Raw genomic sequence first — 49,865 nt, 5'->3', positions numbered from 1 at the left:
TTCTTCTCAGCCGGGATCGAAGGCGGTCTTCCCATGTCGTGGATTCTCCTTCAGGACTGACACAACAGCCCTGCCACGAATCCTGACGCGCGACAGCCAGACCACACGACCCCACACAGACAGCAGCGACCCACGCACAGCCGACGACCCCCCGCACTCATCCACCAGGGCCGCCAGGCGGCGGCAACCAGCACGATTCTCATCGGCGCCGGGCGACTGCGGGCCAAAGAAGCGGTGAGGTTCACCCGTGCGCCGCGCGCTCCCGCTCGGCGCTCCTGCTGCGAGCAGAGGATGGGCTCGAAGTGAGGAGGTTGACTCCCCTTCTCTTCACTTTTCACACCCCGCTCGGGCTGGCGCTCAGGTGCTGCTTCGCGGAGAAACGGCGGCGGCGCTAACCCTGGCGAAGAGCCCTGGCGGCGGGTGCTCGAGAGGAAGCGGCTCGCTGCGAGAGGCGTGTCCCTTCTCGTGTGAGCAGCCCTTGAACGGTCCGTCGGGGTCGAGCAGGACGGTCATGTGGTGGTCGGCGTGGTCGCGGAACCAGATGGAGATGCCGAGGGCTGGGTCGTGGCGGAGGTGTTCCCAGGCGCGCCAGAGGGCTTCGAGGCGGGCGATGGCTTCGGCGTGGCGCCACCACTGGGGGCACCAGGTGCGGTTGCGGCCGTCGAGGTGGCGCCGGTACATCGGGGCGAGCTGCTCGGTGACGAAGACCTCGACGTTAGGGTAGTACAGCTGCGCCGGCTCGGGCTCGTCGGCCTGGGTGGTCTGCTCGTCGTCTGCCCACTCGTCGACGTCGGAGGCGAAGACTTCAGACACTGCGCATCCCTCCCGTGGAGGCGGGCCCGGCGACCGCGGTGACCACCGGACCGTGGCGTTGGATCGAGGCCTGGATGGCTGCCGCATGTGGGCCGGCCATCCAGGGAGTGGTCTGGATCAGGGTCGGCCGGGTGCCGGACGCGATGACCAGGGCGCGACCCTTGGGGAGGGAGCCGAGGTCGGCAACGTCGAGGACCTTCTCGCGGCGGGTGGAGCGGTTGGTGGAGCGCCCGCCCTTGCCGTGGGTGGTGGAGACCTGGTGCAGGTCGAAGTCGCCGACGAGCTGGGAGAGCTCGGAGAGGAACTCGACCTCGGTGACGCCGCCGCCGTAGATCTTGATGTTGGCGGCGGACCAGAGCTTGCGCATGCCGTCGCGTCCCCAGACCTCGACGCCTTGGGACCAGGACTGCAGGATCGTCATCATCACGATGCCGCGGGAGCCGTAGTGGCTGTAGAGGTTGGGCAGCTCGCGCCACCGGCAGACGTTCGCGGCCTCGTCCAGGACCGCGACCATCGGCACGGGCAGCCGGCCGCCGGGTGAGCGCTTGGCGTGCTCCTCGGCGGCCTCGGTGACGGCGACGGTCAGCGCGGTCACCAGGGGGCCGGCGGACCCGCGGCCTTCCTTGGACAGGCTGTACAGGGTGCCGCCGTCGCGGACGAACGCCGCGGGGTCGAACTCTGCGCGGTGCTCTCCGGCGTCGGGGGGTGTGACCCAGCGGGTGGCCTGCCGGTTGGTCAGGAATGAGGCGACCTGTTGGGCGGTGCCGTACACCCCGCCGCGCTGCTTCTCCGGTGCGTTGACCACGCCGGCGACCGCGGCCGCCGGCAGCGGGTACCCGGCGGTCTTGAGCAGGGCGACGGGTTCGTCGTCGGTGGGGTCGGTCAGCCACAGGTACACCTGGGTCAGCGGCCGCCCGGCCACCGCCGCGGCGAGCAGCAGTCCGGCGAGCAGGTCCTTGGCCGCGGAGTCGAAGAACGCATCGGTACGGGCGCCGGGTTCACGGGCGGCCGCGGCGAACAGGTCGGCCAGCATCGAGGCCTTCACCTCGTCGGTGACGTAGGTCAGCGGGTTCCACCACCAGGACGGTGCCTCGTCGACGATGCCCTGCGGGTCGAACACCCACACCGGCCCGGCGCTGGCGCGGGGGCCGCGGGTGGCGTCGACCAGGTCCCGCTTGTTGCTGGTGGCCAGCACCGCACCCGGGGCGGCCAGGATCGCGGGGATCGCCCGGGAGGTGGTCTTACCGGTCCGCGGGCCCCAGATGTCGACCGAGACGTCCTCCCACGACCCGTACAACACGCCCCCGCCGGCGACGGCACGGCCGAGCGGCAACCCCGGGGTGGGAACCCCGAGACGGGTCGCGGTGGCCATCGCCCCCCGCTCCCCCAGCGCGGCCAGGTCAGTGCGGCGGCCCATGTGCGCCGCGGCCCGATCCACGCGGGAACGGCCCGACCGCCACCGGCGCACTCCCAGGCCGGCCACCGCGCCGGCCACGACGACGGCCACGCCGATGCCGGCGGCGACCCACGTGGCGGGGGCCGGCCAGGTCAAGTCACCGCCGAGCAGACCGAAGAGCACCTCGAACGGGTTCGCCGGCACCACCTGCGGGCCGCCGGCCAGGGCATTGCCGACGTGCACCGCGGCCCACACCGTCCCCAGCACCAGGACCACGGCGACGATCGCGACCCACAGCGCCACCGTGCCGGGGTCGATCCCGGGACCGGAGGACCGCCGCGACGTCGAGCTCACCGCACTGCACCGCCACTACCGGCCACGCCCACTCCCCCGCTCACACCAGCGCCGGCGCTGGTGCCGGCGGCTTGCGCGGCGTCGAGCTCGTCGTCGACTGGGGGCAGGTCGCTGACCTGCCCGATTCGGGAGACGTCGTGCCACAGCTTGTTGGTGTCGTTGATCTGCAGGTCCCGCTCGATCGAGGTCAGCGCGACCTGGACCGGGATTCCGGACTTCCCGCCGACCTTGATCAGGAACTTCCCGCGGCCGGGGGGTTCGGCGTCCGCGCCGGAAACCGGGTCCCAGGCGGGTGGGTCCTGCCACCCGACCAGCAGCTCCTCCTCCGCGCGGGAGAGGGTGACCGCGGAGCGCAGCATCGGCATCTCCGCGGACGGCAGCCCGCCGCAGATGACCATGCCGGAGCGCTCGACGAACCCGCGGGCCTTCATCCGGTCCTCTTCGGTGGGCAGGGCGAGCAGGTCGCTCATGGTGTGGGAGACCATCACCTGCCCGACGCCCTTGCCCCGGTTCAGGCGGGTCAGGACGTCGACGTGGTCGACGATCCCCCGCCCGGCGCGCAGCGCCCGCCACAGCTCGTCCATCACGACCAGGTAGTGCCGGCGCGGCTCCAGGCCGGCGTCGGCCAGGCGTTGGCGGTGACCGGTCGGATGCGCCGCCACCGGCCGGTGGCGTTCGACGAGCTAGGACAGCCCCGAGGGCTGCGAAGACACCCGGTTGTGGCCTTATGTCCTCTGTACCTCCATCCGTGAACCGTGGACAGGTGCCGCGACCAGAGTCAGGATGGCGCGCGTCCGGGTTCCCGCCCCTGCGTCCCGGACCCGTCGACCGGGAGGTACGCCATGCGCCGTCCACGTCCGACCACCGCCGTCGCCTGCGCCGCCGGGGCGGCCCTGGCGCTGGGTCTGCTCGCGGGGACGCCGGCCGCCGCGGCGCCGGAGCGGGCCGACAGCCGACCGGTCTCGGGGGCGCCGCAGCCCGTCCGGTTCGCCACGTTCAACGCGTCGCTGAACCGGGCCGCCGAGGGCGAGCTCGTCGCTGACCTGTCCACCCCGGACGACGAGCAGGCGCAGGCCGTGGCCGAGATCATCCAGCGCACCCGGCCCGACGTGCTGCTGCTCAACGAGTTCGACTACGTACCCGGTGACGTGGCGGTCGACCTGTTCCGGCAGAATTACCTCGAGGTCGGCCAGGGCGGCGCGGACCCGATCGACTACCCGTACGCCTTCGTCGCGCCGTCGAACACCGGGATCCCGAGCGGCTACGACCTGAACAACGACGGCACGGTCGGCGGCGGCGACGACGCGTTCGGCTTCGGGCTGTTCCCCGGTCAGTACGGCATGGCGGTGCTGTCCCGGTACCCGATCGCCACCGACGACGTGCGCACGTTCCAGCACTTCCTGTGGAAGGACGTGCCTGGCGCCCTCCTCCCTGACGACCCGTCGACGCCCGAGCCCGCCGACTGGTTCTCCGCCGAGGAGCTGGACGTCGTCCGGCTGTCGAGCAAGTCCCACTGGGACGTGCCGATCGAGGTCGGCGCCCGCGACGTCCACTTCCTCGTCTCCCACCCCACGCCCCCGACGTTCGACGGTCCGGAGGACCGCAACGGCCGCCGCAACCACGACGAGATCCGGTTCTGGGCCGACTACGTCTCCCCGGGTCGCACCGCCTCGTACGTGTACGACGACCAGGGGCGGCGCGGCGGCCTGCGCCCCGGCTCCCCGTTCGTCGTCGCCGGCGACCAGAACAGCGACCCCCAGGACGGCGACTCCGTCCCGGACGCCATCGACCAGCTGCTCGACCACCGGTTCGTCGTCGACCCGCTGCCCGCCTCCGCGGGAGCCGTCGAGGCGTCGGCCCTGCAGGGCGGGGCGAACCTGACCCACCGCAGCGACCCCCGCTACGACACCGCGGACTTCAACGACAACCCCGCCCCGGGCAACCTGCGCGCCGACTACGTCCTGCCGTCCCGCCAGCTCCGGGTCGTCGACGCCGGGGTGTTCTGGCCGGTGCAGGCCGACCCGCTCTCACGGCTGACCGGGACGTTCCCGTTCCCGTCGTCCGACCACCGGCTCGTGTGGGTGGACGTGAGGGTGCCCGGTCACCGGGGCGCCGGCCCCAGCTGAGCCCGCCTCCTACCCGTCCGTACTGCAAGACACACACCGCGGCTGCAAGACCTTGCACTAGCGTGAGCGCCGTCACACGGACGCCGACGGCGTCGTCCGTCCCGACCGCCGGGTGCGACCCACCCGGCCGGACGACGAGAGAAGGCCCCCGTGGCGCCGTCCCCCCACCCCGTGCTGACCGCCGTCACCGACCGCGTCGTCGCACGCAGCCGCACCAGCCGCGCCGAGTACCTCGACACCCTCGAGCGCGCCACCGCCGAACGCGCCGGCCGCCCCACCCGCAGCGACCTCGGCTGCAGCAACCTCGCGCACGCCGTCGCCGCCTGCGGGGCGGCCGAACGGGCCGCGCTCACCGGTGACGAGGCCGTCAGCATCGGCGTCGTCACCTCCTACAACGACATGCTGTCCGCGCACGCGCCGTACGAGCACTACCCGCAGCAGATCAAGGCCACCGCCCGGCGGATCGGCGCGGTCGCCCGGGTCGCCGGCGGCGTGCCCGCCATGTGCGACGGGATCACCCAGGGACGCGCGGGCATGGAGCTCAGCCTCTTCAGCCGCGACGTCATCACCCTGTCCACCGCCGTCGCCCTCTCCCACGACGTCTTCGACGCCGCGCTGATGCTCGGCGTCTGCGACAAGATCGTCCCCGGCCTGGTCGCCGGCGCGCTCGCGTTCGGGCACCTGCCGACCGCCTTCCTGCCCGCCGGGCCGATGGCGTCCGGCCTGCCCAACGCCGAGAAGGCCGCCGTCCGCCGCCGGCACGCCGCCGGTGAAGCGGGTCGCACCGAGCTGCTGGCCGCCGAGGTCGCGTCCTACCACTCGCCGGGCACCTGCACGTTCTACGGCACCGCCAACAGCAACCAGCTGGTCCTCGACGTCATGGGCCTGCACCTGCCCGGCGCCGCGTTCGTCTCGCCCGGCAGCCTGCTGCGGCACGCCCTCACCGACGCGGCCGTCGCCCGCGTCGCCCGCATCGCGGCGAGCGACGCCCCCTACGGCATCGGGCACGTCGTCGACGAGAAGGCCGTCGTCAACGGCGTCGTCGCGCTGCTCGCCACCGGCGGGTCGACCAACCACACCATGCACCTGGTCTCCATGGCCGCCGCCGCGGGCATCCACCTGACCTGGGACGACGTCGACGAGCTGTCCGCAGTCGTCCCGCTGTGCGCCCGGATGTACCCCAACGGCACCGCCGACGTGAACCACTTCCACGCCGCGGGCGGCACGCCGTTCCTCGTCGGGACCCTCCTGGACGCCGGCCTCCTGCACGCCGACGTCCGCACCCTCGCCGGCCCCGGGCTGCACCGCTACCGGCAGCGACCCGAGCTCGACGGCCACGGCCGGCTGCGCTGGCACGACGCCCCGACGCACAGCCTCGACCCCGACGTCCTGCGCCCGGCGGACGACCCGTTCGCCCCGGACGGCGGCCTGCGGCTGCTGCGCGGGACCCTCGGCCGGGCCGTCGTCAAGGTGTCCGCGGTCGCTCCCGAGCACCGCGTCGTCGAGGCCCCCGCGCGGGTGTTCACCGACCAGGCGCAGGTGCTCGCCGCGTTCTCCCGTCGCGAGCTCGACCGCGACGTCGTCGTCGTCCTGCGCGAGCAGGGACCCGCCGCCAACGGGATGCCCGAGCTGCACGCCCTCACCCCCTCCCTCGGGGTGCTGCAGAAGCGCGGCCACCGCGTCGCCCTCGTCACCGACGGGCGCATGTCCGGTGCGTCCGGCGCCATCCCCGCCGCCATCCACGTCACCCCCGAGGCCGTGCACGGCGGCCCCATCGCCCGGCTGCGCGACGGCGACGTCGTCCGCTTCGACACCCTCGACGGCCGCCTCGACGTCCTCGTCGACCCCGCCGAGTGGGACGCCCGCGAACCCGCCGCCCCCCGCCCGGACCGCGCCCGCGGCACCGGCCGCGAGCTGTTCGCCGCGTTCCGCTCCGCCGTCGGACCCGCCGACGCCGGGGCGTCCGTCCTCGCTGCCGGGTGGGGCGACCCCGTCGGCGAGATCGTCAGCGAGACCGTCGGTGGACCCGAGAGCGAACCCGTCCTCCCCGAGCTGCAGGAGACCTCCCGATGACCGCCACCGCCCTGCCCGCCGAGGTCACCGCGACGAGCCTGCTCGACGTGTCACCCGTCGTCCCGGTCGTGGTCGTGGACGACGCCGCGGACGCCGTCCCGCTCGCCCGCGCGCTCGCCGCCGGCGGAGTCCGGGTCGTCGAGATCACGCTGCGCACCGCCGCGGGCCTCGACGCGATCCAGCGCGTCGCCGCGGAGGTGCCCGACGTGCTCGTCGGCGCCGGGACCGTCACCACCCCCGACCAGGTGGACGCCGTCCGCCGGGCCGGCGCGCGCTTCCTCGTCACCCCCGGGACGACCGACCGGCTGCTGGACGCCGCCCTCGACTCCGGCGTCCCGGTGCTCGCGGGCACGAGCACGCTCAGCGAGATGCTGCGGCTCGCCGAGCGCGGGCTCGAGGCGATGAAGTTCTTCCCCGCCGAGGTGAGCGGCGGCCGGGCGTACCTCTCGGCCGTCCACGGGCCCCTGCCGGACCTGCGGTTCTGCCCCACCGGCGGGATCGGTCCGGGCAACGCGGCCGACTACCTTGCCCTGCCGAACGTCGGCTGCGTCGGCGGGTCCTGGCTCACCCCGCGGGACGCCGTCCGGGCCGGTGACTGGGACCGGGTCACCGACCTGGCGCGCGCCGCCTGCGCCCTGCGCACCCCACCCCGCCCGTGATCTTGCAGAACTGACCCTGCGGTCTGCCCCACTTCCCCGTGATCTTGCAGATATGACCCGCCGCGATCACTTCTGCATGATCACGGGGGTGGGGAGGTGACGGGGTATCACCGCCCGGGTGGCGCGGCTCCTCGACCGTCCGATCCCGAGGAGGTGCGCCGTGGACCTCACCGTCTGCCCCGAGTGCGGGCTACCCGCCGAGGTGGAGTGGCGTCAGACCGTGCCGCACCGCGACGACGGCAGCGGCCTGGTGAAGCTGCGCTGCCTGTCCCGGCACTGGTTCCTCATGCCGTCCGGGCGGCTGCTGCGCCTGCCCGAGCGACCCGAGGCCGTCCGGCCCGCGTGGTGACGCGTCGCTGAGGACGCCGTGACGACGCGCCGGTCCCGCGTGCCCCATGCTGTGCCCGTGCAGAACGCGCTCACCGGCGTCCGGCTCGTCGACGCCCGCTACGACGACGACCTCGGCTCCCCGCTCGTCGCCGAGATCCAGGCCGACCTCGTCGTCCGCTACGGCGGGCCGGACGAGACCCCCGTCGACCCCGACGAGTTCACCCCACCTACCGGTGCCTTCCTCGTGCTGCTGCGGGACGACGACCCCGCCGGGTGCGTGGCGCTGCGACGGCACGACGGCGGTCCCGGCGAACCCGCGCAGGTCGAGCTCAAGCGGATGTACGTGCGGGCCGCGCACCGGCGGCAGGGCCTGGCCCGCCTGCTGCTGGCGGCCGCCGAGCAGCGCGCCCGGGACCTCGGCTACACGCGGCTCCTGCTGGAGACCGGGCAGCAGCAGCCCGAGGCGATCGCCTTGTACGAGTCCGCCGGGTACCAGGCGGTCCCCGGCTTCGGCCACTACTCGTGCTCGCCGCTGTCCCGCAGCTACGCCAAGGACCTGTGAGCCGGTCGCCGCGGACCCGGCCGTCGGACCCGGCGGCTGCTGCTCACGGCGGGTCGCCGGTGATGACGTTGAGGCTGCCCGGCCAGGCCAGGTAGCGCACCGACAGGTTCGCCATCGTCGCGACCCGGTTGCGGTTGCCGACGAGCGTGACGATGTGGAGCACCACCCACGCCAGCCACGCGACGAAGCCCTTGAGCCGGATGCCCGGCGGCATCTCCACGATCGCGTCGCTGCGACCGATCGTCGCCATCGTGCCCTTGTTCTTGTAGTGGAACTCCTCCGTCGGCGACCCGGCGAGGAGCCGGCGGATCTGGACCGCCGCGTGCCGCCCGCCCTGGATCGCGGGCTGCGCGAGCTGCGGCAGCGGCTCCAGGCCGTCGGCCGCGACGTCCCCGACCGAGAACACGTTGTCGTGGCCCTCGACCCGCAGGTCCTTGCCGACGACGACCCGCCCACCCCGACCCGTCGGCAGGCCCCAGTCGCCGACCACCGGAGACGCCGTGACCCCGGTGGCCCAGACCGTCACCGCTGCCGGGACCTGCTCGCCGTCCCCGAGCACCACGCACGTCGGGGTGACCTCCTTGACCGACGTGCCCAGCCGCAGGTCGACGCCCCGCTTCCGCAGCGCCTTGGCGGCGTAGCCGCGCAGCCGGCGGTCGAACGGCCCGAGCACCGTGTCGGTCATCTCCACCAGCAGGATGCGCACCCGCTCCAGCGGCAGCTCCGGGTACGCCGCGGGCAGGGCGATGTTGCGCAGCTCGGCCAGCGCGCCGGCCATCTCCACCCCGGTCGCGCCCCCGCCGACGACCACGACGGTCGGCTCCGGGGCGTCCTCCAACCCCTGCGCGGCGACCTCGACGCTCGACAGGATCCGGTCCCGGACCGCGATCGCCGACGCCCGCGAGTAGATCGTCATCGAGTGCTCCTCGGCGCCGGTGACGCCGAAGTAGTTGGCCGCCACGCCGGGGCAGACGATGAGGTAGTCGTACGACACGTCCTCGCCCTTGGCGACGTGCACCACCCGGTTCTCCAGGTCCAGCCCCGTCACGGTGGCCCGCCGGAACGCCGCGTTGCGGAACCGCGAGCAGTACGCGCGCAGCGTGTACGTCACGTCGCCGGGGTTCAGCCCGCCCGTCGCCACCTGGTACAGCAGCGGCTGGAACGTGTTGTACGGGTTCTTGTCGATGAGCAGGACGTCGACGTCGGCGACGCTGAGCTCCCGCACGGCCGACAGGCCGGCGAACCCCCCGCCGATCACGACGACGCGCGGGCGGGACGAGCGTCCCTGCTGGTGGGTGGGCTTGACGGCCACGACGCGGTGCTCCTGCCTCGGGGGAGTGCGTGCAGCAGCAAGCGTAGGGACGGACCGGCGAAACCGCGTCCCGTCCCTAGGATGGGCGGGTGAGCGGCTGGCTGGACGACGACGAGCAGCGCACCTGGCGCCTGTACCTCGCCATGAGCCGCAGGCTGCCCGAGGCCCTGGAGCGGCAGACCCGTGCGGACGCCGGGATGCCGCTGACCTACTACATCGTCCTGGCGATGCTCTCCGAGGCCCCCGACCGGTCGCTGCGGATGAGCGAGCTGGCCGAGATCACGAACTCCTCGGCGAGCCGGCTGTCGCACGCCGTCGCCCGGCTCGAGGAGCGCGGCTGGGTGCGCCGCGAGCGCTCCCCGGAGGACGGGCGCGGCAACATCGCCGTCCTCACCGACGAGGGGATGAGCACCGTCGTGGCGGCCGCCCCGGGCCACGTCGGCGCCGTCCGCCGGTTCATCTTCGACGCCATCACCCCCGAGCAGCGGGCCTGCCTGGAGGACATCTGCCGCTCGGTCCTGACCGCGATCGGGGACGCCGGCCTGGACGCGAGCTCGCCGTCCCCGCTCGCCGTCGCGGACGAGGACGACGCGACCGGCGGCAGCCGCGCCGCCGACGGGTGACGGGGGTCCCGGCGGCCGGTGACCCGGCTGTCGACCCGGCACCCGTCGACTTGGCGCTCGTCGGCGTCGGAGGTGCCGGGCTCACCGTGCTGCACGAGCTGGCCGTCCGCGCACCCGCGTCCGGCCGCCGGTGGCGGGTCGCGCTGGTGGACGACGTCGACCGGCTGGCCGAGCGCCCGCAGGACCGCACCTGGTGCTTCTGGGACCGCGGGGGCAACCCGGCGGAGGCGGCGCTCGCGGCGAGCTGGGACCGGGTGCTCGTCCACCCCGCGCCCGGCACCGCGCCCGCGGGCCGGCCCGTGGGTGTGCCGCTGGTCCTGCGGCTCGCGCCCCTGCGCTACGCCATGCTGCGGTCCGCCGACTACTACGGGCTCGTCGCGGACGCCGTCCACGCCGCGGCGGGCTCCCTCGACGTCGTCCGGCTGCCGTCGGCGAGCGCCGTCGACGACGACGGTGACGGCGTCACCGTCCGCACCCCGGGCGGCCACGTCCGTGCCGCGTGGGTGGTCGACTCCCGTCCCCGACCTGCGCACCGCGGCGGCGCCACGACCCTGCTGCAGCACTTCCACGGCGCCGTCGTGCGCACCGCGGTGGACGCGTTCGACCCGGACCTGCCGGTCCTCATGGACTTCCGCACGGACCAACCCGAGCGGGGGCTGTCGTTCGGGTACTGCCTGCCGCTCGGGCCGCGGCTGGCCCTGGTCGAGTACACGGAGTTCTCCGCGGCGGTGCTCGACGCACCCGCGTACCGCGCGGCGCTGGACGCGTACCTGCGCACGCTGCTGCCGTCGGCTGCGGCCGGCGCCCCGGTCGAGGTCGAGCACACCGAGACCGGCGTCATCCCCATGACCGACGCCGTGCACCGGCGGCGGACCAGCCCGCGGGTGCTGCTGGCCGGGACCGCCGGCGGCGCGACCCGGCCGTCGACCGGGTACACGTTCCGCACCATGCAGCGCCAGGCCGCGGCCGTCGTCGGCGCCCTGCTGGACTGGCGTCACCCGGTCCCGCCGCGCCCGTACCCGCGCCGGCACCTGCTGATGGACGCCGCGATGCTCCGCGGCCTGGACGCCGGCCACCTCGACGGCCCCGACTTCTTCACCCGGCTGTTCGCGCGCAACCCGACCTCCCGGGTCCTCGACGTCCTGGACGGCGCGACGGGGCTCGGTGCGGAGCTGGCGCTGATGGCGACCGCGCCGCCGGTGACGATGGTCCGGTCCGGCGCCGAGGCCGTCGCCCTGCGGGCGGCGCGGCGGCTGCGGGGGTCACCGGGCGGGTCACTGCGCGGGTCAGCGCGCGGGCGCTGACCGCTCGCCGGGCGGGACCCCGCCGGCTCGACGACGATGGGTGGGATGCGACGTCCCGGTGAGCCCGCCGCCCCCACCGCGGGGCCCGACCCGGACGAGGAGTACGTCGGCGGCCGGGACCTCACGTACTGGCCGACGGCTGCGGGCCGGTGGGTCGTCACGGCAGCCGGGGCCGCGGTCCGCTGGGCCACGCCGCGGTGGGCGCTGCTGCTGACCCTGGCCCTCGGCCTCGGGTTCGCCGCGGTGATGGGCCTGCTCGCCGGTGAGGTGTACGAGTCGGTCGCGGAGTCCGACGGTGTCGCCGGGCTCGACCGGCCGCTGCTCGACGCCGCCGTCGACGCCCGCACCCCCACGACGGAACGGCTCGTCACCGCGTACACCGACCTGGGCGGGCCGGTCGGCATGACGGTGATCGCCGTGGTCGCGACCCTGGGGCTGTCGGTGTGGCCGCGCCGACGGCTCACGCCTGTCGTCCTCATGGTCGTCGCGACCGCGGGCTCCCTGCTGATGACCGTGGCCGGCAAGGCGGCCGTCGGGCGGGTCCGGCCGCCGCTCGTCGACGCCGTCCCGCCGTACGAGGAGTCCGCGTCGTTCCCCAGCGGGCACTCGCTGAACTCGGTGGTCGTCGCCGGGGTGCTCGCGTACGTCGTGGTCCGCCGGCTCGACGGCGTCTGGGCCCGGTTCGCCGTGGTGACCGCCGCGGCGGCGTTCGCTGCGACGATGGGACTCAGCCGGGTGTACCTCGGGCACCACTGGCTGACCGACGTGCTCGTCGCGTGGGCCCTGGGCCTGGCGTGGCTGTCGGTGGTCGTCACCGGGCACCGGGTGTGGTTGACGTTGCGACGACGGGGGACAACCCCACCCCCGCCGACCGGCGGACCCCCGGCCGGGTCCGGCGGGCGACGGGACTGACCCGGGGCGCGCACGCGAGCAGGCTGGTCGGCACGTCCCGGACCGCCCAGCGGGCAGCCGGCCCGCCGGTCCCGGGACGGCCAGCCTGGAGGCCGTCGTGCCGCACACCGCACCACTCACGGGCCTGCTCGTCGCCACCGCGCCGGCTCTTGCGGGGAACGCGTTCGCTGCGGTCGGCGCGCCGCGCACCGCGGGGGCCGGTGACGCCGCCGTGCGGGTCCTGGACGCCGCCACCGAACCCGTCGTCGGAGCCGCCACGCTCGTCGTGTGGGCACCCGCCGCGGTGCTCGCCGTCCTCGCCCAGACGGACCGGCCCACCGGCCCGGCACCCGCGGCGAACCGCGGCCCGGCCCGGGCGGCCGCGGGCCTCGTCGTCCTCGGCCTGCTGGTCGCCGCCGTGCAGGCGGCGGGGGCGGTCGGGGTGCTCGCGGGCGTGGTCCCCGCACCGGAGTCGGCGACGGCCTGGCCGGTGCTGGTGGCCTGCCTGACCGGTGCGGCCGTGGTCGCCGCGGCGGTCCCCGGCCCGCTGGCCCGGCTCCGCCGGGGGCGCGCCGTCACCGACGCGACCGCCCTGCGCGGCCTGCACGCCGGTCTGCGCACCGGGGCCGCCGGTGGGGTCGTGGCCGTGCTCGTGGCCGTCGTCGGCGCCGGGCTGCAGGCGCCCGGGCCGGCCGCCGGGCCGTACCTCGCGCCCGTCGTCCTCGCGGCGCTCGTCGTGCTCGTCGCCCACCGGGTGCTCCGCGCCACCCTCACCACCTGACCGCACCTTTCCACCACCCTGCGGTCTGGGTGCCCGCCCTGACCGCACCTTTCCACCAACTTGCGGCCGCGGTCCCGCCCCTGACAGCACCTTTCCGACAAGGTGCGGTCGTGGGCCCCGTCTGGGTCTCAGGTGGGTGGAAAGGTGCGGTCGTCGGCGAGGGGACCGCTCCGGTCGGTGACGGCTCCACCGACCCACCGCAGTCATCCGGTGACGGTCCGTGGCGCTCGCCGTCTGGTGGTGACGGCCGGGTGAGGCCCGTCACGGCCCGTGTGCCACGATGCGCGCATGCGCCTGGACCACGTCTCGTACGCCGCGGAGTCCGACGGCCTGTGGGCCACCGCCAAGCGGATCGGCTCGGCACTGGGCATCGACCCGGTGGACGGCGGCAACCACCCGCGGTTCGGCACGGTGAACGTCGTCCTGCCCCTCGCCGACGGCCGCTACGTCGAGGTCGTCGAACCCCTGGAGCACCCGGCGTCGTACAACGCCCCGTTCGGTCAGGCCGTCCGCGGCCGCTGCGAGAACGGTGGCGGGTGGATGGGCTGGGTCGTCGCCGTCGAGGACCTCGCGCCGATCGAGGCGAAGCTCGGCCGCGAGGCCGTCCCGGGCAACCGGCACCGCCCGGACGGCGTGGAGCTGCGCTGGCGGCAGATCGGCGTGAAGGGCCTGCTCGCGGACCCGCAGCTGCCGTTCCTCATCAGGTGGGAGACCGGACCGGAGCTGCACCCCTCCAGCGGCGGCGGCACGGACGTGAGGCTGCAGGGCCTGCAGATCGCCGGCGACCCCGACCGGGTGCGCGACTGGCTGGGGCTGGACCCCGACTTCACCCCCGACACGCTCGAGTTCGAGTTCATCGCCCCGCACGGCACACCCGGCGTCATGTCGGTGTCCTTCGCGACGACGAACGGCACCGTCCGGATCTGACACCGGCGTCCTCGGCGTGCGGTCCGCCGACGAGTGGTCGCGTCGGCGGTTCGGTAGCAGGGTGGTCCGGGTGAGCGAGAACGCGCAGAAGGACCCCGACGACTGGACCACCGGCGACGAGCCGATGACCGCTGCCCAGCGCAGCTACCTGGAGACCCTCGCCCGTGAGGCGGGTGAGGAGGTGCCCGGGCAGCTGACGAAGGCGGAGGCGTCGAAGGTGATCGACCGGCTGCAGGAGCGCTCCGGCCGGACCGGCGGCTCAGCCGCGGACTGACCGTGGCGTCGGGGCGGGCGACCGGGGCGGGTGACGCCCGGCCGCGGGTGTGCGTCCTGGGCGGGACGCCGGTCCTGACGGTGACCGTCGAGGCGGCCGCGGACGACGCGGACGAGGTGCACCTGCACGCCGGCGGCCAGGGCTTCTGGGTGGCTCGGATGGTCTCGTCGCTCGGTGCCGACGTCACCCTCTGCGCCGCGCTCGGTGGCGAGCCGGGTGACGTGCTGCGTGCCCTCGTCGAGCGCGAGGGGGTGCGGTTGCGGATCACGCCGACGTCCGCGCCCAACGGCGTCTACGTCCACGACCGCCGCAGCGGGGAGCGCCGCACCGTGGCGGAGATGCCGCCGCAGTCCCTGACCCGGCACGACGTCGACACGCTGTACGCGGCCTCGCTGACGCAGGCGCTGCACGCCGACGTCGCCGTCCTGGCCGGTGTCCGCTCGCCCGGTGAGCTGCCGACCGACGTCCACCGACGGTGGGCCGTCGACCTCGCCGCCGCCGGGACGGTCGTCGTGGCCGACGTCGCGGGTGACGCCCTGGCCGCCGTCCTCGCCGGCGGCGTGACGGTCCTCAAGGTCAGCCACGAGGAGCTCGTCGCCGACGGGCGCGCCCGGTCGGGGGACGCCGCGGACGTCGTGGCCGCCGTCCGGGAGCTCGCCGGTGCAGGCGCGACGCACGTCGTCGTCTCGCGCGGCGCCGAGCCGACGATCGCCCTGGTCGACGGGGAGGTGCTCGAGGTGTCCGCGCCCCGCCTCCAGGCGGTGGACACCAGCGGTGCCGGCGACTCGATGACGGCCGGTCTGGCGGTGGGCCTGGCGCGGGGCCTGCCGACCGTGGACGCCCTGCGGCTCGGCGTGGCCGCAGGGGCCCTGAACGTGACCCGGCACGGGCTGGGGACGGGGGAGCGCGAGGACGTGGAGGCGCTCACCCCGGGCGTGGAGGTGCGACGAGCCGAGGCAGGAGGAGGGTGACGTGAGGGTCCTGGTCACGAACGACGACGGGGTGGCGGCGCAGGGGGTGCGCGCGCTGGCGCAGGTGGTGGCGGACGCCGGGCACGAGGTGATCGTGGCGGCGCCGCACCAGGAGCAGAGCGGTACCAGCGCCTCCCTGACGGCGCTGCGTCCCGGCGGGCTGCTGGCCGTCGCCGAGCACGAGCTGGACGGTCTCGACGTCGCCGCGGTCGGGGTCGAGGCGTCACCGGCGTTCATCGTGTTCGCCGCGATGCACGGGGCGTTCGGTCGGGTCCCGGAGCTCGTCGTCTCCGGGATCAACCACGGACCCAACACCGGTCACGCCGTCCTGCACTCCGGCACCGTCGGCGCGGCGCTGACCGCGTCGACGTTCGGCTGCCGGGCGATGGCGGTCTCGCTCACCGGCTCCGCCCCGCAGCGGTTCGACACCGCCGCCCAGGTGGCCCGTGAGGGGTTCGCCTGGGTCACCGAGCACGGCGTCCCGGGGACGGTGCTCAACCTCAACGTCCCGGACGTCGCCCCGGGCGAGCTGCGTGGAGTGCGGTCCGCCCCGCTCGCGTCGTTCGGTGCGGTGCAGGCCGAGGTCGCCGACCGGGGGGACCGGTTCGTGACGATGACGTTCACCGAGATCGAGGCGGTCGAGGACGACGGCACGGACGCCGCGCTCGCGGCCGGCGGCTGGGCGACGGCGACGATCCTCCGCGGACCCTGCGAGGTACCCGGCGTCGACCTGTCGGGCCTGGAGCGCTGACCCTCGCTCAGGGCAGCCCGAGCACGTCCTTGAGCAGGGCGTACCCGACGAACGCGACGACGTCGATGACGGTGTGGGCGACGACCAGCGGCATCACCCGCCGGGTGCGCCGGTAGACCTCCGCGAACACCACGCCCATGACGACGTTGCCGACGAACGCGCCGAAGCCCTGGTACAGGTGGTACGCCCCCCGCAGGACGGCGCTCGCGGCGACCACGGCGACGGGCGACCAACCGAGCCGGGGCAGCCGCTCCATCAGGTACCCGACGGCGACGACCTCCTCGAGGACGGCGTTCTTCACCGCCGAGAGCAGCAGCACCGGGACCGTCCACCAGTACGTGTCCAGGGCGGACGGGACGACGGTGGCGGTGATCCCGATCTGACGCCCGAGCAGGTACAGGGCCAGACCGGGCAGCCCGATCGACCCGGCGAGCCCGAGGCCGAGCAGCACGTCGAACACCGGGCGGCGGTGGTCCAGGCCGAGACGGCGCAGCACCCCCGGACCGTGCTGGGACAGCAGGAACAGCGCGAGCGCCACGGGGACGAGCGCGAAGGTGATGCCGACGAGCTGGTAGGTCAGGTCGAGGTACTCCCGCGGGCTGCGGGAGGCGTTGAGGGTGGCGGTCTGCTGGTTGAGCGGCCCCTGCGTCAGCTTGGCGACCAGGCTGATCACCGAGTAGACGGCGGACGACCCGAGCGACAGACCGAGGACGATGAGCACCTCGGCGCGCACGCGGCGAGCGGTCAGGGGCACCGGGTGCGCCGACGCGACCGGGTCACGTCCGGCCGGGTCGGTCATCGGGTCACCGTACGGCTCAGCGCTCCAGCAGGTCGACGAGCTGCGACGCGAGCCCCGTGTAGGTCGCGGGGCTGAGCGCGACGAGCCGCTCCTCGACGTCGGCGGGCAGGCCGAGCCCGCGGATGAACTCGCGCATCGCGGGCCCGTCGACCCTGCGGCCGCGGGTGAGCTCCTTGAGCCGCTCGTACGGGTTCTCCATACCGGTGGCGCCCGCGACCCCGGCGGCGCGCATCGCCGACTGGACGGGTTCGCCGAGGACCTCCCAATTGCTGTCGAGGTCCCGCTCCAGCGCCGTCGGGTCGACGTCGAGGCCGGCCAGGCCGCGCCGGACGTTGTCGATCGCCAGCAGCGAGTGGCCGAACGCCGTCCCGATGTTGCGCTGCATCGAGGAGTCGGTGAGGTCCCGCTGCATCCGGCTGGTGACGAGCGTCGTGCACAGCACGTCGAGCAGCGCGCAGGACACCTCGAGGTTCGCCTCGGCGTTCTCGAACCGGATCGGGTTCACCTTGTGCGGCATCGTCGACGAGCCGGTGGAGCCGTGGGCGCCGAGCCGCTGGGCGAAGAAGCCGAGGGAGATGTACGTCCACACGTCGGTGCACAGGTTGTGCAGCACCCGGTTGAACCGGGCGACGTCGCTGTACAGCTCGGCCTGCCAGTCGTGCGACTCGATCTGCGTGGTCAGCGGGTTCCACGTGAGGCCGAGGCCCTCGACGAACGCCCGGGACACCTGCACCCAGTCCGCGCCGGGGACGGCGGCGACGTGCGCACCGTACGTGCCGGTGGCGCCGTTGAGCTTGCCGAGGTACTCGGCGCCCTCGATCCGCGTGACCTGCCGCCGCAGCCGGTGCGCGAGCACCGCCAGCTCCTTGCCGAGCGTCGTCGGGGTCGCGGGCTGGCCGTGGGTGCGCGACAGCATCGGCTGGTCGCGGTGGGTGACGGCCAGGTCGGTGAGCTGGTCGACGAGCGCGCGGGCCGCGGGCAGCCACACCTGCCGGACGGCGCCACGCACCATCAGCGCGTACGACAGGTTGTTGACGTCCTCGCTGGTGCAGCAGAAGTGCACCAGCTCCGACGCACCCTCCAGACCGGTGCCGGCCAGCCGCCGCTTGAGGAAGTACTCGACGGCCTTGACGTCGTGGGCGGTCTCCCGCTCGATCGCGCCGAGCTCGGCGACGTCGGCCGCGTCGAAGCCGTCGACCACCGCACGCAGGGCGTCCGCGTCCTCCGCCGACGGCGTCGGTGCGCCGGGCACGACCTGGTGCCGGGTCAGGTGCAGCAGCCACTCGACCTCCACCCGGACCCGCTCGCGGTTGAGCGCCGCCTCGGACAGGTGCTCCACGAGCGGGGCCACCACGGCGCGGTACCGGCCGTCGAGAGCCCCGAGCGGGATGCCGGCGTCGGCGAGCGTGGTGGTGGCGGCTTCGGGGGAGGGCGTCGTCGTCACGGGGTCATCGTCCCAGACCCCGTGACGACGACGGTCCGTCCCTCGGCCTCCCCGCACGAGGGCCGCGGCGTCCGGGTCGCCGTACGGCGTCGTCCTGCGGCCCCCGTCGCGCGGTCAGGCGGTCGGCTGGTCGGCCGGCTGCCCCCCGACGCCCATGAGGCAGAAGACCTCCCCGAACGGGCCGCGCACCATCGCCGCGCGGCCGTACTCGGTGTCGAACGGCTCCTTCAGCACGGCACCACCCAGCGGTGCGACCCGCGCGACCGTCCCGTCGCAGTCCGCCACGGCGAAGTACGTCGCCCAGTGCGGGCCGGAGTCGGGACCGCTCATGTCGGCGGTCAGCGAGCCGATCCCCCCGCCGGGCTGCTCGCCGCCGGGCACGGAGAACGTCGCGTAGGTGAACCCGTCCCCGCTCATGTCGTCGTAGGACCAGCCGAACACCTCGGCGTAGAACCGCCGGGCGCGGTCGTCGTCCCCCGTCAGGACCTCGTTCCACACGACGCCGCCCGGCTCGTTGACCCGGTTCGCGCCGGTGTGCGTGCCGGACTGCCACATCCCGAACACGGCGCCCGCCGGGTCCACGGCGACGGCCATCCGGCCGAAGTCCCCGACGGTCATCGGCTCCATCAGGACCTGACCGCCGTTGACCTTCAGCCCGGCGCAGGCGTCGTCGACCGACTCCACCGCCAGGTACGTCGTCCACTGGGAGGGTGGCCCCTCACCCCCGGGCGGCCCCTCGCCGAGCCCGGCGACCGCCTCCCCGCCGACGAGCGCGGAGGTGTAGTTGCCGAACTCGGGCGACCCCTCCGGCACCTCCCACCCGAGCAGCTCGCCGTAGAACTCCCTCGCGCGCTGCAGGTCGGGGACCATCAGGTCCACCCACGCCGGTGTGCCCGGCGGCCACGACTCGTGCCGGATGCTCATCTCTCGTCCTCCCACGTCCGTCCTGCCCCTGACGGAGCGGCACCCACGGTCGCCCCGGGTGAACCACCCTGGCACCGGGGTCCGACAGTCGCGCGAGGTGGCGCAGACGCGCCGCTGACGTCGCGGTCACCGGCACCCGGTGGAGCCTGTGGACAGCGAGCCGGACGTCCGCCGCAGGGTGGCTAACCTGCGCGCCCGGGGGAGGACGTCGTGCCCCCGCGTCGGTTCACCGTCCCGTCGCCGTCGTGCGCGGGCTCAAGGAGGTCCCACCCATGTCCCGAGTCAAGGGCGTCCGTGCCCTCGCTGCCGCCGTCGCCGTGTCGGCACTGGCCCTCACCGCCCCCGGCGCCGCGACCGCGTCGACGGTCGACGGTGGCGGGGGTGGCGAGTTCAGGATCACGACGAACAAGTTCACGGCCTACAGCTGCCACTACTACGGCCAGAAGTGGGAGGGTCCGATCGCGAGGACGATGACCTTCTACAGCTGCTCGGGCGGGGTCAAGCACGTGTACGGGCGCTACACGGGCACGGTGTGCGTCACGCACGACCACAGCAGCCACCCGTGGGGCTGGTACGGCCACGGCTGCGGACGCATCTTCTGAGCCCACACCACCGAGGACCCGGCGAGGGCACGCGTCACGACCGGCGTGCCCTCGCCGTCGTCCGCTGCCGCCTGCCGCGGGGGTCAGGGCAGGGGAGCCGACCTTCCCACCCGGCTGCCCGCGCGACGCGGGTCGAGCGGCACGGGGGAGCGCAGCACCGCGGGGCCGACCTCCAGCACCGCGTCGGTCAGCGGCATCACCCGCAGGCCGCCGCGCCCACGCATCGCGTCCCGGGCACCCGGGGCGAGGACGGCGTCCATCCACGGGCACGGTGAGCACTCGCCGCCGGCGTCGAACCCCAGACGGACGCCGCCCTGCTCCAGCGTGAACCGCTGGTGGCGCAGGGCGTTGAGGTCGGCGGCGCGCAGGACGACGGTCCGGCGGGTCAGCCGCGGGTCGAGCGCTGCCGCCAGACCCAGCTCGGCGGTGACCGCCTCGAGCGCCTCCGCGGCGACCAGGGTCATGGCCGACTTCAGCCGGCCCGCACGGCCGTGGAAGCGGTCACCCACCACGCCCCGGCCGGCCTCGACGCGCACGGACGCCGGGTAGGACGTCGGGTGCGGCCCGACGCCGTCCTCCGGTCGCCCGTGGAACCAGTAGTTGTGGCCGGGTGACACGATCAGCGCGACGACCTCGACGGGGTCCGCGTGAGGCAGCTCGACGTCCGGGTCGTCCACCACCCGAGCATCGCACCCGGGCCCGGCCGTCACGGCGCGACGCCCTCCGGGAGCTGACCCTCCGCCCCCGTGGGCCGGCGACGGGACGTCTCGGCGAGCACGATCCCGGTCAGCACGATCGCCGCACCGAGCAGCTGCGGGACGTTCAGCGCCTCGGACAGCACCACCCACGCGACCAGCCCGGCGAGCACCGGCTCCGCCATCCCCAGCAGACCGGTGCGCGCGGACCCGAGCTCGCGGATGGACACCAGGACCAGCGCGTAGGGGGCGACGGTGCCGAGCACGACCACCCACAGGACCAGCGCCCACAGCGGCGCGGCGGTGCCGTCGAACGGGCCGGCGAGCGGGACGTCGTCCGCGAGCACGTCGAACGGGAACGACCACCACGGCTGCAGCACCGACCAGAACAGGGCCGCGGAGGTGAAGACCCAGGCCGCCAGGCTCAGGGCGTCCCGGTCCCGCAGCCCGTGCTCGCCGGTCAGGTAGTAGGCGGCCAGGCACACCGCCGCGGCCACCCCGGCGAGCACCCCGACCCCGTCCAGGGTCAACCCGTCCCACACCTGCGCGACGACGGCCAGGCCGAGCACGCACAGCCCCAGGGCCCACCACACCCGGGCCCGCAGCTGCTCCTTGCGGACGAACCGCACCCACAGGGCGACCATGACGGGCGCGAGGTACTCCAGCAGCAGGGCGATGCCGACGGGCAGCCGCTCGATCGCCACGAAGTAGAACCACTGCACCAGGGCGATGCCGATCACCCCGGCGACGAGCAGGAAGCCGAGCTCGCGCCGTCCGACCCGCAGGCTGCGCGGGTTCGTCAGCAGCAGGAACGCCATCAGGCACAGCGCCGCCCCGGCGGAGCGGATCTCCACCAGGCGCAGCGAGGTCAGGTCCGACGACAGGGCGAGCTTGCTGACGGTGCCGTTGACGCCGAACAGCAGCGCGGCCGCCGCGGCCGCGACCAGACCCACCACCGGGCGAGTCGTCGGATGAATGCTCACGCCGCGGAGAGTAGCGGCGGCACCTACGGTGGGGACATGGACATCCCGAAGGACCCCTCCCAGCTGCCCGGCGAGGACACCCTGCGTCCGCAGACCTTCACGGGGTCCGTCGTCGAGGGCGTCGAGCACGGGTCCGTCGTCCTCGAGGGCGAGGACGGGGTCGTGTACCAGCTCGGCGGGGCCCACCGGCAGCTCGTCGGTCGGCGCGTTTGCGTCACCGGCCGGCGCCGCGACGACGTCATGACCCTGCAGCAGCAGGGCGTGCTGCTCGCCGTGCACGAGGTCACCGACCTCGGGGAGGGACGCGTGCCGCCGCGCTCGGTGTGAGCGGTCGGCGGCGACGTCCCGGTCCCGCTCGGGTGGCGGACCGGCCCGTACGCCGTTAGGCAGGAGGGGACCGGACGACCCCGAGTGAGAGCGAGACCGACGTGGCCCAGGTCCAGGAGTCCGTGGACGTCGACGTCCCCGTGCGCACCGCGTACGACCAGTGGACGCAGTTCGAGTCCTTCCCCCAGTTCATGGACGGCGTCGAGTCGATCACCCAGGTCACGCAGACGCGCAACCACTGGGTGACGAAGGTCGGCGGCGTGACCCGCGAGTTCGACACCGAGATCACCGAGCAGCACCCGGACGAGCGCATCGCGTGGACGACCGTGGACGGCGACACGAAGCACGCCGGCGTCGTCACCTTCCACCGGCTCAGCGACACCCAGACCCGGGTGATGGTCCAGATCGACTGGGAGCCGAGCGACCTCAAGGAGAAGGTCGGCGCGGCCGTCGGCGTGGACGACCACCGGGTGAAGGCCGACACGAAGCGCTTCAAGGCCTTCATCGAGTCCCGAGGGTCCGAGACCGGCGCCTGGCGCGGAGACGTGGACCGCCCGGACGCCTGACCGGGCACCGCCTGCCTCGCGAGCACGCACCGCGCGAGCACCCCCTCGCAAGATCGTCAGACGTTCCTGGTCGCCATCACGACCACCAGCGTCTGACGATCTTGCGGTTCCGGGTGGAGCTCGGGTGGGGGATCGGCAGGACGCCGGGGCTTCCGGCGGGAAACGATCAGCGCTAGTTTCTCTGCGTCCGCCGACCGGAGGAGCGCCCGTGCCCACTCGACCGATCCCGCTGCGCCGTCCCGGCGGTGCCGCGCTCGGCGCCGCGACCCTCGCGGTGACGCTGCTCGCCGGGTGCGCGGACGACGGCGGGTCCACCTGGACCGCCCCGGACCCGGACGACCCCGCGCAGTCGTCCGAGTTCGGCCCCGTGGCGGACGTCCGCACCGGCGGCACGGACTGGGTGCAGGCCCGCGTCCGCCTCGAGGAGCTGCAGCAGGAGGGCGCCGAGTCCTGCCTGGCCGACGCAGGCCACGACGTCGACCTGCCCGACCCGGACCCCGCCGAGCTCACCACGGACGGGTACGAGCTGGCCTACGGCACCCCGCTGGCCGACCCGGCGTTCCGCGGCACCCACGGGTACGGCGTCACCTCCGCGCTCGTCGGGCTGGCGCCCGAACCCGTCACAGACGACCTGACCCGCTACCGCGACGGCCTGGACGACGAGCGGGCCGACGCGTTCGAGGACGCGCTCTCCGGTTGCGTCGAGCAGGCGCGGCAGGACGTGCTCCCCGCCGACGACCTCGCGGAGCTCGACGACCTCACCCGCGACCTGTACGACGAGATCTGGACCGACGGGCGGGTCTCCGCGGGTCTCGACGCCTGGGTGGAGTGCATGCAGGACGCCGGCTACCCCGTGATCAGCACGGAGCAGCCACCGGCCGAGCTGTCCGGGCGGGCGCAGCCGCTCTACGACGCGGACGTCGCGCCGGACAGCCCGGACGCCCAGGCCCTGCACGCCGAGGAGCTCGCCACCGCCGAGGCCGACTGGACCTGCCAGTCCGAGCACGTCGTCCCCGCCTACCAGGAGGTCAAGCACGAGAAGGAGGCCGAGCTGCTCGCCGAGCACGACGACCTCGCCGGCCGCGTCCACGACGCCGTCCGCGCGACCCTGCACGACGCCCTGGACGACGCCTCCTGACCGACCCGCCCGCACCCGCCGCGTCGTCCCACACCCGCGACGCTCCAGCCACTAGGTTCACCGCGTGAGGGTCGCCGTCCCCGCCGAGACCGTTCCCGGCGAGCGCCGGGTCGCCGTCACGCCCGAGACCGCCGCGCAGCTGGTCGACGCGGGCCTCGACGTCGTCGTCCAGGCCGGCGCCGGGGTGCACGCGAGCATCCCGGACACCGCGTACACGGACGCCGGGGCGCAGGTCGTCGACGCCGTGGACGCCGCCGCCGTCGACGTGCTGCTGCACGTGCGGCCCCTGCACCCGCGGGTGCCGGAGAAGCTGCGCCCCGGGTCGCTGACCATCGGGTTCGCGTCGCCGGCGTCCGAGCTGCACACCGTGGCCGCCCTGCGCGACGCGCGGGTGACGTCGTTCGCGATGGAGCTGGTGCCGCGGATCTCCCGGGCCCAGTCGATGGACGCGCTGACGTCGCAGGCGCTCGTCGCCGGCTACCGCTGCGCGCTGGAGGCGGCGATGCGTCTCCCGCGCTTCCTGCCCCTGTTCATGACCGCGGCGGGCACGGTCCCGCCCGCCCGGGTGCTCGTCCTCGGCGCCGGCGTGGCGGGGCTGCAGGCGATCGCCACGGCCAAGCGGCTCGGCGCCCGGGTGTCCGGCTACGACGTCCGCCCGGCGTCGGCGGACGAGGTGCGTTCGATGGGCGCCACCTTCGTCGACCTCGGGCTGGAGGCGGTCGAGGGCTCCGGTGGGTACGCCCGGGAGATGTCCGAGGACCGCGCCGCCCGCCAGCGCGAGCTGCTCGCCCCGCACGTCGCGGACGCCGACGTCGTCATCACCACCGCCGCCGTCCCCGGCCGGGCCGCTCCCGTGCTCGTGACCGCGCCGATGCTCACCGGCATGCGGCCCGGGTCGGTCGTCGTCGACCTGGCCGCCGAGTCCGGCGGCAACGTCGAGGGCTCCGTCGCCGGCGAGGACCTGCTCGTGCCGCTGCCCGACGGCGGCGCGGTGACGCTCGTGGGGATGAAGGACGCCGCGTCGACGATGCCCGTGGACGCCTCCCGGCTGTACGCGAAGAACGTCGCGAACCTGCTGCTGCTCATGACCAGCGACGGCCAGGTCGTCCCGGACCTGGCCGACGAGGTCGTCGCCGGGTCGTGCCTGACGCACGCCGGGCAGGTGCGGCACGGCCCGACCGCCGCGCTGCTGGAGCCGCCGGCCGAGCTGCCCGGCGAGCCGCCGTCCGAGCCGCCGTCCGGGCCGCCGGCCGAGGAGGGGACCGCCTGATGGACGGCGTCACGCTGCTCACCATCTTCGTGCTGTCGGTCTTCGTCGGCTTCGAGGTCGTCTCCAAGGTGTCCTCGACCCTGCACACCCCGTTGATGTCCGGCGCGAACGCCATCCACGGGATCATCCTCGTCGGCGCGGTGCTCGTCGCCGGCCAGGCCGAGTCGACGCCCGTCCTGCTCGTCGCCCTGCTCGCCGTGGTGCTGGCGACCGTGAACCTCGTCGGCGGGTTCGTCGTCACCGACCGGATGCTGCACATGTTCCGCGGCCGCCAACCGCAGCGCGCGACCAAGGACGGTGAGGCGTGAACGTCCTGTCCCCCACCTGGACCGCGCTGCTGTACCTGGCGGCCGCCGTCTGCTTCATCCTGGCGCTCAAGGGGCTGAGCTCTCCCCGGACGGCGCGGCGCGGCAACCTCGTCGGCGCGCTCGGCGCGCTCGTCGCCGTCGCCACGGTCTTCCTGTCCACGGACGTCGACAACCTCGCCGCGATCCTCGTCGCCATCGCCCTCGGCACGGCGCTCGCCGTGCCCGCGGCCCGTCGGGTGCAGATGACGGCGATGCCGCAGCTCGTCGCGCTGTTCAACGGGGTCGGCGGCGGCGCGGCGGCCCTCGTGGCGCTGCTCGAGCTCGGGCACGCCGAGGGTGCCGGGACGCTCCTGGCCGTGGCGTTCACCGTGCTCGTCGGGGCGGTGTCGTTCTCCGGGTCGTGCGTGACGTTCGCCAAGCTGCAGGAGCTGATGACCACCCGGCCCGTGGTGCTGCCCGGCCAGCGGTGGCTGATGGGCGGTGCGCTGGTCGCGGGTCTCGTGCTCGGCGGGGTGGTCGTCGCGACCGGGGCGGTGTGGGCGGCGGTGCTGCTGCTCGTCGTGGGGCTCGCCGCGGGCGTGCTGCTGGTGCTGCCCGTCGGCGGGGCCGACGTCCCGATCGTCATCTCCCTGCTCAACGCGTTCACCGGGCTCACGGTCGCGGCGTCCGGGTTCGTGCTGGAGAACGTGCTGCTGCTCGTCGCCGGCACCCTCGTCGGGGCGAGCGGCACCATCCTCACCCGGGCGATGGCGTCCGCGATGGGCCGCAGCGTCGGCGGCATCCTCTTCGGCGCCCTCAAGGGCGGGTCGACCGCCGGGTCCACGGCGGTGTCCGACCGGCCGGTGCGCTCGTCGTCCCCGGAGGACGTCGCGATCCTGCTCGGGTACGCCAACCGCGTGGTCGTCGTCCCCGGGTACGGGCTGGCCGTCGCGCAGGCCCAGCACACGATGGCCGAGCTCGCCGACGCCCTGGAGTCCCGCGGCACCGAGGTGGTCTACGGCATCCACCCCGTCGCGGGCCGGATGCCGGGGCACATGAACGTCCTGCTCGCCGAGGCGAACGTCCCGTACGAGTCGCTCGCCGAGATGGACGAGGTGAACCCGCGGATGCGGACGGCGGACGTCGCGCTCGTCGTCGGCGCCAACGACGTGGTGAACCCCGCGGCGAAGACGTCACCGGGCGCACCGATCTACGGCATGCCGATCCTCGAGGTGTCCGACGCCCAGCAGGTCGTCTTCCTCAAGCGGTCCATGCGACCCGGGTTCGCCGGGATCGAGAACGAGCTGCTGTACGACCCGAGGACCACCCTGCTGTTCGGCGACGCCAAGGAGTCGCTGACGAAGGTGCTGGCGGCCGTCAAGGGCCTCTGAGGCTGCGGCGCCCCGGTCGAGCCGTCAGATCCGGCCGCGCAGGATGCGGCGCCAGTAGGTCTGCGGCAGCGCGTAGCGGTCCACCCACCACGTGGTCCGCCGCGGGCGCACCAGGTCGACGAACGGCACGGACGGTTGCGGCCGACCGTCCCGGTCGACCTCGACCAGCAGCAACCGGTGCCGGGCCGTGGTGATCGGCATGACCGTGTAGCCGTCGTAGTGCTGCAGCGTGAGGCCGTGCCGGGCCGCCACGAGGTTGTGCGCGACGACGGGGACCTGCCGGCGCAGCGCGCCGCCGCTGGGCCGGGTCGCGACGTCGGCGACGTCCCCCAGCGACCACACCGCCGGGTGGCGGCGGTGCCGCAGGGTCAGCGGGTCGACGTCCACCAGGCCGGCAGCGTGCTCGCCGGAGAGCCCCGACTCGGTGACCCAGCGCGGTGCGCGGTAGTGCGGCACCACGTGCGCGAAGGCCAGGTCGTCCAGCTCGACCTCACCGGCGGACGTCGCGAGGGTGACGCCGCGGTCGGCCAGCCGGGTGACGCGCGCCTCCCGGTGGACGCGCACGCCGTAGCCGGCGAGCTCCCGTTCCAGCACCTCGTCGGGACGGCTCAGCCCGATCGGGCTGGGTCCCGGCAGCGCGAGGTGGACGTCGACGTCGTCCAGCACGCCCGTGCGCCGCCAGTGGTCGCAGGCCATGAACAGCGGCTTGAGCGCGGTGGCGCCGCACGGTGCCGGCTCCGGAGGGACCGTGAAGAGCACCCGTCCGGACGTCAGGCCGCTCAGGGTGGGCCACACACCGGCCACGGTGTCGTCGTCGAAGGTGGACGCCGCCCACCCGGCGGCGTACGCGTCGCGCAGACCCGGGGTGGCGTCCCAGTCCTCGTCGAGGCCGGGGCACACGACGAGCGCCTCGGCGGTGATCCGCCGTCCGTCCCTGGTGACCACGGCGGGTGCCGCCGGGTCGGCGGCGACGACCTCGGCGCGGATCGACGTGCACCTGTCGGGGACGACGCGCTGCGCCGGCCTCTCGAGGTCGGACATCGCGGCCTCACCCGCGCCGACGTAGTTCAGCAGCGGCCGGTAGCGATGGACCGACTGCGACTCGACCAGCGCCACGTCCCGGACGCCGTCCCGCAGCAGCCGTGCGGCCAGGGAGACACCGGCGTTGCCGCCGCCGACGACGAGGACGCGGTGGTCGGCCATCCGTCGACGGTACGTGCCGGGAGCGCATCCCACCCGGCGGCGCTGACCTACCGGGTCGGGCGTGCCGAGCAGTCCGTGCTCGACGCAAGCAGCCTGCCGGACGTCGAAATACTTGCCAATGTGTCGTAATACTTGCCATCGGGAAGAAGTACTTGCACTCTGGGCCCCATGGACCTCCGATCACCGCTCCGCACGCTCTCGCCCGGCCTGGACTCAGCGGTGCTCGAGGTGCTGGCAGGCACGGAGTCGGCCCTGAGCGCGACGCAGATCGCGCGCCTGTCGTCCCGCGGAACGCGGACCGGACAGCGCCCCGTCCTGGAGCGACTGGTCGACCACGGCCTCGTCATCACGCAGCCGGGCAACCTCGGGGTGCTGTACAGGTTGAACCGGGCACACGTCCTGGCTCCTGCCGTGCTCGGGGCCGCAGCGGCGCGGGATGCCGTTCTGCGGATCCTGGCGGAGGCGGTCGGCGCGTTGTCCCCGGCGCCGGTGCACGCCTCGGTCTTCGGGTCCTTCGCCCGCCGCGAGGCGGACGCAGACAGCGACATCGACCTGATGCTCGTCGTCCCGGACGGCACGGACGTCCACGATGCGGGGTGGTCTCAGCAGATCCGGGATCTCGAGGACGCCGTACTGGCCGCCAGCGGTAACCGTTTGGAGGTGCTCGTCCTCAGCCCTGAGCGGCTGACCGCGCTGCACCGTTCGGGAGAAGCGATCGTCCGGACGTGGTCGAAGGACGCGGTCGACGTGCACGGGGTACCCGTCCGCGCGCTGCTCCCGACCGGGGACCGGACGCCGAGGTGACACCGAAGAAGCTGCGCACCAGACAAGGCGACGTCGCCCAGGCGCGTGCACGCCGGGACGTGGCGCGCGCGTACCGGGACGTGGCGGAGCTGGTGGCGGCGGAGGACGGCGCGGCGGTCAACGTGTGCGTCGGACTGGCGGTGCTCGCGGGGATCGCTGCCGGCGACTCCATCTGCCTCTCCGCGACGGGTGAGCGATACGCCGGACCGGACCACGCGGCAGCGGCCGAGCTCCTGGAACGCGTCGACCGCAACCTCGGCCGGCGCCTGAGGCGGCTGGTGGCGTTCAAGCCCGCCAGTCACTACGGCGAGCGGATCCTCGACGACAAGGACCGCCTGGTCGCGCTCCGCGATGCCGTGGTGCTCGTCGACGAGGCGACCCGCCGCTGCCGATGAGCTCCGGCTACGACGGTGTCGTCGTACGGCGACACCGCCGCAGTGTCGCGGTACGGCGACACGTCCGGGTCGGGTCGCGTGCAGGCCGTCAGAGCGCAAGCGCCGCAAGGAACGCGACGTAGCAGGCCAGGCCCGCCCACGCGGCGACGTCCACCGCCCGCCGGGGCGCCCGGGCGGCGAACAGGGCGGCGGCGAGCGCGAGCAGCGCCCAGCACGCGGAGTGGCCCCAGCGCAGGGCGAGCCACCGCACGCCGTCCGCGTCCTGCGCCTCGGCGGGGATGACGAACGCCCACGTCACGGCGAGCGCCGCGGCCAGGGCGGCGCCCACGCAGCCGGCCAGGACGCGGTGACGTCGCAGCAGACCGCCGAGCGGGTTCCTGGGGTCCTTCGCGGGCGCGCCGGCTCCGGGAGAGTGGGTCACGGGCGCACTCCAGCAGCCGACTGCTCCTACCGTCAACGCGCCAGCCGCGCGGACGGCCGTGAACCCGCCCCTCGGCGGACGGGCGCGTCGACCGTCCGGTGGACGGCGGTCAGCCGCCGTCGGCGGCGCGGCGCAGCTCGGCGACGTCCAGCCTGCGCATCGTCATCATCGCGGCGGTCGCCCGCTGCACCCGGGCCGGGTCGGGATCGCCCATGATCTCGGTGAACTCGCGGGGGATGATCTGCCAGGAGACGCCGAAGCGGTCCTTCAGCCACCCGCACATGCTCTCCTCGCCGCCGTCGGTCAGGGCGTCCCAGAAGTAGTCGGCCTCGGCCTGGTCCTCGCAGTCGACCTGCAGGGAGATGGCCTCGGTGAACGGGAACTGCGGGCCGCCGTTGAGCGCGGTGAACCGCTGCCCCTGCAGCTCGAACGCCACCGTCAGCACGGTGCCCTCGGGCATCGGCATGTCGGGGCCGTACCGGCTGACCTCCACGATGCGGGAGTCCTTGAACAGCGAGGTGTAGAAGCCGGCGGCCTCCTCGGCCTGGCCGTCGAACCACAGGCACGGGGTGATCTTCTGGGGGGTGGCCATGACTGCTCCCTGGTCGCGAGCCGGCCCCGTCGGCCGGTCAGGTGAGGGTCAGACCGCCGCGGCGTCGCGCAGTCATCGGTCCCGCCGGCCCCTTCGGCCCGACGGTCCTACCGGTCCTCTCGGTCGTCCAGCGCCGCACGCACCCACGCGAGCAGGCCGGGGACGGCGGCACGCACCTGCGCCAGGGTCGTGTCGAACCCGGCGTCGTCCCCGTAGTACGGGTCGGCGACGTCGAGGTCGTCACCGGCCTGGGGGTCGAAGGAGCGCAGCAGCCGGACCTTCGCCTTGTGCGCGTCGGTGCGGGCGTAGGCGCGCAGGACGCCCTCGTGACCGGCGTCGAGGGCCACGACCAGGTCGGCGCTCGCCAGCTCGCCCGGGTCGAGCTGGCGGGCCCGGTGGCCGTCGCCGTCGAACCCACCGGAGCGCAGGACGGCGCGCGCCCGGGGGTCGGCCTTCTCACCGACGTGCCAGTCGCCCAGCCCCGCCGAGTCCACCCGCACCCGGTCGTCGAGGCCCTCCTCGCGCAGCGCGTGGGCGAGGACGTGCTCGGCGATGGGCGAGCGGCAGATGTTCCCGGTGCACACGAACGTCACCACGAGCGGGTCGTCCGGGGTCGGGGCGTTCGGCGGCACGCGCCCATGGTGGCTCATCCGCCCCGGCGACGGAACGTCCGGCCGGGGGACCACCGGGTCCGGTCCCGTGACCGGCGACGCCTCGTGCGCGACGAGGCGTCCACAGCGTCCCGCGCGCCGGTGCGTCGTCCACACGTGGCCGGCTCGAGCCGCCCGGTGGCCCGCGCCCGTTCCTAGCGTCCTGAGCCGGTCGACGAGGAGTGGGCCGGTCGAGGAGTGGGCCGGTCGACGAGGAGGAGGGCACGTGGGAAGGGACGGGAGCGGCGAGGACGGGTCCGCCGCGCTGGCGGTGGGGTCGGCGGGAGCCGGGGAGGAGGTCCGGGACCTCGCGCGCCGGGTGCGGGTCCTCGCCGAGGACGTCGCCGACGCGGCGACGCGGGCCCGCGCGACGCAGGGGGTGGACTGGCGGTCGGTGGCGGCGGACGCGTTCCGCGGCGAGCTGGCGCAGCGGGTGCAGCACCTGGAGGCGTGCCACCTCGCGCTGCTGGACGCCGCCGGCGAGCTGGCGCGGCACGCGGCCGGGGTGGACGAGCGGGTCGCTGCGCTGCGTGCGGCGGCGCAGGTCACGGGCGACGTCCTGGCCGACGCGGCGCGCGACGCCGTCTCGGGCGAGGGGCGCGGCCTGGGTGTGCGCGGTGTCGCGGTCCGAGGGGGTGGGTCGTGACGGGCCGACCGGGCGCGGGGCCGGTGTACCGGCGCCGGCTCACCGTGGGCCAGCTCGCGGCGCTCGGCCGGTCCGCGCCGGACCTGCGGCTGCCCGAGGGCTTCCGGCCCGGTCCGCGCGGTGCGGATCGGGGCGGACCGGACGACGTGACGTGCCTGCGCGAGGCCGGTCTGCTCGTCGAGGACGGCGGGCGGGTCGCGGTGTGCCCGCTGACGGCCGGGCTGCTGCGGCTGCTCGGCGCCGCGGCGGTGCGCGTCGTGCTGAGGGTCCACGAGGACCCGGCCGCGGCGGCTCGGGGCGGTCCGGCCTGCGGCCCGGGGGAGGGCCCGGGGTCGCGGCAGTGGATGACGGACGCCGCCGCGGTGGGTGGCGTCGCGGCTCGCCTGACCCGGGTGGTCCAGCGGTCCCCGGACGGCGGCGAGCGGGCGGCCGAGCCGGTGGAGCTGGCCGGCTACCCCGTGGCCCACCTGCCCGGTGACGTCGCGGCGTGCGTACCGGGTGGGGAGCGTCCCGCGGCGGGTCGTCCGCACCGTCGTCCGGCCGTGGACGTCGCCGCGGCGGGTGCCCCGACGGCCCGGACGCTGTGGCTGACGGTGCGCACGTCACGGACCACGGAGGTCGACACCTGGTGGGACGACGGGGACGGTTGGTGGCGGGTCCGGCCAGGCGGTGCGGAGACCGTGTCGTTCGCCCCGGTGGACGCGGCCCTGCTCCGCGCCGACCTGTCGAGCGCCCTGGCCCTGGACGCGACGGGGGCGTCCCGGTGACCGCGGCGCGGCCCACGTCCGCGGTGAGCGGGTTCGAGGTGAGCGGCGGTGCCGGCGGGCTCGCCGGTGACCTGGACGCCATGTGCTCGGCAGCGGACCGCCTGGCCGGGGTCGGGGCCGACCTGGCCGTGGTCGCCGCCACGGTCGGGACGGTGCTGGTCTCACCGGCGCTGCTCGCGACGGCGCCCGTGCACCCGACGGGCTTCGCCCGGGTGCAGCGCGAGCTGCTGCCCCTGGCCGGTGGACCGCGTGGCCTCGGCGCCGCCTCGGCCGGCCTGGTGGGTCTCGGCGGCCGGGTGCGGGTGGCGGCGACCCTGTACCGGGAGGCGGACGTCGCGGCGACGGCCGCCGCGGCACGGCTGCGGCACGAGGGCGCGGTGGTGGTGGGCGCGTCCCTGCGCGCGGGACTCGACGCCACCGCGCCGTGGCTCGTCGTGGCCGGCTGCGCGGTCCTCGCCGTCTGGGGGACGTACCGCGCGGCGCCGCTGGCCCTGCGCGAGGCCGAGGTCCTCGTGCTGGACGCCGCCTCCGGTCGCTTCCGCTGGAGCAGTCTCGACGACCGGTGGGTCCGGTTCGTCCGAGGGCACGGCGACGTGCTCCTGGACGACGTCGACGCCGTGCGGCACGAGGGGACGCTGTGGCTGGCCCGCCACCCCGACGCCGCGGAGTCCCTGGTCGGCGCCGTCCCCGGGGTGCTGGAGGGCCTGTCCGGTCCGCTGGGCCCGGCCGGCCGCCTGCTCGGCGACGAGGAGCACCGGTGGTGGCCGCCGCGGGACGTGGGCGACGTGACCGCGCTGGTCGCCGGCCTCGGCGCGGTCGCCCCGGCGTTCGTCGACGGGCCGGTGCGGGTGGCCCCGGTGGCCGAGCCGCCTCCGCCGGCTCGCGGTCAGGGGGTCGCCGGGGCCGTGGACCGTCTGGCCAGGTACGCCTCCGGGGGTCCGGCCGTCGGGGTGCCGCACGTCCCGGACCGGGTGCGGGTCGAGCAGGTGTCCCGGGGTTCGGGCACCGTCTGGTCGGTGTACGTCCCACCGACCCAGGACTGGACGGTGCGCGGGGGGCCGGTGGCCTTCGACGGCTCCACGAACGTCCGCTCCCACGGTGGCCTGCCGAACGCCTCCCTGGATGCGGTGCGGACCGCGCTGGAGCAGGCCGAGGTGCCCGCCGGTGCCCCCGTCATGCTCAGCGGGTACAGCCAGGGGGGTCTCGTCGCGACCCAGCTCGCCGCCGACGAGTCGTTCCGGGCCCGGTACGACGTGCAGGCCGTCCTGACCCTGGGGTCACCGGTCGGTGAGCGCGACCTGCCGCCCGACGTCCCCGTCCTGTCCGTCGAGCACGAGCAGGACCTGACGGTCGCCGCTGACGGGCGCCGCAACCCCGACCACACCGGGTGGACGACGGTCCGGCGGGACCTGCTCGACCCGGTGACAGGGGTCGACGGCTTCGACGCGTCGATGCGCGTCGACCCGTTCGCGGCGCACCGGATCGAGCACTACCTGGACACCGCCCGGGCCGTCGACGCCTCGAGCGACGACTCCGTCGTCGCGTGGCGGGAGGCCGCCGCCCCGTTCCTGGACACCGACGGTGCCCTGGTGGTCGCCACCGAGTACGAGGTCAGGCGGGTGGTTCCCTGACGGGGACGCTGCCGGGACTCAACCTTCCGGGTCGCTGGTCCGTACTACGGGCAGAGAAGGGGGTACACCGTGGACGACGAGTTCGTCGCGTTCGCCGACGGGACGCGCGCGCACCTGATGCACACCGCGTGGCTGCTCACCGGCGACAGGCACACCGCCGAGGACCTGGTCCAGGAGGCGCTCGTACGGACGTACGTGCGCTGGTCGCGGGTGCGGCGCGGCGAGGAGCTGGCCTACACGCGGCGGATTCTCACCAACCTGTCCGTGGACGGCTGGCGCCGGCGCCGCCGCGAGCACCTGCCCGGTGACGTGCCCGAGGCGGCGGCGTCGTCCGGTGGCGTCCCGACGGTCGACGCGCGCGACGAGGTCGTGCGTGCGCTGGCGTCCCTGACGCCCCGCGAGCGCAGCGTGGTGGTGCTGCGCTACTACGCCGACCTCACCGAGCAGCAGGTGGCCGCGGACCTCGGGGTGTCGGTCGGGACGGTCAAGTCGACCGCGTCCCGTGCCCTCGCCCGGCTGCGGCAGGACGGTTCGACCGCCGGGGCGACGGGCCCCGACCAGCACGAGCGGGCGAGGAGGACGCGATGAGGATCGACGACGCGGACCAGCTGCGCGGTCTGCTGCACGGCACGCAGGCGCCGGAGGCCGACCCCGCGATCGTCCGCGAGGCGCTGCGCGCCGGCCGTCGCCGCCGGACGGTGCGCCGCGCGGCGTGGGCCGGGTCGGTGACCGTGGCGGCCGCCGCCGTCCTGACCGGTGGGCTGCTGGTGCTGCCGTGGCAGGACGCGCCACCCGCCGCGCCTGGGCCCTCCGTGACGCAGGAGCCGGCACCCGAGCCGTCCCCGTCCGAACCGGGTGAGGAACCCACCGCGGGGCCCACCGGTCCCCCCGGGGCGGACGGTGTGACGGTGGTGGCGGCAGCGCAGGACGCGGTTGTCGTCGGCGCGCTGCCTCCCGGCGGCGCCGACCTGGAGGCCACCCGCGAGCTCGCTCCCCCGTTCACCCCGGCGACCGCCGGGGACGTCGCCGTCACCGGCGGGGCGGACCCCGTGGCGTGCGTCGTGTGGGTGCGCGGTCCGGGCGCCGAGTCGCTCGACGCCGAGCGCCGGCTCACCTGCTACGCCCCGGGGAGCGTCGAGGGCGTGGACGTGCCCGCGGCCGGGACCGACCCGGCGACCGTGGCGCTGCGGCCGGACGGCACGCAGGTCGCGTGGGCGGACGACGCGTACGAGGGCAACACCACCCTGACCGTGGCACCGCTCGACGGCGTCGTCGTCGGTCCCGGCCGGGCCCGGCTGCAGGACCCGAGCCGTCCGGCGGGCTCCCCCGCGGACGACGAGGCGGCGTTCACCGGGACCTCGGTGACCGACCTGGCGTTCGCCGGGGACACGGGCGACCTCGTGGTGACCCTCGCTGCGCAGAGCGACGACGAGGGGTCCGGGCTGCTGATGGTCCCCGCGGGCGCCGGCGACGGCTGGTGGGGCCCCGACGACGTCCTCACGGCGAGCGTCGCCGTCGCCGACGGGCGGCTCGAGCGGTTGCGCGGTGCGGCCAGCGCGGGTGAGCAGGACGCCGTGGCCGTGCTGGCGGCCCGTGCGGGGGAGAGCGGTCCGGGAGCCCGGGGGGTCCGGGTCGACCTGCGCGACGGGCGGGTCCTCGAGACGCTCGTCACGCCCGCCGAGGGGCGGACGGTGCGGTCCGTCGTCCGCGGCCGGGACGTGCTCCTGTACGTCACCGAGCGGACCGGGGGTGGTGACCCGGTGGTGCGCCTCCGGTGGGCCGACGAGGACAGGGGCGTGCCGCTGACCGGTCTGCCCGGCGGGGTGCAGCGCGTGGCCGTCTCGCCCTGACCGGGCGACCGTCGGATGCCGCGTGACAGGGTGCGGTGTGGACAGAGGGACGGTCGGTGTCGGCGCCGGGGGCGCGGCGGTCGTCGGAGTGGCGTTCGGCATGGCGCGCTACGCCTACGGGCTGACGCTGCCGGACGTGCGCACGGAATTCGGCCTGTCCGAGCTGGTGCTGGGGCTGGTCGCCAGCGGCACGTTCGTCGGCTACCTCGTCGGGTTGGTGTCCGCGCCGCGCCTGTCCAGGCGCCGGGGCCCGCGGGCGCCGACCACGGTGGGTGGGGTGTGCGGGGTCCTGGGGGCGACGACGGTGGCGCTCGCGCCCACCCCGGCGGTCCTCACCGCGGGGGCGGTGCTCGCAGGCAGTGCCGCCGGCTGGGTGTGGGCGCCGTACTCCGACATCGTGACCCGTCTCGTGCAGCGCCGGCACCAGCCGACCCTCCTCGCCGTCATCACCACCGGGACCAGCCTCGGGCTGGTAGGGCTCGCCGCGCTCGGGCTGGCGGGGACGCTGACGTCCTGGCGGTGGACGTGGGCGGGGATCGCGGTGTCCGCCGCGGTCGCTGCGCTGGTGAACCTGCGCGTCGTCCCCCGCCTGGGTCCCGTCACCGAGGCCGAGGGCACGGGACCGCGTTCACCGTGGCGACGGGAGATGGCCCCGCCGCTCGGCTACGCCGTCCTGTACTTCGCCGGCATCACCGTCTACTTCACGTACGCCAGCGAGGCCGCCCGCGGCGGTGGCCTCGCCCCGTCCGCGGCGCCGCTGCTGTTCGCGCTCATCGGCGTCGGCGGGCTCGTGGCGTTGCGCACGGGCCGGCTGACCCTCGCGGTGGGGGCACCGCGCGTGGGGGTCGCGAGCGTGTGGGTGGTCGCGGGCGCCCTGCTGCTCCTCGCCGCCGGGAGCGGCTCCCTCCCGGTGGCCCTGGGGTCCGCGGTCCTGCTGGGCATGGGGTACATGGTCGGGTCGTCGTTGCTGGCGATCTGGACGGCGCAGGTCGTCCCGGACCGACCCGGCGACGCGTTCACGATCTCGCTGGTCATCGGTGCGGTCACCTCGATCGCCACCCCCGCCGGGGTGGGGGCCCTCGTCCCCGACCTCGGGCTGCCGACCGTCCTGGCGCTCGCGGCCGCCGTCACCGCCGTCGGCGTGCTGCCCCTCCTGCGGCGGCGGCGCCCCTGAACCCCACTGGTCGACCCTCAGGGGCGCTGCAGCAGCAGGGCGGCGCCCTGCCCGACGCCGACGCACATCGTCGCGACGGCGTGGGCGGCGTCCCTTTGAGCCAGCTCGATCGCGGCGGTGAGCGCGAGACGGGCGCCGCTCATCCCGAGCGGGTGCCCGAGGGCGATCGCCCCGCCGTGCGGGTTGACGTGCTCGGCGTCGTCGGCAATGCCGAGCTGCCGCAGGGTGGCGAGCGCCTGCGCCGCGAACGCCTCGTTGAGCTCGACGACACCGAGGTCGTCGACCGCGAGCCCGTGGCGGGCGAGCAGCTTCTGCGTGGCGGGCACGGGACCGATCCCCATCGTGCGCGGCGGCACCCCGGCGGACGCCCCGCCGGAGACGCGCGCGAGCGGCGTCCAGCCGTTGCGCGTACACGCCTCGCCGCTCGCGACGAGGACGGCGGCGGCACCGTCGTTGACGCCGGACGCGTTGCCGGCGGTGACCGTCCCGTCGGGACGGACGATCGGCCGCAGCCGGCCGAGGGCCTCCAGCGACGTCTCGCGGGGGTGCTCGTCGGTGTCGACGACGACCGGCTCCCCCCGCCGCTGCGGCACGGGGACGGGGACGATCTCCTCGGCGAGCCGGCCGCTCGCCTGGGCCTTCGCCGTCCGCTCCTGGGAGCGCAGCGCGAACGCGTCCTGGTCGGCGCGGGACACGGAGAAGTCGTCGGCGACGTTCTCGGCGGTCTCCGGCATCGAGTCGGTGCCGTACTGCTCGCGCATCGCCGGGTTGACGAACCGCCAGCCGATCGTGGTGTCGAAGATCTCCGCGGACCGGTCGTAGGCGCTGCCGGCCTTCGGCAGCACGAACGGCGCCCGGCTCATCGACTCCACACCGCCGGCGAGGACGACGTCCGCCTCGCCGGTGCGGACCAGCCGGGCCGCGGCGGCGACGGCGTCCAGGCCGGACGCGCACAGCCGGTTCACCGTGTGCCCGGGGACCTGCTCGCCGAGCCCGGCGAGCAGCGCGGCCATCCGCGCGACGTTGCGGTTGTCCTCGCCGGCCTGGTTCGCGCAGCCGAGGACCACCTCGTCGACGGTGACGTCGCCCGAAGCGAGGGCGTCGACGCGCTCGACGACCGTGCGCAGCACGAGGGCGGCCAGGTCGTCGGGGCGGACGGCGGCCAGCGCGCCGGCGTACCGGCCGATCGGGGTGCGGACGCCGGTGACGAGGTAGGCGGCGCGGGGGTCGAGGGCGGTCATCGCTTCTCCAGTCGGGGTGGAAAGGGCGGCCTCACGAGGAGGGGGAGGGCAGGGCGCGCGAGCGGCCCTGGAACAGGGCGACCAGCTCGCCGTCCGGCTCACGGGTGATCCGTACGCGGGTCACGCCGTTGCGGCCGTACCGGGTCTCCTGCTCGCCGACGGCGAGCAGCACGTCACCGGCCTGGGCCGGGGCCACCCAGGTGATGTCCGCGGACGCGCCGACCACGGTCTCCCCGGGGCCGTTGCAGGCGAAGGCGAACGCGGAGTCGGCGAGGGTGAACAGCATCCCGCCGTGGCAGCTGCCGTGGCCCTGGACCATGTCGTCGCGCACCCGCAGCCGCAGCACCGAGCGACCGCCGGAGGCGTGCAGGAGCTCCATGCCGAGGGCGCGGCTGGCGACGTCCTCGGACCACATCCGTGCCGCCCACGGCGCGACGGCTCCCTCGCTCACGGCGTCCTCCAGTCCCGTCGGTCGGTCAGCCCAGCAGGCTGCGGCCGGTCAGCGCGGCGGTCCGCACGGCGGGGGCGACCCGGTAGCGGCCCGTGGTCACGGTGCGGTCGAGGACGCCGAGCACCGACTCGACCCACTCGGCGCCGACGAGGTCGCCCCACTCCAGCGGCCCCAGCGGGTAGCCGGTGCCGAGCCGCATGGCGGTGTCGACGTCGGCAGCGCTCGCCTCGCCGCGCGCGACGAGGTCCGCGGCCTCGTTGACGAGCATCGACACGGTGCGGGCGACGACCAGGCCGGGGGTGTCGGGGAGGACGGTCACCGCGGCGCCCGCCGCCTGGCACAGGCCGACCGCCTCGGCGAGGACCGTGTCGGGGCAGCCGGGCGCGGCCGCGAGCGCGACCCGCGTGCAGGTGGCCGGGTCGCGGACCCAGTCCATGAGGACGACGCCGGTCACGTCGTCCGCGGACCACGACAGCGCCGTGGTCCCGTCGGTCAGGCGCAGGACGCCGCCGCTGGGCAGGACGACCCCGGGCTCGTCGTCCTCGTCGTCGGTCGCGCTGAACGCGACGCCTCCCGCGCGGGCGCGGTCGAGGAAGGCGATGGCGTGGCCGAAGTCCAGGGACGCCGAGACGCGCACCTCCGACGGCGCGGGCCGGTCGGGCTCGGTGCGCGGTTCGGGCCGCTCGGCGGAGCCGTCGTAGGCGTACACGCCGCGGCCGGTCTTGCGGCCGTACCGGCCGGCGTCGACGAGCCGCTGCTGGAAGACGGTCGGGGCGTACCGGGGGTCGTGGAACGTCAGGTCCCACACGGAGCGGGACACGGCGAGGTTGACGTCCTGGCCGACGAGGTCGGTGAGCTCGAACGGTCCCATCGGGAAGCCGCCGGCCTCCTTGAGCAGCGCGTCGACCGTCGCCGGGTCGGTGACGCCCTCCTCGACGAGGCGGTGCGCCTCCCCGTAGTACGGCCGGGCCACCCGGTTGACGACGAACCCGGGGGTGGAGGAGCACGTCACGGGCGTCTTGCCCCACGACCGGGCGAGGTCGAGGGCGGTGTCGACGACGTCGGGGGCGGTGTCCTCACCGCGGACGACCTCGACCAGTCGCATCCGCTGCGCGGGGTTGAAGAAGTGCAGTCCGACGACCCGCTCGGGCCGCTCGAGCCCGGCGGCCACGGCCGTCACCGACAGGGACGAGGTGTTCGTGGCCAGCACGCAGTCGGGGGCGACGACGCGCTCGACCTCGGCGAACAGCGCACGCTTGGCGTCGAGCCGCTCGACGATCGCCTCGACGACGAGCCCTGCGGGTGCGAGGTCGGCGACCTCGCCGGTGACGGTGACCCGGTCGGCGACGGCCCGCGCCGTGTCGGCGTCCAACCGGCCCTTCTCGACGTCCCGGTCCAGCCGGACCCGCATCGCCTCGACCGCCGCGCCCGCTGCGCCGACGGCCTGGTCGAGCAGCAGCACCGGGTGACCCGCCCGGGCGGCGACCTCGGCGATGCCCGCGCCCATCGTGCCCGCCCCGACGACCGCGACGGTGATGGCGGACTCGTTCCGTGCGCTGTCGGTCTGCGCGGTCACGCGGTGCCTCCGGGTGGTCTGGCGCGGATCTGCCGGGTCGCGGCTCGAAGCCGGCCGCGGACGTTTCACCGGCGCGTCGTCGAGCGCCAGGGTGTCACACCTTGACGGGCGCAGGCACGAGCCGGAGCCCCACCTCCGACTGTATGCACTCCGAGTGCAGGAAGTGCAGGACTGTCACCTACCTCACGTACGCGGCTTCGCGGCTCTCGGCCGCTGTGGCATCGTGGCTGGCGTGACGACGACGTCCCCCGATGCAGCCGTGTCCGCCAGCGCCCACGAGGCCGACCGCACGAGCAGCAGGCAGCAGCTCGTGGACCGCCACCGCGAGGTCCTCGACGCCGCCCTCGCCGCGACCGCCAGCCGCGAGTACTACTCGCGCTATCCCGAGTCCCCGTCGCCGCGGGTGTACGGGGAGGAGTCCGCCGCGAAGGGGCAGGCCGCGTACGAGGCGCACCTCGGCGGGCGGTACGAGGCCCTGGCCTCCCAGCCCGCCACCGACGAGTGGGTCGGGTCCGAGGTGTCCCCGTACGGCCCGACGCTCGGTGTCACCTACCCCCACTACGGCGAGGACCGGCTCGACGACCTGCTCGCCGCCGCCCGCGCCGGCGTCCCTGCGTGGCGCGACGCCGGCCCTGACGTGCGCGCCGCCGTGTGCGTGGAGGTCCTCGACCGGATCAACGCGCGCTCGTTCGAGATGGCCCACGCCGTCATGCACACCAGCGGCCAGCCGTTCGTCATGGCCTTCCAGGCCGCCGGCCCGCACGCCCAGGACCGTGCGCTCGAGGCCGTCGCGTACGCGCTCGCCGAGCAGCGCCGCGTCCCGGCGGAGGCCACCTGGTCCAAGCCGGGCAAGGGCGGCCCGCTGACGATGACGAAGCGGTTCCACGTCGTCCCCCGCGGCACCGGCCTCGTCATCGGGTGCAACACGTTCCCGACGTGGAACTCCTACCCGGGCCTGTTCGCGTCCCTCGCCACCGGCAACGCCGTCGTCGTCAAGCCGCACCCGCGCGCCGTCCTGCCGCTGGCGATCAGCGTCGAGGTCGCCCGCGAGGTGCTCGCCGAGAACGGGTTCGACCCGAACCTCGTCGTCCTCGCCACCGAGACCGACAGCGAGGGCCTCGCCAAGCCGCTCGCCCTGCACCCGCAGGTCGGGATCATCGACTACACCGGCGGCCCCGGCTTCGGCACCTGGCTGGAGCGCAACGCCCACCAGGCCGTCGTCTACACCGAGAAGGCCGGCCTCAACACCGTCGTCATCGACTCGACCGACGACCTCGACGGCATGTGCGCGAACCTCGCGTTCTCGTTCACGCTCTACTCCGGCCAGATGTGCACCGCCCCGCAGAACGTGTACGTCCCCGAGGGCGGCATCGAGACCGACAAGGGCCACCTGACCGCCGAGGAGGTCGCCGAACGCATCGCGGACGCCGTCCAGGTGCTCACCGCGGACGACGCCAAGGCCGTCCAGCTGCTCGGCGCCGCCGTGAACCCGGACGTCGTCCAGCGCGCCGACACCGCCACCGACCGCGGCCGCGAGGTCCTCCAGACCCGCGTCGTCACCCACCCCGACTTCCCGGACGCGACGATCCGCACCCCCGCGATCGTCGGCGTCGACGTCTCGGACGACGCGTACACCGCCGAGTGCTTCGGTCCCGTCGCGTTCGTCATCGAGACCCCGTCGACGGAGGCGTCGCTGGCCCGGTTCGTGGAGACCGTCCGCGAGCACGGCGCGATGACCGCGTCGGTGTACTCGACGTCCGAGGACGTCCTGGACGCCGCCGAGCAGGCCGCCCTGGAGGCGGGCGTCGCCCTGTCGGTGAACCTCACCGGCCAGGTCTACGTCAACCAGTCGGCGGCCTTCAGCGACTTCCACGGCACCGGCGCCAACCCCGCCGCGAACGCCACCTACACCGACGGGCACTACGTGTCCGGCCGGTTCCGGGTGGTGCAGTCTCGCCGGCACGCCTGAGGGCGGTGCCCGACCGGCGGGTCGGCCGGCCCTGCGAGGGACGTCAGCGGCGGGCGCGCTGACGCTCCCGCAGCTGCGCCTGCAGCACGTGCCGACGGATCCTCGCGGCGACGTCCTCGTCGGGCTCGTAGACGGCCACGACGTCGGTGCGCCCGCCAGGGGCGTCGGGGATGACCCTCAGCACGTCCCCGTCGAGGGTGACCGTCTCACCGTCGAGCTGGAGGGTGATGGACACCGGGTCGCCGGTGAGCAGCCCCACCTCGCGGAACCGGCAGCGGGCGCCGCGCTCGCTGAGGTCCACGACCACCCCGTCGACCGGGACCGTCGGGTCCGGACCGGTGCGCACCGGCTCCTGCGGTGCCACGTCGTCCGACGCGTCCGGAGCCGGACCGTCCGCGCGGTCCGCGGGCTCGTCGGGCACCCGCGGCGCGGGGACGGGCCCAGGGGCCGTGGCGACGAGGTCGTCCACGGTCCGCATCCGCATCCTCACCAGCTCGCCGCCACCGCCGCGGACGTACTGCCGGTTCTGGGTCAGGGTGATCTCGTCGCCGAGCTCGAGCTCCCACTGCCGGCCGCCGTCCACGTCGGCGCCGAGGAACTCGGCGTCCACCTCGTACCGGCCGCGGGGACTGTGCCAGCGCAGCATCATCGTCGTGCCGACCGCTGGCAGGTCACCGACGAGGACGTCGTGCGGCGTGAACACGCTCATCCAGTAGCCGTCGGCCTTGTCCACCCACGTGGTGTACGAGCGGACGTCGTCGCCGGCGGCGAGCGCGAGCTCGACCTGCTCGCCCTCGTCGGGGAACTGCACGGTGGTCACCCTGCGTCCTCCCTGGCCGACGGCGCACCTGTCGCCGTCCTGTCGGCCAGGAGGCGACCGGACCTGAGCGGAAACGCCCGGGTGGGTCAGTCCTTGTCGTCGGGGACGACGAGGTTGAGCACCAGGCTGACGAACGTCACCACGACGGCGCCGAGGATCGCCGTCCAGAAGAACTCGTCGATCGTGAACGTGAGCGGTGTCGCCTGCGAGATCCACGACGTCAGCTGGAGCATCAGGGCGTTCACGACGAACGTGAAGAGCCCGAGCGTCAGGAGGTAGAACGGCAGGGTCAGCAGCTTGACCACCGGCTTGACGATCGCGTTGACGAGGCCGAAGACGGCGCCGACGACGAGGAACGTCACGACCTGCGCGCCGACGGACGTGTCGTCGCCCCAGCCGGCGTCGATGCCGTCCACCACCAGGGTGGCGACCCAGATCGCGACGGCGTTGACCACGATCTTGATCAGGAAGCCCTTCATGGCGCGCACCCTCTCACGGCCGGACCCCCGCGGGGGAGGTCCGGACGCCGGGCGTCATCAGCCCGTCATGTCCTCGAGCTCCTTGCCCTTCGTCTCCTTCACGGCCTTCCAGACGAAGAAGAACGACAGGGTCGCGAACGTCGCGTACAGCCCGTAGGCGAAGACCAGCCCGATGTCCGCGAGCACGGGGAACGTGGTGCTGATGGTGAAGTTCGCCAGCCACTGCGCGGCGGCGGCCACGGCGAGCGCCGGCCCGCGGAGCCGGTTGGGGAACATCTCGCCGAGCAGCACCCACACGACGGGCCCCCACGTGGTGCCGAACGCGACGACGTACAGGTTCGCCGCGACCAGCGCCGTCGTCCCCCACGGGTCGGGCAGGACGATGTCCTCACCGGTGCCCTGCGCCTGGGAGAAGCAGACGGCCATCACGCCGAGGGTCACCGCCATCCCCAGCGACCCGCCGAGCAGCATCGGCTTGCGGCCGACCTTGTCGACGATCGCGATGGCCACGATGGTCACCACGACGTTGGTGACGGACGTGATCACGGTGATCGTCAGGGAGTCGGCCTCGCTGAACCCGACGGAGCGCCACAGGGACGTCGAGTAGTAGAAGATCACGTTGATGCCGACGAACTGCTGGAACACCGACAGCAGGATCCCGACGAGGACGATCGGCTTGAGGCCGAGGACCGGGCCGAGGAGCTGGCGCAGCCCGACGTCCCGCTCGTCCTCGCGCTTGAGGCTGCGGCGGATGTCCTGCACCTTGCGCTGCACCGTCTCGACGGACCGGGCGCCGAGGACCTCCCGGAGCACCTCCCCGGCGCGCTTCAGCTCGCCCTTGGCGACGAGGTAGCGCGGGGACTCCGGGACCTGCAGGGCCAGCACGCCGTACGCGATCGCCGGCACCAGCTCGGCGAGGAACATCCACCGCCACGCGGTGATCCCGAACCACCCCTCCTCCGCGGCGCCGCCGGCGTAGTCGGCGATGAACGCGTCGGACAGCAGGGCGACGAAGATGCCCGTCACGATCGCGAGCTGCTGCAGCGACCCGAGCCGGCCGCGGATGTGGGACGGCGCGATCTCGGCGATGTACGCGGGCGCGATGACCGACGCGGCGCCGACGCCGACACCACCGACGAAGCGCCACAGGATGAGGTCCCAGACACCGAACGCGAAGCCGGAGCCGAGCGCGCTGACGCTGAACAGCGCCGAGGCGATGAGCATGACCCGGACCCGCCCGATCCGGTCGGCGATCGGCCCGGCGTACCAGGCGCCGAGGGCGGAGCCGAGCAGCGCGCAGGCGACGGTGAAGCCGATGACGAAGCTGCTCAGCTCGAAGTCGCCCTGGATCGCGTCGACGGCGCCGTTGATCACCGCGGTGTCGAACCCGAAGAGGAAGCCGCCGATCGCGGCGACGATCGAGACGAGGACGGCCTTCGCCGTCGTCCGCTGGTCGACCTGCGGTGCGTCGGTGCTCATGGCGGCTCCCCTCGTCGCGGCCGGCGGCGTCGGCGGCACCGGCCCGTCGATCATGGCGCCGCCGCGCCGTCCCCGCCCGTCGGGACGGCGCCGTGCCGGTGACGGCGGTCACGTCGGTCCCGGGGTGGGGCTCTACCCTCACCGTCCATGAGCGACCAGACGTCCACGAGCGACCCGACAGCGGGTGGCGGCGTACCGCGGATCCGGGCGGCGCTGCAGGGCATCCCCTCCTACAAGCCGGGCCGACCGCCCGCACCGCGCGAGGGGCTGACCAGCTACAAGATCTCCAGCAACGAGAACCCGTACCCGCCGCTGCCGAGCGTGCTGCACGTGGTGGAGTCCGCGGCCGGGCAGATGAACCGGTACCCGGACATGTTCGCCACCGGGCTCGTCGCGGCGATCGCCGAGCACGTCGGCGTCCCCGTCGAGCACGTCGCGACGGGCACCGGCAGCGTGGGTGTCCTCGGGCAGATCGTGCAGGCCACCTGCGCGGACGGCGACGAGGTCGTCTACGCGTGGCGCTCGTTCGAGGCGTACCCGATCGTCGTCGGCGTCTCCGGGGCGCGCAGCGTGCAGGTGCCGCTGACCGCCGACGCCCGCCACGACCTCGACGCGATGGCCGACGCGATCACCGACCGCACCCGGCTCGTGCTCGTCTGCACGCCGAACAACCCGACCGGGCCGGTCGTGCACCGCGACGAGCTCGAGCGGTTCCTCGACCGGGTGCCCTCGGACGTGCTCGTCGTCATCGACGAGGCGTACCGGGAGTTCGTCCGCGACCCGCAGTCGCCGGACGCGGTCGACGTGTACCGGGGGCGGCCGAACGTCGCGGTGCTGCGCACGTTCTCCAAGGCCTACGGGCTGGCGGGGCTACGCGTGGGGTACGCCGTCGCGCACGAGCCGGTCGCGGACGCGCTGCGCAAGACCGCCGTCCCGTTCGGGGTGTCCGGGCTGGCGCAGGACGCGGCGATCGCCTCCCTGCAGGCCGAGGACGAGCTGCTCGAGCGGGTCGAGGCCCTGGTCGCCGAGCGTCAGCGGGTCGCCGCCGCGCTGCGGGAGCAGGGCTGGGACGTGCCGCAGACCGAGGCCAACTTCGTCTGGATGGCTCTGGGGGACCGGACCGTGGAGTTCGCCGCGGCCTGCGAGGAGGCGGGGCTGTCCGTGCGGCCGTTCCCCGGTGAGGGCGCCCGCTGCAGCATCGGCGAGGTCGAGGCGAACGACCGGTTCATCGAGGTCTGCCGCGCCTTCCGCGCCCGCCTCTGACCCCCACCCCTTTGCTCACCCCAGCGGGCTTTGCTCACTGAGACGGTGTGAAACCGCCGGATTCACACCCTCTCGGTGAGCAAAGCCCGGGCCGGCGAGCAAAGCCCGGGCTGGTGGCACAGGGGAGGTCAGGTGGGGCGCAGCTCGACGAGGGGCAGCTGGGTGAGCACGCGCCGCCGCCCGCCGTCCGAGCCGTGGTAGCGCCAGCCGACGAGCTGGCTGATCCGGGCCCGGACGGCGATCGCGGCCCACCGCCGTCGCCTCTCGACGCCGCGCAGCACCTCGAACGCCTCGGACGGCGGCAGCTCGCGCACCTGCGGCACCCACGACCGGTGGCCGTCCCGGACCCGCAGCAGCGGGGTCACGTGGCTGTCCAGGTACCAGCCGGCCGATCGTCCGGACGCCGAGGCCACCACGACGGCGCCGGTCTCGGCGTCGTGCCGCAGCACCGTCAGGCGGGTGGTGACGGGACGCCCGGTGCGGCGGTCGGCGTGGACGACGTCCACGGTCCGGGTGCCCAGCACCCAGCCGAGCGTCTGGGCGCGACCGTCCCCCGCGCGGGAGTCGCCGGCCCGGCCCCGGACGGTCCCGTCAGAGCGCCACCACTCCACGGCCAGTACCCCCGGGCCGGTGGCGCGGTCGACGTCGGCGACCACGCGGTCCTCCAGGGCGGTCAGCTCCTGTGCGGAGCCGGCGGACACGTCGAGCCGGACCGCGCCGTCCACGGCGGTGACGTCGAGCCGCCCGCCGGGCAGGTGGATCTCCGTCGTCCCGTGGTGCAGCGCGGCCGGGTGGCGCGCGACGAGGTCGGCGACCAGCGCCCGGGCGTGCCGGGTCGGGTCGGGGCTGGCGACGACGGCTCGCGAGGTCGGCATGGCTCCCCCTCTCCGTCCCGCCGTGGCGACCGGCGGGTCCGGCGATCATCCCGCAGGCGGCAGCGTCCCGCTCAGCGCGGGGCGTCTCAGCGCGGGGCGTCTCAGCGCGGGGCGTCGTCCTCGGCCGCGTCCGCCGCGGCAGGCAGGGGTCGCCGGCGCTCGCTGCGGACGACCACGAGGACGCCGAGCACCGCGAGCCCGCCGCCGAGGACGACGGTCGCGGTGACCGGCTCGGCGAGCACGAGCCACCCGAGGACGACGGCCACGACGGGGTTGACGTACGCGTACGTCGCGACGAGCGAGATGGGGGCGTTGCGCAGCAGCCAGTAGTACGCGGTGTACGCCAGCAGGGACCCGAACACGACGAGGTAGGCCCACGCCACGAGCCCGCGAGCGGGCGCACCGCCGTCGAACGCGGCGGCGAGCCGGGGCAGCTCGCCCGCGGCGGACCCGGCGGCGACCATCGCGGCGCCGGCGACGCCCATCTGCCACACGGACGCCACGAACGGGTCGGCCGGCATGGTGAGCCGCCCGGACGCGAACGAGCCGGTGGCCCACAGGAACGTCGCGAGGACGACGAGCAGGGTCGCCGCGAGCGGGACGTCGCCCTCGTGACCACCGGGCCGGGCGAGGACGGCGATCCCGACGAAGCCGAGCGCCGTCCCGGCCCAGGTCATCCAGCGGGGACGGTCGCCGGTCGCGAAGCGGAAGCCGACGAGCCACAGCGGGGTCGTGGCGACGAGCAGCGCGGCCAGGGCGCTGGGCACGTCCTGCTCGGCGACGGCGACCATCCCGTTGCCGCCGAGGAGCAGGAACAGCCCGACGAGCGACGCGCCGGCGAGCTCGCGCCGGGTCACCCGCAGCCGGCGGGGGCCGCTGCGGACCGCCAGCACGGCCGCGAGCAGCAGGGCGGCCACCACGAAGCGGCTGCCCATCGAGACCAGCGGCGGCAGCCCGTCGGTGACCACGACGCGGATGCCGAGGTACGTCGACCCCCAGACGACGTAGACGACGGTGAGCGCGACCCAGACCGTCAGGCCCACCGTCGTGACCGGCGGGGTGACGACCTCGGGCTCCCCGGCGGCCCGGGGCCCACCCGGCGCCACCGGCCGAGCGGATTCATGGGATGTGTGCCTCACGAAGGGAGGATGGCACGTCCACCGGCCGCGACGACAGCGCTTCGCCGGTCACCGACCCGCGACATCCCGCCAACCCGCCGGGCGGGTGACGACGTCGACGCTCTGCGTGACATCTCGCAGGTGGGAGCGGGTCGCGCCACCCGCGCGGCCGACGCCGGGCCACCGGCCGTTTCCGCGCGGGCCGCCGGGTGGATACGGTGTGCCCAGATGTGAGCCCCACCACGTCGGCGACGGCTGGATCCACCCCGTCCACGCCCCGCCCACGCCCTCCCGCCGCAGGAGACCCCCGCGTCGGGTTCGACGAAGGAGACCACGTGACCGACAGCGTCGTCGGCACCAGGCACAACCGCTCCGACGGCGGTCCGGACCTGGTGCAGCTGCTGAACCCCGAGGGCGAGCGGGTCGATGACCCGCAGCACTCCGAGTACGCGGACGTGGCCGCCGCGCTGACCACCGAGGACCTGCGCGGCATGTACCGCGACATGGTCCTGGTCCGCCGGGTCGACGCCGAGGCCACCGCCCTGCAGCGCCAGGGCGAGCTCGGCATCTGGGCCAGCCTGCTCGGCCAGGAGGCCGCGCAGATCGGCTCCGGCCGCGCCACCCGCCCCCAGGACTACGTCTTCCCGACGTACCGCGAGCACGGCGTCGCCTGGACCCGCGACGTCGACCCGGTGACGCTGCTCGGCCTGTACCGGGGCGCCAGCCACGGCGGCTGGGACCCGAACCAGAACAACTTCCACCTGTACACGATCGTCATCGGGTCGCAGACCCTGCACGCGACCGGCTACGCCATGGGCGTCCAGCGCGACGGCGCGGTGGGCACCGGCGACCCGGACCGCGACGCCGCCGTCATCGCCTACTTCGGCGACGGCGCCAGCGCCCAGGGCGACGTCAACGAGTCGTTCGTGTACTCGGGCGTCTTCAACGCCCCCGTGGTGTTCTTCTGCCAGAACAACCAGTGGGCCATCTCCGAGCCGAACGAGCGCCAGACCCGCATCCCCCTGTACCAGCGGGCCCGCGGCTTCGGCTTCCCCGGCGTGCGGGTCGACGGCAACGACGTCCTCGCCGTGTACGCGGTGACGAAGCTCGCACTCGACCGGGCCCGCAACGGCGAGGGCCCGTCGCTGATCGAGGCGTTCACCTACCGGATGGGCGCGCACACCACGACCGACGACCCGACCCGCTACCGCATCGCGGCCGAGGTCGAGGAGTGGAAGCTCAAGGACCCGATCGCGCGCCTTCGCGTGCACCTGTCCCGCACCGGCCAGGCGGACGCCGCGTTCTTCGACGCCGTGGACGCGGAGAGCGACGAGCTCGCCCACCACGTCCGCACGTCGTGCCAGCAGATGCCCGACCCGACGCCCGAGTCGATGTTCGACCACGTCTACAGCGAGCCGCACCCGCAGGTCGACGCCGAGCGGCAGTGGTTCAGCGAGTACCACGCGTCGTTCGCCGACGCCGAGGAGGTGGCCCGGTGAGCACCGAGAAGCTCAGCCTGGCGAAGGGCATCAACGCCGGCCTGCGGGCCGCGATGGAGGCCGAGCCCAAGGTCGTCGTCATGGGCGAGGACGTCGGCAAGCTCGGCGGCGTCTTCCGCATCACCGACGGCCTGCAGAAGGACTTCGGCGAGGACCGCGTCATCGACACCCCGCTCGCCGAGTCCGGGATCATCGGCACCGCGATCGGCATGGCCCTGCGCGGGTACCGGCCGGTCTGCGAGATCCAGTTCGACGGCTTCATCTTCCCGGCGTACGACCAGATCGTCACCCAGCTCGCGAAGATGCACTACCGGTCCAAGGGGTCCGTGAAGCTGCCCGTCGTCATCCGCGTGCCGTTCGGCGGTGGGATCGGCGCCGTCGAGCACCAC

52 protein-coding genes and 1 pseudogene (1 of these 53 only partly in view) are annotated in these 49,865 nt (G+C 74.6%); 32 read left to right on the top strand and 21 right to left on the bottom strand.

Annotated features, from left to right (window positions below; translation table 11 throughout):
• Positions 1 to 357: 357 nt before the first annotated feature.
• From ACYVQV_RS12615 to ACYVQV_RS12605, 3 genes and pseudogenes are all read right to left on the bottom strand, one after another.
• Positions 358 to 813, bottom strand: a complete 456-nt coding sequence (locus ACYVQV_RS12615) for a DUF4913 domain-containing protein (RefSeq protein ID WP_461023646.1) — start codon at positions 811 to 813, stop codon at positions 358 to 360.
• The gene (locus ACYVQV_RS12610) at positions 806 to 2,563 is read right to left on the bottom strand and encodes a type IV secretory system conjugative DNA transfer family protein (protein WP_461023645.1); all 1,758 of its coding nucleotides are present in this window, start codon (positions 2,561 to 2,563) and stop codon (positions 806 to 808) included. The genes ACYVQV_RS12615 and ACYVQV_RS12610 overlap by 8 nt, the downstream gene beginning before the upstream one ends.
• Positions 2,560 to 3,192 (bottom strand): annotated as a pseudogene (locus ACYVQV_RS12605) (ATP/GTP-binding protein); the annotation flags it as partial. The pseudogene ACYVQV_RS12605 and the gene ACYVQV_RS12610, both read right to left, overlap by 4 nt.
• Positions 3,193 to 3,405: 213 nt before the next feature.
• Between ACYVQV_RS12605 and ACYVQV_RS12600 the strand changes: the two are divergent.
• From ACYVQV_RS12600 to ACYVQV_RS12580, 5 genes are all read left to right on the top strand, one after another.
• Positions 3,406 to 4,689, top strand: coding sequence for an endonuclease/exonuclease/phosphatase family protein (locus tag ACYVQV_RS12600; RefSeq protein WP_461023644.1), 1,284 nt, complete (start codon positions 3,406 to 3,408; stop codon positions 4,687 to 4,689).
• 150 nt (positions 4,690 to 4,839) lie between these two features.
• Positions 4,840 to 6,762, top strand: coding sequence for a phosphogluconate dehydratase (gene edd / locus ACYVQV_RS12595; protein ID WP_461023643.1), 1,923 nt, complete (start codon positions 4,840 to 4,842; stop codon positions 6,760 to 6,762).
• A complete protein-coding gene (gene eda, locus ACYVQV_RS12590) occupies positions 6,759 to 7,421 on the top strand; it encodes a bifunctional 4-hydroxy-2-oxoglutarate aldolase/2-dehydro-3-deoxy-phosphogluconate aldolase (RefSeq protein WP_461023642.1) in 663 nt (220 codons plus the stop codon). The genes edd and eda overlap by 4 nt, the downstream gene beginning before the upstream one ends.
• Before the next feature lie 160 nt (positions 7,422 to 7,581).
• Entirely contained in the window at positions 7,582 to 7,770 is a 189-nt protein-coding gene (locus tag ACYVQV_RS12585) for a hypothetical protein (RefSeq protein ID WP_461023641.1), read from the top strand.
• A gap of 57 nt (positions 7,771 to 7,827) precedes the next feature.
• Positions 7,828 to 8,313, top strand: a complete 486-nt coding sequence (locus tag ACYVQV_RS12580; RefSeq protein WP_461023640.1) for a GNAT family N-acetyltransferase — start codon at positions 7,828 to 7,830, stop codon at positions 8,311 to 8,313.
• Positions 8,314 to 8,356: 43 nt separating this feature from the next.
• Here the strand turns inward: ACYVQV_RS12580 and ACYVQV_RS12575 are convergent, their stop codons facing one another.
• Positions 8,357 to 9,625, bottom strand: coding sequence for an NAD(P)/FAD-dependent oxidoreductase (locus ACYVQV_RS12575; protein ID WP_461023639.1), 1,269 nt, complete (start codon positions 9,623 to 9,625; stop codon positions 8,357 to 8,359).
• 89 nt (positions 9,626 to 9,714) lie between these two features.
• Between ACYVQV_RS12575 and ACYVQV_RS12570 the strand changes: the two genes are divergently transcribed.
• The 8 genes from ACYVQV_RS12570 (at position 9,715) to surE (ending at position 16,147) form a co-directional block, all read left to right on the top strand.
• Positions 9,715 to 10,248, top strand: a complete 534-nt coding sequence (locus ACYVQV_RS12570) for a MarR family winged helix-turn-helix transcriptional regulator (protein WP_461023638.1) — start codon at positions 9,715 to 9,717, stop codon at positions 10,246 to 10,248.
• A complete protein-coding gene (locus tag ACYVQV_RS12565; RefSeq protein WP_461023637.1) occupies positions 10,245 to 11,552 on the top strand; it encodes a lycopene cyclase family protein in 1,308 nt (435 codons plus the stop codon). Before ACYVQV_RS12570 ends, ACYVQV_RS12565 begins: the two co-directional genes overlap by 4 nt.
• A 45-nt stretch (positions 11,553 to 11,597) precedes the next feature.
• On the top strand, positions 11,598 to 12,464 hold the full coding sequence (locus ACYVQV_RS12560; protein WP_461023636.1) for a phosphatase PAP2 family protein: 867 nt from the start codon (positions 11,598 to 11,600) through the stop codon (positions 12,462 to 12,464).
• A 97-nt stretch (positions 12,465 to 12,561) separates the two neighbouring features.
• The gene (locus ACYVQV_RS12555) at positions 12,562 to 13,224 is read left to right on the top strand and encodes a hypothetical protein (RefSeq protein ID WP_461023635.1); all 663 of its coding nucleotides are present in this window, start codon (positions 12,562 to 12,564) and stop codon (positions 13,222 to 13,224) included.
• A gap of 288 nt (positions 13,225 to 13,512) precedes the next feature.
• A complete protein-coding gene (locus ACYVQV_RS12550; protein WP_461023634.1) occupies positions 13,513 to 14,151 on the top strand; it encodes a VOC family protein in 639 nt (212 codons plus the stop codon).
• Between the two features lie 61 nt (positions 14,152 to 14,212).
• On the top strand, positions 14,213 to 14,425 hold the full coding sequence (locus ACYVQV_RS12545; RefSeq protein WP_461023633.1) for a DUF3072 domain-containing protein: 213 nt from the start codon (positions 14,213 to 14,215) through the stop codon (positions 14,423 to 14,425).
• Positions 14,426 to 14,505: 80 nt separating this feature from the next.
• Positions 14,506 to 15,396, top strand: coding sequence for a 1-phosphofructokinase family hexose kinase (locus tag ACYVQV_RS12540; RefSeq protein WP_461023632.1), 891 nt, complete (start codon positions 14,506 to 14,508; stop codon positions 15,394 to 15,396).
• Between the two features lies 1 nt (position 15,397).
• Positions 15,398 to 16,147, top strand: coding sequence for a 5'/3'-nucleotidase SurE (surE, locus tag ACYVQV_RS12535; protein WP_461023631.1), 750 nt, complete (start codon positions 15,398 to 15,400; stop codon positions 16,145 to 16,147).
• A gap of 7 nt (positions 16,148 to 16,154) precedes the next feature.
• On the opposite strand, the gene ACYVQV_RS12530 is transcribed toward surE, so the two are convergent.
• The 3 genes from ACYVQV_RS12530 to ACYVQV_RS12520 form a co-directional block, all read right to left on the bottom strand.
• Complete coding sequence (locus ACYVQV_RS12530) at positions 16,155 to 16,946, bottom strand: CPBP family intramembrane glutamic endopeptidase (RefSeq protein ID WP_461023630.1); 792 nt, start codon at positions 16,944 to 16,946, stop codon at positions 16,155 to 16,157.
• A 16-nt stretch (positions 16,947 to 16,962) separates the two neighbouring features.
• Positions 16,963 to 18,390: an adenylosuccinate lyase gene (purB, locus tag ACYVQV_RS12525; RefSeq protein WP_461023629.1), complete on the bottom strand. Its 1,428-nt coding sequence runs from the start codon at positions 18,388 to 18,390 to the stop codon at positions 16,963 to 16,965.
• Positions 18,391 to 18,504: 114 nt separating this feature from the next.
• Positions 18,505 to 19,314 carry a VOC family protein gene (locus ACYVQV_RS12520; RefSeq protein ID WP_461023628.1) on the bottom strand — a complete coding sequence of 270 codons (810 nt, stop codon included), beginning with the start codon at positions 19,312 to 19,314 and terminating at the stop codon, positions 18,505 to 18,507.
• A 272-nt stretch (positions 19,315 to 19,586) separates the two neighbouring features.
• Here ACYVQV_RS12520 and ACYVQV_RS12515 point away from each other — a divergent pair, with 272 nt between their 5' ends.
• Positions 19,587 to 19,916 carry a hypothetical protein gene (locus ACYVQV_RS12515; protein ID WP_461023627.1) on the top strand — a complete coding sequence of 110 codons (330 nt, stop codon included), beginning with the start codon at positions 19,587 to 19,589 and terminating at the stop codon, positions 19,914 to 19,916.
• A gap of 83 nt (positions 19,917 to 19,999) precedes the next feature.
• Here the strand turns inward: ACYVQV_RS12515 and ACYVQV_RS12510 are convergent, their stop codons facing one another.
• Positions 20,000 to 20,593 carry a molybdenum cofactor biosysynthesis protein gene (locus ACYVQV_RS12510; protein WP_461023626.1) on the bottom strand — a complete coding sequence of 198 codons (594 nt, stop codon included), beginning with the start codon at positions 20,591 to 20,593 and terminating at the stop codon, positions 20,000 to 20,002.
• A 29-nt stretch (positions 20,594 to 20,622) separates the two neighbouring features.
• The gene (locus ACYVQV_RS12505; RefSeq protein ID WP_461023625.1) at positions 20,623 to 21,594 is read right to left on the bottom strand and encodes an EamA family transporter; all 972 of its coding nucleotides are present in this window, start codon (positions 21,592 to 21,594) and stop codon (positions 20,623 to 20,625) included.
• A gap of 36 nt (positions 21,595 to 21,630) precedes the next feature.
• On the opposite strand from ACYVQV_RS12505, the gene ACYVQV_RS12500 reads away from it, so the two are divergent.
• From ACYVQV_RS12500 to ACYVQV_RS12475, 6 genes are all read left to right on the top strand, one after another.
• On the top strand, positions 21,631 to 21,921 hold the full coding sequence (locus tag ACYVQV_RS12500) for a hypothetical protein (protein ID WP_461023624.1): 291 nt from the start codon (positions 21,631 to 21,633) through the stop codon (positions 21,919 to 21,921).
• Between the two features lie 101 nt (positions 21,922 to 22,022).
• Positions 22,023 to 22,487, top strand: coding sequence for an SRPBCC family protein (locus ACYVQV_RS12495; RefSeq protein ID WP_461023623.1), 465 nt, complete (start codon positions 22,023 to 22,025; stop codon positions 22,485 to 22,487).
• Between the two features lie 208 nt (positions 22,488 to 22,695).
• Positions 22,696 to 23,625, top strand: a complete 930-nt coding sequence (locus ACYVQV_RS12490) for a hypothetical protein (protein ID WP_461023622.1) — start codon at positions 22,696 to 22,698, stop codon at positions 23,623 to 23,625.
• Between the two features lie 64 nt (positions 23,626 to 23,689).
• Entirely contained in the window at positions 23,690 to 24,895 is a 1,206-nt protein-coding gene (locus ACYVQV_RS12485) for a Re/Si-specific NAD(P)(+) transhydrogenase subunit alpha (RefSeq protein WP_461023621.1), read from the top strand.
• Positions 24,895 to 25,203, top strand: a complete 309-nt coding sequence (locus tag ACYVQV_RS12480; protein ID WP_461023620.1) for an NAD(P) transhydrogenase subunit alpha part 2 — start codon at positions 24,895 to 24,897, stop codon at positions 25,201 to 25,203. Before ACYVQV_RS12485 ends, ACYVQV_RS12480 begins: the two co-directional genes overlap by 1 nt.
• Entirely contained in the window at positions 25,200 to 26,573 is a 1,374-nt protein-coding gene (locus ACYVQV_RS12475; RefSeq protein ID WP_461023619.1) for an NAD(P)(+) transhydrogenase (Re/Si-specific) subunit beta, read from the top strand. The genes ACYVQV_RS12480 and ACYVQV_RS12475 overlap by 4 nt, the downstream gene beginning before the upstream one ends.
• A 24-nt stretch (positions 26,574 to 26,597) precedes the next feature.
• Here ACYVQV_RS12475 and ACYVQV_RS12470 read toward each other — a convergent pair whose 3' ends face one another.
• Complete coding sequence (locus ACYVQV_RS12470) at positions 26,598 to 27,776, bottom strand: FAD-dependent oxidoreductase (protein ID WP_461023618.1); 1,179 nt, start codon at positions 27,774 to 27,776, stop codon at positions 26,598 to 26,600.
• A gap of 168 nt (positions 27,777 to 27,944) precedes the next feature.
• Here ACYVQV_RS12470 and ACYVQV_RS12465 point away from each other — a divergent pair, with 168 nt between their 5' ends.
• Together ACYVQV_RS12465 and ACYVQV_RS12460 are read left to right on the top strand one after the other, a co-directional pair.
• A complete protein-coding gene (locus tag ACYVQV_RS12465; protein WP_461023617.1) occupies positions 27,945 to 28,580 on the top strand; it encodes a nucleotidyltransferase domain-containing protein in 636 nt (211 codons plus the stop codon).
• Positions 28,577 to 28,975, top strand: a complete 399-nt coding sequence (locus ACYVQV_RS12460; RefSeq protein WP_461023616.1) for a hypothetical protein — start codon at positions 28,577 to 28,579, stop codon at positions 28,973 to 28,975. The genes ACYVQV_RS12465 and ACYVQV_RS12460 overlap by 4 nt, the downstream gene beginning before the upstream one ends.
• A gap of 88 nt (positions 28,976 to 29,063) precedes the next feature.
• On the opposite strand, the gene ACYVQV_RS12455 is transcribed toward ACYVQV_RS12460, so the two are convergent.
• The 3 genes from ACYVQV_RS12455 to ACYVQV_RS12445 form a co-directional block, all read right to left on the bottom strand.
• Entirely contained in the window at positions 29,064 to 29,396 is a 333-nt protein-coding gene (locus ACYVQV_RS12455) for a hypothetical protein (RefSeq protein ID WP_461023615.1), read from the bottom strand.
• 109 nt (positions 29,397 to 29,505) lie between these two features.
• On the bottom strand, positions 29,506 to 29,988 hold the full coding sequence (locus ACYVQV_RS12450; RefSeq protein ID WP_461023614.1) for a VOC family protein: 483 nt from the start codon (positions 29,986 to 29,988) through the stop codon (positions 29,506 to 29,508).
• 107 nt (positions 29,989 to 30,095) lie between these two features.
• Positions 30,096 to 30,620: a low molecular weight protein-tyrosine-phosphatase gene (locus ACYVQV_RS12445; protein WP_461023613.1), complete on the bottom strand. Its 525-nt coding sequence runs from the start codon at positions 30,618 to 30,620 to the stop codon at positions 30,096 to 30,098.
• A gap of 244 nt (positions 30,621 to 30,864) precedes the next feature.
• On the opposite strand from ACYVQV_RS12445, the gene ACYVQV_RS12440 reads away from it, so the two are divergent.
• From ACYVQV_RS12440 to ACYVQV_RS12415, 6 genes are all read left to right on the top strand, one after another.
• The gene (locus tag ACYVQV_RS12440) at positions 30,865 to 31,284 is read left to right on the top strand and encodes a hypothetical protein (protein WP_461023612.1); all 420 of its coding nucleotides are present in this window, start codon (positions 30,865 to 30,867) and stop codon (positions 31,282 to 31,284) included.
• Positions 31,281 to 32,051, top strand: a complete 771-nt coding sequence (locus tag ACYVQV_RS12435; RefSeq protein WP_461023611.1) for a hypothetical protein — start codon at positions 31,281 to 31,283, stop codon at positions 32,049 to 32,051. The genes ACYVQV_RS12440 and ACYVQV_RS12435 overlap by 4 nt, the downstream gene beginning before the upstream one ends.
• A gap of 23 nt (positions 32,052 to 32,074) precedes the next feature.
• The gene (locus tag ACYVQV_RS12430; RefSeq protein WP_461023610.1) at positions 32,075 to 33,682 is read left to right on the top strand and encodes a hypothetical protein; all 1,608 of its coding nucleotides are present in this window, start codon (positions 32,075 to 32,077) and stop codon (positions 33,680 to 33,682) included.
• Positions 33,683 to 33,751: 69 nt separating this feature from the next.
• Entirely contained in the window at positions 33,752 to 34,270 is a 519-nt protein-coding gene (locus ACYVQV_RS12425) for a SigE family RNA polymerase sigma factor (protein WP_461023609.1), read from the top strand.
• The gene (locus tag ACYVQV_RS12420; protein WP_461023608.1) at positions 34,267 to 35,532 is read left to right on the top strand and encodes a hypothetical protein; all 1,266 of its coding nucleotides are present in this window, start codon (positions 34,267 to 34,269) and stop codon (positions 35,530 to 35,532) included. Before ACYVQV_RS12425 ends, ACYVQV_RS12420 begins: the two co-directional genes overlap by 4 nt.
• A gap of 37 nt (positions 35,533 to 35,569) precedes the next feature.
• A complete protein-coding gene (locus tag ACYVQV_RS12415; RefSeq protein WP_461023607.1) occupies positions 35,570 to 36,706 on the top strand; it encodes an MFS transporter in 1,137 nt (378 codons plus the stop codon).
• A 17-nt stretch (positions 36,707 to 36,723) separates the two neighbouring features.
• Here the strand turns inward: ACYVQV_RS12415 and pcaF are convergent, their stop codons facing one another.
• The 3 genes from pcaF to ACYVQV_RS12400 are packed head-to-tail and all read right to left on the bottom strand — an operon-like array spanning position 36,724 to position 39,974.
• Entirely contained in the window at positions 36,724 to 37,947 is a 1,224-nt protein-coding gene (gene pcaF / locus ACYVQV_RS12410; protein ID WP_461023606.1) for a 3-oxoadipyl-CoA thiolase, read from the bottom strand.
• A gap of 31 nt (positions 37,948 to 37,978) precedes the next feature.
• Positions 37,979 to 38,398 carry a hydroxyphenylacetyl-CoA thioesterase PaaI gene (gene paaI, locus ACYVQV_RS12405; protein ID WP_461023605.1) on the bottom strand — a complete coding sequence of 140 codons (420 nt, stop codon included), beginning with the start codon at positions 38,396 to 38,398 and terminating at the stop codon, positions 37,979 to 37,981.
• Positions 38,399 to 38,423: 25 nt separating this feature from the next.
• Positions 38,424 to 39,974, bottom strand: a complete 1,551-nt coding sequence (locus ACYVQV_RS12400; RefSeq protein ID WP_461023604.1) for a 3-hydroxyacyl-CoA dehydrogenase — start codon at positions 39,972 to 39,974, stop codon at positions 38,424 to 38,426.
• A gap of 310 nt (positions 39,975 to 40,284) precedes the next feature.
• Between ACYVQV_RS12400 and paaN the strand changes: the two genes are divergently transcribed.
• Complete coding sequence (paaN, locus tag ACYVQV_RS12395; protein ID WP_461023650.1) at positions 40,285 to 41,943, top strand: phenylacetic acid degradation protein PaaN; 1,659 nt, start codon at positions 40,285 to 40,287, stop codon at positions 41,941 to 41,943.
• A 43-nt stretch (positions 41,944 to 41,986) separates the two neighbouring features.
• Here the strand turns inward: paaN and ACYVQV_RS12390 are convergent, their stop codons facing one another.
• The 3 genes from ACYVQV_RS12390 to ACYVQV_RS12380 all read right to left on the bottom strand — a co-directional run bounded on the left by ACYVQV_RS12390 (position 41,987) and on the right by ACYVQV_RS12380 (position 44,721).
• Positions 41,987 to 42,763 (bottom strand): PilZ domain-containing protein, encoded by a 777-nt coding sequence (locus ACYVQV_RS12390; protein WP_461023603.1) that lies wholly within the window; start codon positions 42,761 to 42,763, stop codon positions 41,987 to 41,989.
• An 86-nt stretch (positions 42,764 to 42,849) separates the two neighbouring features.
• Positions 42,850 to 43,242, bottom strand: coding sequence for a phage holin family protein (locus ACYVQV_RS12385; protein ID WP_461023602.1), 393 nt, complete (start codon positions 43,240 to 43,242; stop codon positions 42,850 to 42,852).
• A 57-nt stretch (positions 43,243 to 43,299) separates the two neighbouring features.
• A complete protein-coding gene (locus tag ACYVQV_RS12380; protein ID WP_461023601.1) occupies positions 43,300 to 44,721 on the bottom strand; it encodes a sugar porter family MFS transporter in 1,422 nt (473 codons plus the stop codon).
• Between the two features lie 147 nt (positions 44,722 to 44,868).
• Here ACYVQV_RS12380 and hisC point away from each other — a divergent pair, with 147 nt between their 5' ends.
• Positions 44,869 to 45,984: a histidinol-phosphate transaminase gene (hisC, locus tag ACYVQV_RS12375; protein WP_461023600.1), complete on the top strand. Its 1,116-nt coding sequence runs from the start codon at positions 44,869 to 44,871 to the stop codon at positions 45,982 to 45,984.
• A gap of 128 nt (positions 45,985 to 46,112) precedes the next feature.
• Here the strand turns inward: hisC and ACYVQV_RS12370 are convergent, their stop codons facing one another.
• Together ACYVQV_RS12370 and ACYVQV_RS12365 are read right to left on the bottom strand one after the other, a co-directional pair.
• A complete protein-coding gene (locus ACYVQV_RS12370; RefSeq protein ID WP_461023599.1) occupies positions 46,113 to 46,859 on the bottom strand; it encodes a hypothetical protein in 747 nt (248 codons plus the stop codon).
• A 101-nt stretch (positions 46,860 to 46,960) separates the two neighbouring features.
• Positions 46,961 to 47,965 carry an EamA family transporter gene (locus ACYVQV_RS12365; RefSeq protein WP_461023598.1) on the bottom strand — a complete coding sequence of 335 codons (1,005 nt, stop codon included), beginning with the start codon at positions 47,963 to 47,965 and terminating at the stop codon, positions 46,961 to 46,963.
• Between the two features lie 242 nt (positions 47,966 to 48,207).
• Between ACYVQV_RS12365 and pdhA the strand changes: the two genes are divergently transcribed.
• Entirely contained in the window at positions 48,208 to 49,476 is a 1,269-nt protein-coding gene (gene pdhA, locus ACYVQV_RS12360) for a pyruvate dehydrogenase (acetyl-transferring) E1 component subunit alpha (RefSeq protein WP_461023597.1), read from the top strand.
• A protein-coding gene (locus tag ACYVQV_RS12355; protein WP_461023596.1) for an alpha-ketoacid dehydrogenase subunit beta crosses the window boundary here: on the top strand, positions 49,473 to 49,865 show its start. The gene runs 591 nt beyond the window's last position; 393 of the gene's 984 nt are visible here — the first part of the coding sequence; it begins with the start codon at positions 49,473 to 49,475; its stop codon lies off the right edge, out of view. The genes pdhA and ACYVQV_RS12355 overlap by 4 nt, the downstream gene beginning before the upstream one ends.

The organism is Thalassiella azotivora (assembly GCF_054781695.1).
The sequence above is the reverse complement of the archived record's forward strand: the minus strand, read 5'-3'. Positions and strand labels throughout refer to the sequence as shown.

Bases quoted from the DNA above. Each gene is read 5' to 3' on its own strand.
- ACYVQV_RS12600 (WP_461023644.1), top strand. From the start codon at position 3,406: ATGCGCCGTCCACGTCCGACCACCGCCGTCGCCTGCGCCGCCGGGGCG.
- eda (WP_461023642.1), top strand. From the start codon at position 6,759: ATGACCGCCACCGCCCTGCCCGCCGAGGTCACCGCGACGAGCCTGCTC.
- ACYVQV_RS12560 (WP_461023636.1), top strand. From the start codon at position 11,598: ATGCGACGTCCCGGTGAGCCCGCCGCCCCCACCGCGGGGCCCGACCCG.
- ACYVQV_RS12550 (WP_461023634.1), top strand. From the start codon at position 13,513: ATGCGCCTGGACCACGTCTCGTACGCCGCGGAGTCCGACGGCCTGTGG.
- ACYVQV_RS12530 (WP_461023630.1), bottom strand. From the start codon at position 16,946: ATGACCGACCCGGCCGGACGTGACCCGGTCGCGTCGGCGCACCCGGTG.
- ACYVQV_RS12520 (WP_461023628.1), bottom strand. From the start codon at position 19,314: ATGAGCATCCGGCACGAGTCGTGGCCGCCGGGCACACCGGCGTGGGTG.
- ACYVQV_RS12515 (WP_461023627.1), top strand. From the start codon at position 19,587: ATGTCCCGAGTCAAGGGCGTCCGTGCCCTCGCTGCCGCCGTCGCCGTG.
- ACYVQV_RS12500 (WP_461023624.1), top strand. From the start codon at position 21,631: ATGGACATCCCGAAGGACCCCTCCCAGCTGCCCGGCGAGGACACCCTG.
- ACYVQV_RS12480 (WP_461023620.1), top strand. From the start codon at position 24,895: ATGGACGGCGTCACGCTGCTCACCATCTTCGTGCTGTCGGTCTTCGTC.
- ACYVQV_RS12470 (WP_461023618.1), bottom strand. From the start codon at position 27,776: ATGGCCGACCACCGCGTCCTCGTCGTCGGCGGCGGCAACGCCGGTGTC.
- ACYVQV_RS12465 (WP_461023617.1), top strand. From the start codon at position 27,945: ATGGACCTCCGATCACCGCTCCGCACGCTCTCGCCCGGCCTGGACTCA.
- ACYVQV_RS12450 (WP_461023614.1), bottom strand. From the start codon at position 29,988: ATGGCCACCCCCCAGAAGATCACCCCGTGCCTGTGGTTCGACGGCCAG.
- ACYVQV_RS12420 (WP_461023608.1), top strand. From the start codon at position 34,267: ATGAGGATCGACGACGCGGACCAGCTGCGCGGTCTGCTGCACGGCACG.
- pcaF (WP_461023606.1), bottom strand. From the start codon at position 37,947: ATGACCGCCCTCGACCCCCGCGCCGCCTACCTCGTCACCGGCGTCCGC.
- ACYVQV_RS12385 (WP_461023602.1), bottom strand. From the start codon at position 43,242: ATGAAGGGCTTCCTGATCAAGATCGTGGTCAACGCCGTCGCGATCTGG.
- ACYVQV_RS12380 (WP_461023601.1), bottom strand. From the start codon at position 44,721: ATGAGCACCGACGCACCGCAGGTCGACCAGCGGACGACGGCGAAGGCC.
- hisC (WP_461023600.1), top strand. From the start codon at position 44,869: ATGAGCGACCAGACGTCCACGAGCGACCCGACAGCGGGTGGCGGCGTA.
- ACYVQV_RS12370 (WP_461023599.1), bottom strand. From the start codon at position 46,859: ATGCCGACCTCGCGAGCCGTCGTCGCCAGCCCCGACCCGACCCGGCAC.